At 39.6% G+C, this 57,671-nt stretch carries 54 protein-coding genes and 1 riboswitch (2 of these 55 cut by a window edge); of the genes, 27 read left to right on the top strand and 27 right to left on the bottom strand.

The genetic code is table 11. From position 1 onward, the window contains the following. A protein-coding gene (locus MKL33_RS18110; RefSeq protein ID WP_032036982.1) for a response regulator crosses the window boundary here: on the top strand, nt 1-380 show its 3' portion. It extends 307 nt beyond the left edge of the window; only the last 380 of its 687 coding nucleotides appear in the window; its start codon lies beyond the left edge, outside the window; it ends in the stop codon at nt 378-380. A gap of 70 nt (nt 381-450) precedes the next feature. On the opposite strand, the gene MKL33_RS18115 is transcribed toward MKL33_RS18110, so the two are convergent. From MKL33_RS18115 to MKL33_RS18125, 3 genes are all read right to left on the bottom strand, one after another. After that, nucleotides 451-1,032, bottom strand: a complete 582-nt coding sequence (locus MKL33_RS18115; RefSeq protein WP_270907474.1) for a L,D-transpeptidase family protein — start codon at nt 1,030-1,032, stop codon at nt 451-453. A 68-nt stretch (nt 1,033-1,100) separates the two neighbouring features. Further along, the gene (locus MKL33_RS18120; RefSeq protein WP_270907475.1) at nt 1,101-2,543 is read right to left on the bottom strand and encodes a protein adenylyltransferase SelO; all 1,443 of its coding nucleotides are present in this window, start codon (nt 2,541-2,543) and stop codon (nt 1,101-1,103) included. Between the two features lie 99 nt (nt 2,544-2,642). Then, on the bottom strand, nt 2,643-3,815 hold the full coding sequence (locus MKL33_RS18125) for an acyl-CoA desaturase (RefSeq protein ID WP_002116208.1): 1,173 nt from the start codon (nt 3,813-3,815) through the stop codon (nt 2,643-2,645). A gap of 208 nt (nt 3,816-4,023) precedes the next feature. Between MKL33_RS18125 and MKL33_RS18130 the strand changes: the two genes are divergently transcribed. Then, complete coding sequence (locus tag MKL33_RS18130; RefSeq protein ID WP_270907476.1) at nt 4,024-4,557, top strand: META domain-containing protein; 534 nt, start codon at nt 4,024-4,026, stop codon at nt 4,555-4,557. A gap of 28 nt (nt 4,558-4,585) precedes the next feature. Here the strand turns inward: MKL33_RS18130 and MKL33_RS18135 are convergent, their stop codons facing one another. From MKL33_RS18135 to MKL33_RS18145, 3 genes are all read right to left on the bottom strand, one after another. After that, a complete protein-coding gene (locus MKL33_RS18135; protein ID WP_270907477.1) occupies nt 4,586-5,299 on the bottom strand; it encodes a glycerophosphodiester phosphodiesterase in 714 nt (237 codons plus the stop codon). A 74-nt stretch (nt 5,300-5,373) separates the two neighbouring features. Continuing rightward, nucleotides 5,374-5,952 carry a cob(I)yrinic acid a,c-diamide adenosyltransferase gene (locus tag MKL33_RS18140; protein WP_017482190.1) on the bottom strand — a complete coding sequence of 193 codons (579 nt, stop codon included), beginning with the start codon at nt 5,950-5,952 and terminating at the stop codon, nt 5,374-5,376. A gap of 95 nt (nt 5,953-6,047) precedes the next feature. After that, complete coding sequence (locus tag MKL33_RS18145) at nt 6,048-7,898, bottom strand: TonB-dependent receptor plug domain-containing protein (RefSeq protein WP_270907478.1); 1,851 nt, start codon at nt 7,896-7,898, stop codon at nt 6,048-6,050. A 24-nt stretch (nt 7,899-7,922) separates the two neighbouring features. Then, nucleotides 7,923-8,129: riboswitch (cobalamin riboswitch) on the bottom strand. Nucleotides 8,130-8,255: 126 nt separating this feature from the next. Between MKL33_RS18145 and MKL33_RS18150 the strand changes: the two genes are divergently transcribed. From MKL33_RS18150 to MKL33_RS18165, 4 genes are read left to right on the top strand one after another with little or no spacing between them, the layout of a single operon-like run. Then, nucleotides 8,256-8,924 carry a phosphoribosylanthranilate isomerase gene (locus MKL33_RS18150; protein WP_270907479.1) on the top strand — a complete coding sequence of 223 codons (669 nt, stop codon included), beginning with the start codon at nt 8,256-8,258 and terminating at the stop codon, nt 8,922-8,924. Further along, nucleotides 8,899-10,128 (top strand): tryptophan synthase subunit beta, encoded by a 1,230-nt coding sequence (trpB, locus tag MKL33_RS18155; protein ID WP_002116129.1) that lies wholly within the window; start codon nt 8,899-8,901, stop codon nt 10,126-10,128. The genes MKL33_RS18150 and trpB overlap by 26 nt, the downstream gene beginning before the upstream one ends. 9 nt (nt 10,129-10,137) lie before the next feature. Next, nucleotides 10,138-10,650 carry a DUF1543 domain-containing protein gene (locus tag MKL33_RS18160; RefSeq protein ID WP_001139542.1) on the top strand — a complete coding sequence of 171 codons (513 nt, stop codon included), beginning with the start codon at nt 10,138-10,140 and terminating at the stop codon, nt 10,648-10,650. A gap of 37 nt (nt 10,651-10,687) precedes the next feature. Beyond that, complete coding sequence (locus MKL33_RS18165) at nt 10,688-11,683, top strand: DUF2804 domain-containing protein (RefSeq protein ID WP_130173387.1); 996 nt, start codon at nt 10,688-10,690, stop codon at nt 11,681-11,683. 8 nt (nt 11,684-11,691) lie between these two features. Here MKL33_RS18165 and MKL33_RS18170 read toward each other — a convergent pair whose 3' ends face one another. Further along, nucleotides 11,692-12,567, bottom strand: coding sequence for a metal-dependent hydrolase (locus tag MKL33_RS18170; RefSeq protein ID WP_032036968.1), 876 nt, complete (start codon nt 12,565-12,567; stop codon nt 11,692-11,694). Between the two features lie 122 nt (nt 12,568-12,689). On the opposite strand from MKL33_RS18170, the gene MKL33_RS18175 reads away from it, so the two are divergent. The 5 genes from MKL33_RS18175 to MKL33_RS18195 all read left to right on the top strand — a co-directional run bounded on the left by MKL33_RS18175 (nt 12,690) and on the right by MKL33_RS18195 (nt 18,014). Then, the gene (locus MKL33_RS18175; protein ID WP_087400114.1) at nt 12,690-13,739 is read left to right on the top strand and encodes an AraC family transcriptional regulator; all 1,050 of its coding nucleotides are present in this window, start codon (nt 12,690-12,692) and stop codon (nt 13,737-13,739) included. A 246-nt stretch (nt 13,740-13,985) separates the two neighbouring features. Next, nucleotides 13,986-14,789: a tryptophan synthase subunit alpha gene (gene trpA, locus MKL33_RS18180; protein WP_174723105.1), complete on the top strand. Its 804-nt coding sequence runs from the start codon at nt 13,986-13,988 to the stop codon at nt 14,787-14,789. Continuing rightward, nucleotides 14,786-15,682 (top strand): acetyl-CoA carboxylase, carboxyltransferase subunit beta, encoded by an 897-nt coding sequence (accD, locus tag MKL33_RS18185; protein WP_005804699.1) that lies wholly within the window; start codon nt 14,786-14,788, stop codon nt 15,680-15,682. Before trpA ends, accD begins: the two co-directional genes overlap by 4 nt. Beyond that, nucleotides 15,679-16,965: a bifunctional tetrahydrofolate synthase/dihydrofolate synthase gene (folC, locus tag MKL33_RS18190; RefSeq protein ID WP_270907480.1), complete on the top strand. Its 1,287-nt coding sequence runs from the start codon at nt 15,679-15,681 to the stop codon at nt 16,963-16,965. The genes accD and folC overlap by 4 nt, the downstream gene beginning before the upstream one ends. Then, nucleotides 16,956-18,014, top strand: a complete 1,059-nt coding sequence (locus MKL33_RS18195; RefSeq protein ID WP_270907481.1) for an SPOR domain-containing protein — start codon at nt 16,956-16,958, stop codon at nt 18,012-18,014. The genes folC and MKL33_RS18195 overlap by 10 nt, the downstream gene beginning before the upstream one ends. A gap of 29 nt (nt 18,015-18,043) precedes the next feature. On the opposite strand, the gene MKL33_RS18200 is transcribed toward MKL33_RS18195, so the two are convergent. The 3 genes from MKL33_RS18200 to MKL33_RS18210 all read right to left on the bottom strand — a co-directional run bounded on the left by MKL33_RS18200 (nt 18,044) and on the right by MKL33_RS18210 (nt 20,297). After that, nucleotides 18,044-18,622: a dual specificity protein phosphatase family protein gene (locus tag MKL33_RS18200; protein WP_063099579.1), complete on the bottom strand. Its 579-nt coding sequence runs from the start codon at nt 18,620-18,622 to the stop codon at nt 18,044-18,046. Continuing rightward, nucleotides 18,619-19,431, bottom strand: coding sequence for an MBL fold metallo-hydrolase (locus MKL33_RS18205; RefSeq protein WP_174723109.1), 813 nt, complete (start codon nt 19,429-19,431; stop codon nt 18,619-18,621). Before MKL33_RS18205 ends, MKL33_RS18200 begins: the two co-directional genes overlap by 4 nt. 215 nt (nt 19,432-19,646) lie before the next feature. After that, on the bottom strand, nt 19,647-20,297 hold the full coding sequence (locus MKL33_RS18210) for a peroxiredoxin (protein ID WP_005050084.1): 651 nt from the start codon (nt 20,295-20,297) through the stop codon (nt 19,647-19,649). A 406-nt stretch (nt 20,298-20,703) separates the two neighbouring features. On the opposite strand from MKL33_RS18210, the gene secA reads away from it, so the two are divergent. Together secA and MKL33_RS18220 are read left to right on the top strand one after the other, a co-directional pair. Then, nucleotides 20,704-23,424, top strand: a complete 2,721-nt coding sequence (gene secA, locus MKL33_RS18215) for a preprotein translocase subunit SecA (protein ID WP_078219686.1) — start codon at nt 20,704-20,706, stop codon at nt 23,422-23,424. Between the two features lie 131 nt (nt 23,425-23,555). Next, the gene (locus tag MKL33_RS18220) at nt 23,556-23,999 is read left to right on the top strand and encodes a hypothetical protein (protein WP_002116535.1); all 444 of its coding nucleotides are present in this window, start codon (nt 23,556-23,558) and stop codon (nt 23,997-23,999) included. A gap of 66 nt (nt 24,000-24,065) precedes the next feature. Here MKL33_RS18220 and MKL33_RS18225 read toward each other — a convergent pair whose 3' ends face one another. Together MKL33_RS18225 and trhA are read right to left on the bottom strand one after the other, a co-directional pair. Continuing rightward, complete coding sequence (locus tag MKL33_RS18225) at nt 24,066-25,376, bottom strand: MFS transporter (protein ID WP_002116183.1); 1,311 nt, start codon at nt 25,374-25,376, stop codon at nt 24,066-24,068. Between the two features lie 132 nt (nt 25,377-25,508). Then, on the bottom strand, nt 25,509-26,150 hold the full coding sequence (gene trhA / locus MKL33_RS18230) for a PAQR family membrane homeostasis protein TrhA (RefSeq protein ID WP_270907482.1): 642 nt from the start codon (nt 26,148-26,150) through the stop codon (nt 25,509-25,511). A 128-nt stretch (nt 26,151-26,278) separates the two neighbouring features. On the opposite strand from trhA, the gene MKL33_RS18235 reads away from it, so the two are divergent. Further along, the gene (locus tag MKL33_RS18235; protein WP_270907483.1) at nt 26,279-27,490 is read left to right on the top strand and encodes a class I SAM-dependent methyltransferase; all 1,212 of its coding nucleotides are present in this window, start codon (nt 26,279-26,281) and stop codon (nt 27,488-27,490) included. 12 nt (nt 27,491-27,502) lie between these two features. Beyond that, nucleotides 27,503-27,922: a GNAT family N-acetyltransferase gene (locus tag MKL33_RS18240; protein ID WP_270907484.1), complete on the top strand. Its 420-nt coding sequence runs from the start codon at nt 27,503-27,505 to the stop codon at nt 27,920-27,922. 29 nt (nt 27,923-27,951) lie between these two features. Here the strand turns inward: MKL33_RS18240 and MKL33_RS18245 are convergent, their stop codons facing one another. The 5 genes from MKL33_RS18245 to MKL33_RS18265 form a co-directional block, all read right to left on the bottom strand. Continuing rightward, nucleotides 27,952-28,812 (bottom strand): patatin-like phospholipase family protein, encoded by an 861-nt coding sequence (locus MKL33_RS18245; protein WP_270907485.1) that lies wholly within the window; start codon nt 28,810-28,812, stop codon nt 27,952-27,954. A gap of 15 nt (nt 28,813-28,827) precedes the next feature. Then, nucleotides 28,828-29,085 carry a hypothetical protein gene (locus tag MKL33_RS18250; protein WP_001280981.1) on the bottom strand — a complete coding sequence of 86 codons (258 nt, stop codon included), beginning with the start codon at nt 29,083-29,085 and terminating at the stop codon, nt 28,828-28,830. 165 nt (nt 29,086-29,250) lie between these two features. Then, a complete protein-coding gene (locus MKL33_RS18255; RefSeq protein ID WP_270907486.1) occupies nt 29,251-31,386 on the bottom strand; it encodes a 3-hydroxyacyl-CoA dehydrogenase NAD-binding domain-containing protein in 2,136 nt (711 codons plus the stop codon). 18 nt (nt 31,387-31,404) lie between these two features. Further along, on the bottom strand, nt 31,405-32,610 hold the full coding sequence (locus tag MKL33_RS18260) for an acetyl-CoA C-acetyltransferase (RefSeq protein WP_005064279.1): 1,206 nt from the start codon (nt 32,608-32,610) through the stop codon (nt 31,405-31,407). A 168-nt stretch (nt 32,611-32,778) separates the two neighbouring features. Next, on the bottom strand, nt 32,779-33,789 hold the full coding sequence (locus MKL33_RS18265) for an AraC family transcriptional regulator (RefSeq protein WP_002116561.1): 1,011 nt from the start codon (nt 33,787-33,789) through the stop codon (nt 32,779-32,781). 210 nt (nt 33,790-33,999) lie between these two features. Here MKL33_RS18265 and MKL33_RS18270 point away from each other — a divergent pair, with 210 nt between their 5' ends. The 6 genes from MKL33_RS18270 to MKL33_RS18295 all read left to right on the top strand — a co-directional run bounded on the left by MKL33_RS18270 (nt 34,000) and on the right by MKL33_RS18295 (nt 41,809). Further along, nucleotides 34,000-35,118, top strand: a complete 1,119-nt coding sequence (locus MKL33_RS18270) for a CaiB/BaiF CoA transferase family protein (protein WP_002116185.1) — start codon at nt 34,000-34,002, stop codon at nt 35,116-35,118. Between the two features lie 155 nt (nt 35,119-35,273). Next, the gene (locus MKL33_RS18275; RefSeq protein WP_161282979.1) at nt 35,274-36,506 is read left to right on the top strand and encodes a carbohydrate porin; all 1,233 of its coding nucleotides are present in this window, start codon (nt 35,274-35,276) and stop codon (nt 36,504-36,506) included. 174 nt (nt 36,507-36,680) lie between these two features. Next, nucleotides 36,681-39,086, top strand: coding sequence for a glucose/quinate/shikimate family membrane-bound PQQ-dependent dehydrogenase (locus MKL33_RS18280; RefSeq protein ID WP_069036191.1), 2,406 nt, complete (start codon nt 36,681-36,683; stop codon nt 39,084-39,086). A gap of 166 nt (nt 39,087-39,252) precedes the next feature. Further along, nucleotides 39,253-40,896: a nitrite/sulfite reductase gene (locus MKL33_RS18285; protein WP_004789205.1), complete on the top strand. Its 1,644-nt coding sequence runs from the start codon at nt 39,253-39,255 to the stop codon at nt 40,894-40,896. Then, nucleotides 40,889-41,374, top strand: coding sequence for a DUF934 domain-containing protein (locus MKL33_RS18290; RefSeq protein ID WP_130120783.1), 486 nt, complete (start codon nt 40,889-40,891; stop codon nt 41,372-41,374). Before MKL33_RS18285 ends, MKL33_RS18290 begins: the two co-directional genes overlap by 8 nt. A gap of 81 nt (nt 41,375-41,455) precedes the next feature. Further along, nucleotides 41,456-41,809, top strand: a complete 354-nt coding sequence (locus MKL33_RS18295; RefSeq protein ID WP_130120782.1) for a DMT family transporter — start codon at nt 41,456-41,458, stop codon at nt 41,807-41,809. A 51-nt stretch (nt 41,810-41,860) separates the two neighbouring features. Here the strand turns inward: MKL33_RS18295 and MKL33_RS18300 are convergent, their stop codons facing one another. From MKL33_RS18300 to MKL33_RS18310, 3 genes are all read right to left on the bottom strand, one after another. Then, on the bottom strand, nt 41,861-42,304 hold the full coding sequence (locus MKL33_RS18300) for a VOC family protein (protein WP_005072758.1): 444 nt from the start codon (nt 42,302-42,304) through the stop codon (nt 41,861-41,863). 129 nt (nt 42,305-42,433) lie between these two features. After that, a complete protein-coding gene (locus MKL33_RS18305) occupies nt 42,434-43,609 on the bottom strand; it encodes a thiolase family protein (protein WP_069036189.1) in 1,176 nt (391 codons plus the stop codon). A gap of 108 nt (nt 43,610-43,717) precedes the next feature. After that, nucleotides 43,718-44,233, bottom strand: coding sequence for a GspH/FimT family pseudopilin (locus MKL33_RS18310; protein ID WP_069036188.1), 516 nt, complete (start codon nt 44,231-44,233; stop codon nt 43,718-43,720). Nucleotides 44,234-44,612: 379 nt separating this feature from the next. Between MKL33_RS18310 and omp38 the strand changes: the two genes are divergently transcribed. Next, on the top strand, nt 44,613-45,638 hold the full coding sequence (omp38, locus tag MKL33_RS18315; protein WP_017385600.1) for an outer membrane protein Omp38: 1,026 nt from the start codon (nt 44,613-44,615) through the stop codon (nt 45,636-45,638). A 115-nt stretch (nt 45,639-45,753) separates the two neighbouring features. Here omp38 and MKL33_RS18320 read toward each other — a convergent pair whose 3' ends face one another. The 5 genes from MKL33_RS18320 to MKL33_RS18340 all read right to left on the bottom strand — a co-directional run bounded on the left by MKL33_RS18320 (nt 45,754) and on the right by MKL33_RS18340 (nt 51,302). Next, nucleotides 45,754-45,897 carry a hypothetical protein gene (locus MKL33_RS18320; protein ID WP_171258479.1) on the bottom strand — a complete coding sequence of 48 codons (144 nt, stop codon included), beginning with the start codon at nt 45,895-45,897 and terminating at the stop codon, nt 45,754-45,756. An 18-nt stretch (nt 45,898-45,915) separates the two neighbouring features. Beyond that, entirely contained in the window at nt 45,916-47,121 is a 1,206-nt protein-coding gene (locus MKL33_RS18325) for an RtcB family protein (protein WP_270907487.1), read from the bottom strand. A gap of 263 nt (nt 47,122-47,384) precedes the next feature. Beyond that, complete coding sequence (locus MKL33_RS18330; RefSeq protein WP_014207587.1) at nt 47,385-48,845, bottom strand: amino acid permease; 1,461 nt, start codon at nt 48,843-48,845, stop codon at nt 47,385-47,387. A 21-nt stretch (nt 48,846-48,866) separates the two neighbouring features. Then, nucleotides 48,867-49,880 carry a methyltransferase gene (locus tag MKL33_RS18335; RefSeq protein ID WP_270907488.1) on the bottom strand — a complete coding sequence of 338 codons (1,014 nt, stop codon included), beginning with the start codon at nt 49,878-49,880 and terminating at the stop codon, nt 48,867-48,869. Nucleotides 49,881-49,943: 63 nt separating this feature from the next. Continuing rightward, a complete protein-coding gene (locus MKL33_RS18340; protein WP_002116159.1) occupies nt 49,944-51,302 on the bottom strand; it encodes a uracil-xanthine permease family protein in 1,359 nt (452 codons plus the stop codon). 178 nt (nt 51,303-51,480) lie between these two features. On the opposite strand from MKL33_RS18340, the gene typA reads away from it, so the two are divergent. From typA to MKL33_RS18355, 3 genes are all read left to right on the top strand, one after another. Then, nucleotides 51,481-53,316, top strand: a complete 1,836-nt coding sequence (typA, locus tag MKL33_RS18345) for a translational GTPase TypA (RefSeq protein ID WP_002116501.1) — start codon at nt 51,481-51,483, stop codon at nt 53,314-53,316. Nucleotides 53,317-53,571: 255 nt separating this feature from the next. After that, nucleotides 53,572-54,003: a large conductance mechanosensitive channel protein MscL gene (gene mscL, locus MKL33_RS18350; RefSeq protein ID WP_270907489.1), complete on the top strand. Its 432-nt coding sequence runs from the start codon at nt 53,572-53,574 to the stop codon at nt 54,001-54,003. 135 nt (nt 54,004-54,138) lie between these two features. Next, nucleotides 54,139-54,483, top strand: coding sequence for a gamma-glutamylcyclotransferase family protein (locus MKL33_RS18355; protein ID WP_270907490.1), 345 nt, complete (start codon nt 54,139-54,141; stop codon nt 54,481-54,483). 14 nt (nt 54,484-54,497) lie between these two features. Here MKL33_RS18355 and MKL33_RS18360 read toward each other — a convergent pair whose 3' ends face one another. Then, entirely contained in the window at nt 54,498-54,788 is a 291-nt protein-coding gene (locus MKL33_RS18360; RefSeq protein WP_270907491.1) for a peptidylprolyl isomerase, read from the bottom strand. Between the two features lie 19 nt (nt 54,789-54,807). Then, the gene (gene mutM, locus MKL33_RS18365; protein WP_119684671.1) at nt 54,808-55,632 is read right to left on the bottom strand and encodes a bifunctional DNA-formamidopyrimidine glycosylase/DNA-(apurinic or apyrimidinic site) lyase; all 825 of its coding nucleotides are present in this window, start codon (nt 55,630-55,632) and stop codon (nt 54,808-54,810) included. A gap of 75 nt (nt 55,633-55,707) precedes the next feature. Here mutM and MKL33_RS18370 point away from each other — a divergent pair, with 75 nt between their 5' ends. Further along, nucleotides 55,708-56,274, top strand: a complete 567-nt coding sequence (locus tag MKL33_RS18370) for a DNA-3-methyladenine glycosylase (protein WP_032038267.1) — start codon at nt 55,708-55,710, stop codon at nt 56,272-56,274. Between the two features lie 134 nt (nt 56,275-56,408). Continuing rightward, a protein-coding gene (locus MKL33_RS18375) for a TonB-dependent receptor family protein (protein WP_206243062.1) crosses the window boundary here: on the top strand, nt 56,409-57,671 show its 5' portion. 867 nt of this gene lie beyond the right edge of the window; the window shows 1,263 of its 2,130 coding nt (coding positions 1-1,263); it begins with the start codon at nt 56,409-56,411; the stop codon falls past the right edge of the window.

Consider the following 57,671-nt stretch of genomic DNA (forward strand, 5'->3'; position numbering starts at 1 on the left):
TTAGTCCAAAAGAGTTGGTTGCCCGTGTACAAGCTGTTTTACGCCGTTTAGAGCGTAAGGCAGAGCCTGAGCAAAATGATTCTTTCCGAATTGATAAAGCACAACAAAGAATTTGGTATCAACAAAAATCATTGAGTTTAACGCCAACCGAATTTCGCTTACTTGAGCTATTTTTAGAGCATGTGGGGCAAGTTTATTCACGTGCACAATTATTGGATCATATTAATCCAGATAGCTTTGATGTTGCCGATCGTGTGATTGACAGCCATATCAAAAACTTGCGCCGAAAAATTAGTGAAGCAGCAGAAACTGGTAACCGCCATGAGTGGATTCAAGCAGTTTATGGTGTAGGTTATCGCTTCGAATATCCTGAAGAGTAAGTCTTCATAAAAGTTATTCTGTGGATAACCACAATGTTATCCACAGAAAATGTGGATAGTTTTAAAGATTTTATGGATAAATTATAATCTTGGTTTGATTGGGTACTAATTGCCAAATTTCATCTATATCTACATTTCTAACCGCGATACATCCTAACGTCCAATCCTTATGGGGCATATAAGTCGAGCTAAAAGGCAGCGAGAGTAATGATTTCGGAACAGATCCATGAATCATGATATCTCCTCCTGTTGGTTGATTATGTTGCTTGGCATAAGCAATATCTTTCGCATCGGGATAGGAAATATGCAAAGATTTATAGTAAGCACTTTGTGAGTTTCGCCAATCTATAGAATAAATCCCTTCAGGTGTTCTACCATCATTTTCAAAGTGTTTATGTCCTTTGGGATTAAAACCGAGACGAATCGGATATTGCCGAATCACGTCCTGATTACTCTTGAGCAGAAGTAGGCGTTGGTTTTTAAACACTTCAATTGAGGTAACAGGCTTGGTCTTGATTATTTCTTGGATCTCTTCATTTGAGAGGGCTTGATGGCTTGACGTAAAAGTCGGTAAATATTTTTCATAATTATAAAAAGCGATTCCCAGTGGAACTATAAGAAATGTACAAATAATGAGGGGTTTAATTTTCATATATTATTCTTTGATGTGTAAGAAACTCTCTTAAGCTAAGTGGCTTAAGAGAGTTTAGTTTTTTAATATTAAGATGAACAGCTCACTGCTACATCTGGAACATCACTTGGTAACGGACTTAAATCTTGTGGTTGTTCGAGTTCTGGTTGTCTTGTGTATGGCTGATTAAGTAGCTTAAATAAACGATCTACTTCGCTAAAATCATCTCTTTCCGCTGCTTCAATAGCACGCTGAGCCATGTGATTCCGTAAAATATAAATCGGATTTGCTTTTTGCATATTTGCATCAAGTTCATCAGTATCTTGATGTTCACGAATACTTTGATATTGGCTAAGAAACTCATCAAACTGTCGAATATCAAGGCAATCATCTCGTAGAGTTTTATATTCTTTATTTTGAAGACGAATAAAACTTTGAGTGTAATCGAGTTGTTCAGTTTGTAAGATTCTTAAAAACGCAAAACTACAATCAAGGCTGTCTTTGTGGAAATGGGGAAGTCCCATTTTTTGACATAAACCTTGTCCATAGTGTTCTAAAAAGATTGGTTCAAATTGTTCTAAGCAACGTGCTAACTCTTCTTTAAACTTATCTTTTTGTTCAGGTTCAGCGAGAGAAATTAAGTTGTTTAGCCACGTCCATAAGTTCCAATGGCCTATACTTGGTTGATTTTGGTAAGTATAACGACCTTGATAATCGGAATGGTTGTTGATCCAGTTCGGGCGAAAACGCTCCATAAAGCCATATGGACCAAAATCGAGTGTTGAACCTGTAATATTTAAGTTATCGGTATTCATCACTCCATGAGCAAATCCAACCAATTGCCATTTCGCAATCATAATTGCAGTACGTTCAACTACCTTTTTGGCAAAGGATAAAATTGGATTTTCAGTTTCTAAGCATTCTGGATAATGCCATTCAATACATTTTTGAGTGAATTCTGACAGCAATTCAGGTGCATATTGATTAATCCATTCGAAGTGTCCTAAACGAATATGACATTCAGATGTTCTAAGTAGCATTGCACCTAACTCTAATTTTTCACGCTGTACGCCTTGAGTCGAGGTTGTGAAACCGACTGCATGACTAGATACGACGCCTAAAGCATTTAAAGCATGTCCTGCTAAATATTCACGGACCACAGAACGTAATACTGCTCGCCCATCTCCCATTCTTGAATAAGGCGTAGGACCTGCACCTTTGAGATGAAGGTCGATGGTTTGGCCCTTTGTATTTAGTATTTGCGCAATGAGTAAGCCACGTCCATCGCCGAGTTGTCCTGCCCATTGTCCGAATTGGTGACCTGCATAGACCATCGCAAGAGACGGAAATTCAGGGAATGTACGCTGTCCACTACAGATCTCAACCCATGCATTTTTATCGTCTTCTGAACATTGCAGTTCATCAGCCAAAGCACTGTTAAAATGTCCTGCTTTTGCACCACGTAAAGGTGATGGTTGCTGAACATGAAATAATTTAGACGGAAGTGAAGGGTAGAGCGGATTAAACTGCATAGGCTTAGCAAAATAGAGAGAGCAGATTTCACTATAACACAGTTAAAAAGCAGGCATAAAAATAGCTCCCGAAAGAGCTATTTTAGATCAGAATTTATTTTAGTCTGACACCACATTGGTATTCTTTTTAACACTACGCATAAGTGTTTCTAAGCATTCGCGGTGATGACTTAAACGGTGTTCAAGCAATTGGAAATCAACTTTAAGCTTATGATCCATTCTATGAATCTTTTCAGCCATTGCTGCTTTTTTAGCTTGTAACTCTTGTTCTTTAAGTTTTGCCCAATCATTTAATGTATGTGTAAATGCTTCGTACTCTTGTGCAATACGTTGCTTCATTTGAGTAATGTCTGCATTTACATCATGACCATAAATAGCTAGGTCTTGTTCAGCGTATTTAAATTTCATCGCCAGTTCTGCTTTTTTAATATTAAAGCTTGGAATACGACGTAAATTTTTAGCTAAACCAATTTTAGAACATGACCAGATCAACCATTTTGTTGGGTCATATTGCCACCATTTCACACCATTACGATAGTCGTATTGGAAGATATGGTGATAGTTGTGGTAACCCTCGCCCCAAGTGGCAATGGCTAACCAGAAATTATCACGTGCTGAGTTTTCATCTGTATAAGGACGTTTACCAAACATATGGCAAAGCGAGTTAATAAAGAATGTAACTTGATGGCTGATGATTAAACGTAACAAACCACCTAGGAGGACTACACCCCATAGATCACCTGTTGCCCAACCGATTAAACCTAAAATACCAACATGAACTGCAACTACAAGTAGCGCGTAATATTTATGCTGGAACATGACCAATTTATCATTGAGTAGGTCTGGTGCATTTTTAAAGTCTGGCTCAGATGGTGAATGATCGCGGATCATCCAACCCATATGGGCATACCAAAAACCACGCTCAATCGAATACGGATCTTCATCAACATCATCAACATGTCGATGGTGAGTACGGTGACCAGATGCCCAGAACAAAATACTATTTTGCACGGCAAATGTTCCACCGATCATTAAAAGAATTTTAAGCGGTAACGACGCTTCATAAGCTCGGTGAGCCCAAAGGCGATGGTAACCAGCAGTAATCCCCATACTACTTAGAGCTAAAAGAAAAAATAAGCTTACCCATGCGCTTACACTAAAATCATAATAATACGCATAAATCGGGATTATGATTGCGGCAAGAATTGGTAAACCAATTAAGGTAATGCTAGCGGTCCAGTTAATTGGGGCTTTGAGTGGGGCGGAAGTCATATCCGGCAGCGCTCCTAGAATCCTTGTGAAACAAGGTACAAAGACAAAACGACATAGCAAAACCAATCATCAAGATATATTGCTATTCTATCCTTCATATTAGCACGTGCTTAGTGAGAATCACTAGCATTATTGTACAGATGTATTGAAAGAACCGTAACAGAATTAAACTATGTCAAAGAGTTTTTCAAGCAGGAGAAGTTGTTTAATGAACGTACAACGATTGAAAAAAAAGAACAGCATTGATATTTCAAGAAAATTATCATTGAAGTGTGTCTTGGTCACAATCAGTCTTGTATTAGCCGCATGTCAAAGTACACCCGAACAAACTACGAAAAAAGTTCAAACAAAAAGAACAGTTCATCAGACTCAAGCACCTGTTGTAAAAAAGAGAGTGAGTCCAGATGGCATTCAAGATATTGATTGGCAGATCACTCAGATCAGTGGTCATAAGGCAAAATTCTTTAACCAATGGCCAACTCTTTCACTGAACTCAGCAGTCAAAACAGTATCGGGACATACTGGTTGTAATGCTATTTTTGGCCGTTATACATTTAATTTCAGCCAGCAAAAACTTGATATGCAAGTAAATGCAGGCCATTCAAGCTGTGATGGTGCTTTGGCTCAAGAAGCAGAGCTAGTAGATGCTTTGCAACGTATTCAACGCTTCCAACTCGTAGGTAATACGCTATATTTACTTGACCAGAGTGGTCAGCGCCTCATTCAGGCACAAAAGAAATAAAAGGTGGTTTTTACCACCTTTTTTATATTTATAAGGCTTGTAGCATCGTGGTTGGAATATCTGTAATTAAGCCCTGAATCTCTAAATCACACAGCCTATTTGCTCTTTCTACATCATTGACTGTCCAGACACTAATGTTCAAACCAGCTTGATGTGATAATTGAATCATTTCATCTGTTGCCAGTTGGTCGTGCCAACCAATATGACAGCACCCATATTGATGTGCGAGTTCAATTGCCGTTGCCCCAACTGGAAGCTCAACTAACAATCCGCGTTTAAATTGAGAGTTTATATCGCTTAAGGCAGTTAAAATTTGAAGATCAAAACTTGTGATGGTTACGACTTTTTCAAAGCCCTGTAATTCCGTCTCGAGTTTTTGAACGAGCTTTTCGGCCAATGCCATATCTCTTACAGCTTTAACTTCAACTTCAATATGATCGAAATTATCAAGTAAGTTTAAAACACCTGTAAGGGTCGGTGTTGGTTCAGAAGTTGGCCAATTGGGCCAGCCTTGCCGATGATCGAATGACAACGCTTGAGCCAAAGTCGATTGCTCTACAATTTGATCGACTCCAGCTGTACGCAAAAAATTGTCATCATGAATAACAACTAACTCTTGGTCTTGAAGCTGGCGAATATCGAATTCGACACCATGAATACCTAAATTTTTTATGTGCTGAAACCCACCAAGTGTATTTTCAGGAGCTTCTCGGCGTGCACCACGATGACCAATAATGCGCATGATTTTCTTCTATGAAATATTTTGACTATGGTCTCTTTAAAAAGAGCAGAGACCATGTTTAATCTAATCTATTTTTAAATAATCTCATTAATATTTTTTTGCCAAAGCACTTCCTGGCCACCTTCAGCACGCTGTAAAGCACGCGATGCAACAAATAACCAGTCAGATAGACGGTTTAAAAGTTGGAGTGCTGTAGCTTGAATATTTTGATCACGAGTTTGCACCGACATGAGTGATCGCTCTGCACGGCGGCAAACGGCACGGGCTTGATGAGCATAACTACAAGATAAAGAACCAGACGGTAGAATAAACTCCTTAAGCATCGGTAAGTCTTCATTCATACGGTCAATTTCTTTTTCAAGAAATTCAATACAAACTGGCTGGAGTAGATTGTAATTTGGAATACAAACCTCTCCACCTAAATCAAAAAGCCAATGTTGAATCAGACTTAAGCTTTTATCCCAATCAGCCTTATCAGTTACTTGGCTATCTGTGATTTGAGCACGAAGTACCCCAATAATGGCGTTGAGTTCATCAACATCACCAAGTGCCGTAATTCGTAAATCATCCTTGGCAACACGAGAACCATCGCCTAAACCTGTTGTACCTGAGTCGCCTGTGCGTGTATAGATTTTGCTTAAACGGTGTCCCATGATGGATATCCTGAACATAAAAAAGGGATAATGTCGGTCAGAACATTACCCCGAAACTGGAGTTAAGAAAATATTTTTATAGTTGGCGTGAGAAATTAATAACGGAAAGTTACCCCAACAGAAGCTTGACGGCCTGTATTAACATACCAGTCATTTGAAGGATAAGTATTTAATACTTCACGATACTGAACATCACCTACGTTTTGAATATTGGTAAATACTTTCACGTTAGGAATAATATTCCAGTAAGCATTTAAGTCCACAGTCGCGTAACCAGGCACTCGCATAGAATTGGCTGAGTCTGCATAAGATTTCGCTCTAGCAATTAATGAAGCACTAATTCCATATACTGCATTTTCTAAACCTGTGCTTATAGTGAGAGTCTGGCGAGGACGGTAGGCAATTTCTGTATTATCTTTTTCATTTTCTGTTTTTACGTAAGCATATTCAGTGGACAAGAATAGATCATCCTGACGCCACTTAATTCCAGCTTCACCACCTGTAAAGTTTGCTTTAGCTATATTTGTATTAGTACCAGCATTGTAGGCGATAAGATCTTTAATTTTTGTATGATAAACAGAAAAATTAGTACTCACATTTGATGTAAGATCGTAGTTCATACCCATTTCATAAGAAGTACTTTCTTCTGGGGCTAAGTTCTCATTGCCTCCCCATTGAGAATATAGTTCATTTAAGGTCGGAGCTCTGAAAGCACTGCCGATATTTGCATATACACTAGCATTAGGTAAGAAATGATAGCGTATAGCACCTTGTCCAACAGTATGAGTACCAAAGCGTTGGTTGTCTTCTAAACGAACACCGACTTGGGTGTCAAAAAGATCATTTTTGAGTTGATGCTGTAAATAATACCCTGTGCTATTTACACTTTTATCTGAGTTAAGAATGGTATTACTTTTATAATTTGCATCGTTATAGGTAGCACCAACTAAAATATTTTGGTTTGGAGTGAATTTCCATTTCAGGTTTAAATCACTCTCATTATTTTCAGTATTGTAATATGAGCCATAAGCAGGAACATTTTGTTTATCCTGAACATTTGCATAGTGTGCATTAATGATGAGATCAGGCAAAATATTATAAGCAACTTTAGTGTTAATAACTCGATTTTCGAATTGGCGTTGTGCTGTATTGGTTATGTAGTCATTACTAAAAACATTAGTGCCTTTATTTTCACTAATTGAAGCAGAAGCATCTATTAAGTTTTCTTGGAAGAAACCTATTTTAGCGTGATAGCCTTTTTGATCATAACCGGCTTTTTCATTTTCTGGCTGGCTTTCAAAAATACGTGTTCCATCACTTTCTAAGCGTTGCCCACCTACTTGTGCATAGAACCCTTGGTCAGTCACGAGATTGGCATTAACAATAGCCTTATAAGTATTATTTTCGCCATAAATACCAGTTAGCTCAGCTCCTGTTTTCTCTGGTTTTTTAGAAATTAACTGGACGACACCACCAATCGCATCACTACCATATTGAACAGATGCCGGCCCTTTTAAAATTTCGATTTGTTGAACATCTGTTGTATCTAAAAATGCCGGATATAATGGACCAAGCTCATTTTGACTATTTAAACGAGCGCCATCTTTAAGAACTAATGTATGAACTGATTTAGTGCCGCGAAGTGAAATTTCAGAAATCTGACCTAGACCACCGCTTTGTTTTATATAAACAGAAGGATCGCGTTGGATAATATCTGAAACGTTTAGTAATGGATTCTGTTCAATTGTTTCTTCATCAATTACTGAAATTCGAGCCGGAACTTCACTTGCTTTTTCAGCACTTTTTGAAGCAGTCACTACAATTGGATCAAGCTGAGTTACATTCGTTGTATCTTCAGCAAAAATAACAGGTGAACACCCCATCGCAATAGCGATAGCCCCTACCAGATGAGTAGGTTGAAAAGACTTAGACATAACATGCTCCATACATTCACCCCACGTGAATGATCGGGTAGATAGATGAAACAAGTAGGTCTCCGGACTTCAGCGCCATATTTAATTTATGGACATATTCACCTTCCCACATTACTGCAGTGGCGTAAGTCGAGAACGACTTAAAAAATATGCTTTACATTGTTACCGTTGCGGGGGCAGTGCCGGACTTTCACCAGCTTCCCTAAAGCATGAATTGCTTACACTTGCTTCCAATTTTACGCAGTATAAAGTGGCGATTTACTTCATACAATGTCATTTGGAGCAATTCCCCGAGAACTTTTACGCAAGGGACAAAAATTGCATTACAATGGCGCTTATTTTAAGAAATGGTTGTAGTTTAGGCAGATCATGAGCCCATCAAACCAAAAACGTACACGAGCAAAAATCTGTGGAATTACTCGCATTCAAGATGTTCAGGCAGTTGTTGCTGCTGGAGCTGATGCGATTGGTTTTGTTTTTTTTCCGCCAAGTCCAAGACATGTAACGGTTGAACAGGCCCAAGAATTAGCAAAAGTAATTCCACCTTATGTACAAATGGTAGGTTTGTTTGTAAATGCGAGTGCTACTGAAATTCAGGATGTACTTGATTGTGTTCCCCTAGATGTATTACAACTACATGGCGATGAAACTCCAGAACAATGCCAAGATATTGCTCGCCATTGTAAACGTCGCTGGTATAAAGCGATTCAGGTTAAACCTGATCTGGATGTAGTTGCTGAAATTCAAAAATATCAGGCAGCTGGTGCCAGTGCTGTATTACTCGATGCATGGCATCCTGAGCTCAAAGGGGGCACAGGACATCAGTTTGACTGGTCTAAATTCCCAAAACTTGATATTCCATTAATCTTGGCAGGCGGTTTAACCCCTGACAATGTCATTGACGCTATTCATACTACCGGTGCTTTTGCAGTAGATGTGAGCGGAGGCGTAGAGTCCGCAAAAGGTATAAAAGACCAACAACTCATTGAACGATTTATGCAAGGAGTCCAACGTGGATCAGCAAAACAATGTGATTGACTATACACAGTACCCAGATGCTGCAGGGCATTTCGGTATCCATGGCGGACGTTTTGTGTCAGAAACTCTAATGGCGGCATTAGAAGATTTAGAAAATCTCTATTCCCGCATGAAAAATGATGAACAGTTTTTGGCAGAATTCGACCGTGACCTCGCCTACTATGTAGGTCGTCCTAGTCCACTTTATTATGCTGAGCGATGGTCAAAAGAGTTAGGTGGTGCGCAAATTTATCTTAAACGTGAAGACTTAAACCATACAGGTTCACACAAGGTAAATAACACGATTGGTCAGGCGTTATTGGCAAAGCTTTCGGGTAAAAAACGTATTATTGCCGAAACTGGTGCAGGGCAGCATGGTGTAGCGACAGCAACAATTGCAGCACGTTTAGGTCTCGAATGTGTTGTTTATATGGGCGCTGAAGACGTTAAGCGTCAAGCGATGAACGTTTATCGTATGCGTTTGTTGGGTGCTACAGTTGTTCCTGTACAAAGCGGCTCTAAAACGCTGAAAGACGCCATGAACGAAGCGATGCGTGACTGGGTAACCAATGTTGATACGACGTACTATGTGATTGGTACAGTTGCAGGCCCGCATCCATATCCTCAATTGGTTCGTGACTTCCAGTCAATTATTGGTCGTGAAGCGCGTAAACAGATTTTGGAACAAGCAGGTCGTTTACCAGATGCATTAGTTGCCTGTGTAGGTGGCGGTTCAAATGCAATGGGCTTGTTCTATCCGTTTTTAAACGATGCCAATGTGAAAATGTATGGTGTTGAAGCAGCTGGTTTTGGTATTGAAACTGGTAAACACTCTGCGCCGTTAAATGCGGGTCATGTGGGCGTATTACATGGTAACCGTACTTATTTAATGAGTGATGAGCAAGGCCAGATTATTGAGACACACAGTATCTCAGCTGGTCTTGATTATCCGGGTGTTGGTCCTGAACATAGCTTCTTGAAAGATATGAAGCGTGTAGAGTACGTGCCGATTAATGATACAGAAGCTCTACAAGGTTTCCGCGACTTAACTAAAATCGAAGGGATTATTCCTGCACTTGAAAGCTCTCATGCGATGGCATACGTTTCTAAGCTTGCACCGACGATGTCTAAAGATCAGATTATTATTGCGACTGTTTCAGGTCGTGGTGATAAAGATTTAATGACAGTTGCACGTATTGATGGCGTAGAAATGGTCGAGATGTAAGAGGATATAATGCCAAGTTTGTTTATGGTGATGTTAGGCGGGCGTCATGCACGCGCTAATACAGAAGTTCATGATGTAGTCATGGCTGTAGGAGATACTTTGGAAGAGGTTTATCCTCAACTTAAACAGGCTTGGTTTGGTGAGGCTCAAGGATTGCATATTGATGCTTGGGCCAAGCTCTCAGGAGTTAGCTCTCAAGGGCAAAATTATCAAATTCATTTTACAGATGCTGCTCCACAACCAGATGATTTAAAATTATATTTAATTAATCTGGGCGGATATAATGCAAGTGAATTCGGTGAACTTCACCGTTATGAGTTTGTGGTTGCACCGAATGCGGTAGCTGCCAAACAATTAGGTAAACAATTTATAGATCGGCAGTGGCAAAAAGCACATACAGATCGAGTCATTGATATTGATGACTGCTTAGCAATAGATTGTGTAGCAGGGCGCTATATTCATTTAATAAAAGGCGATTTTGCTGAAACAATTTGGGAAAATACGTATTTGACCGTGGTATAGGTCATTTGAAATCTAATATTCATATGGAAGTGGGTAAATGGATTTAATTCAAGAAAATGGACAGCCTCGCTACGGGCGTTTTGAATCTGTACCGTCAACCATTCACGTACAACATTATATTTATAAAACCCCTTATGGTAAGGTCCTTAAAGGCTGGCGTAAGCAATTAAAATATAAAAAATTTAAATTCTGCGGCATTCAACATAAACACTATAGTATTGGTCTGGCAATTGCAGATATTGGCTGGGTTGGGCATGGCTTTTTCTATATTTATGACCATGAAACAGGGCAGGTCATCGAGTGGAATGCCATTCAGCCTTTAGGTCATAAAACCTACCTTGATGAACAACCTTTATTTAATCAAAGTTATTTTTCTAAATCTCCTTATCAGTTTGATATCCAGCATGCCAATGGTGTGCGGTACATTCGAGTCACTAAATATGGTGAGATTCAACTTAGCGCTCGTATTTTTTGTGCTGGAACCGATATATTAAGTTTGTGTACACCAACTGGCATCAATGGTTGGACTTATACCCAAAAGCAGACCACATTGGCTGTAGAGGGAATGTTTATTAATAAGCAAAACCAAGTCGTACAATTTGATGAAAAGACATTTGCCTCTTTAGATGATACCTGCGGTTTTTTGCGACCTGAAACGGCTTGGTTCTGGCTTTCATGTAATTTCTGGGATGAGCAAGGGCGTCGTATTGGTTTAAATTTAGCTTCTGGTGTTAATGAAAGTTTTGGTAATGAAAACTGCTTATGGATTAACGGAGTCTTATTTCCACTAACTGATGTTTTATTTGAAAAAGTAAATGATGAGCTTTGGCAAATTAGCTCTTTAGATCAAAAGCTTAATCTCCAAGTGCATATTGGTTGGTGCCGATATGAAAATATAAACTTAAGAATGATCGGCAGCCAGTTCAATCAGTGGCAAGCTAAAATTAGCGGCACGATTGGGCATGAGGCAACCGATATAATCAATTGCAATGAGCAATACGGTTTACTAGAACAACATTATGCGAAATGGTAACAAGCAGGTTATAAACCTGCTTGCCAGAATGCTTCACCAGCTGCAATAGGATCATTTGTCTTTTCGAGTGTTTCAATCCAAACAGGATATTGACGAATGACTGGATGTTGACTTGGATGAAAGTCTTTTTTAAACCAATCTAAATATTGGTTTTTCATAGCGGTTAATGTGCCATTTTTGCCAAAGAACCAAGGTAAACCTTTAAGGTTCATCAGGAGTCTTTCTCTTGGACTAAAGCCATCACATTTCAACATGATGTTGGTGCGATAGAGTGTAAAACCAAACATCAGTACCGTCGTAAGAACCAATACAAATCGACGAGTCGACTCAGGAACTTCACCTACTTGTTTCATGACATCAAAAGCAACATCACGGTGCTCCATCTCTTCAATGGCATGCCAAGCGAACAGCGCTCGGACATATGGGTGAGCATTTTCCAAAGTTTTTTTATTGCTATAAAACGTTTCTGCCATTAATGCAGTTAAATGTTCAGCTGCTGCCGTCATTGCAATATTGTATTGCGGTGAGCGTTTGGTGAGCTCAAAACGGAAAATCCTTTTAAGTGTGGCTGTGAACTGGTCAACAGGCATGCCTTGCTCTTTCATGAGCTGATTCATTTTGTCATGGGCAATACCATGTTGAGCTTCTTGTTTAATAAAATCGGCAACTCGCTTTTGTAGTTCCGGGTCATCAATTTTGTCACGGAACATACGGACACATTCAATAAAATAACGCTCTCCATCTGGAAAGGTTAAGCTGAGCGCATCAAACATACGAGTCAAAAAAGGATCATTATTAAACCAAAAGCGAGGCGCTTCGTTTAAATGAAAATCCAGATCTTTACGAACCACTGGCTCGACCTGATAAGAAACATGTGCGTTCATATTTTTATTTCTCGCATCTAACATGTTCATTAGTATGTCGCCAATAGTCGGCTTTGTTTTGACAGTTATTGCCAATTTTTATACAGTTTGCGACAAGATGGCGTTAAAAAAAAGGATGAGCCATGCAGGATTTTACGATTTCAAATGGCTACTTTTATCTGTGGAATACTTATCTAAAAGAGAAAGGAATCGATTGGCAGGCATTAAACCTTACAGATGTTCAGGCCCGTCAAGTTCAAAATATTTTAGCTTCATCTATTGATGCTCAATCTTCTTTAAACTTTTTTCTTGAACTTTTAGAGCTGACAGAGTCTCGTCTGCAAGTTTCTAATTTAGCTCTAGAAATGGCAACTTGTATTACACCTGCCAATTTTGGTGTACTGGGATATATGGCTTCTCGGAGTGGGAGCTTTGCAGAGGTTCTTGAATATGTCATGAAATTTCATCGTCTCGTGATTGACGGTGAGCAAGTCGTGCCTATGCAAGTTGAACAAGATGCTTCTAACATTCGTTTGTATTGGCCTTTGGTTGATGCCAGTAATATCATACTTTGTGAGCTGACTTTAGCTGCTATGGTTCAGCTTGCTAAACAAATTGCTCCTTTCCATGATTTTCTCTTGCAGCATGTTGAGTTTGTGCACCGCTCACGTGGTCCCTTAGTTCACTATCAGCGTTTCTTTCAATGTAAATTATCATTTGAGCAACCTTACTATGCATTAACTTTTGCAAGTGAAGGATTGAATGTTCGTCCTCGACATGCAGACCCCAGCTTAATGCAACTTTTAGTGAAACAAGCAGAAGAGGCATTGGCTCAGCGGAAAATACATACAGATTTAGCTCAGCAAATACATTGGATTGTTCATGAATATTTCAAACATAAGCAACAAGCTCCGAAAATAGAGGATATTGCCATCGAGTTGAATATTTCAGTACGAAGCTTGCAGCGTCAATTACAGTCATTAAATACTTCATTTAAATTAATTTTAGATGCTGAACGCATGAAACGCTGTGAAATATTACTTCACCAAAATGAAAGCCTCACCGCAATTGCTGAACAGTTGGGATATTCGGATCAGTCGGCACTTGCACGGGCTCATAAAAATTTGACAGGACAAACTTTACTCATGCGGAAAAGGGAATTACAACTCGCCAATAAAAATATTGAGAAATAAGTTTTGTGTGATTGTTTTTTAACCAAGTGACAATCTAATAATGGCTCGAAAATAGGAAGCTTTGATCATTGAGAAAAGTTTCAAAATATTGATAAATGTACACCATGGGTTGTATGAATCATACAATCGAATATCGCCATAACGTTAGACCTGTTCAATGGACAAAAAATAGCGTTAAAATGCGATGTTCTTGTATTTCTACAAACAACTCCTCAATTTTAAATAATTCAAGGAAAGCACAACCCTATGTCACGTCTTGCCACCCGTTTTGAAAAGCTTAAGTCCCAACAACGTAAAGCGCTTGTATCTTATGTTATGGCGGGTGATCCACAGCCACAAGTAACGGTTCCGTTACTGCATAAAATGGTTGCGGCAGGAGTAGATGTCATTGAGCTTGGTTTACCATTTTCAGATCCAATGGCTGATGGTCCGGTAATTGCGCTTGCAGCTGAACGTGCGCTTGCAGCAGGGACTAACACGTTGGATGCACTCAACATGGTAAAAGAGTTCCGTGAGCAGGATCAGGAAACACCTGTTGTTTTAATGGGTTATCTGAATCCGGTTGAAGTGATTGGTTACGAGAAGTTTGTTTCTCATGCGAAACAATGTGGTGTAGATGGCTTATTACTTGTGGATTTACCACCAGAAGAGTCAAAAGAGTTTGGTGCTGTGTTGAAACAACATGATATGGACCAAATTTTCTTACTTGCGCCAACTTCTACAGATCAACGCATTCAACATGTGACTAATCAGGCAGGTGGTTTTATCTACTATGTTTCACTGAAAGGTGTAACTGGAGCAGCAACACTTGATACGGCAGAAGCTGCTGCACGTATTCAAAAAATCAAAAATGCCACTGATATTCCAGTGGGTGTTGGTTTTGGTATTAGTGATGCCGCTTCAGCAAAAGCAATGGGTAATGTTGCTGATGCCGTGATTGTAGGTAGTGCTTTCGTTAAAAATTTTGCAACGTTGGCAGCGGATGACGCTGTTGAACAGACGGTGAGTAAAGTCAAGGAGCTTCGAGCAGCGCTCGATGAGTTAGTATGAATCAAGAAGTGAAACCAGGGAAAGTTCTTAGCCCTTCGACACCATGGACAAAACGTCCGGTTCCAGGTATTGAAGTCGCAGATGAGCAACAAATTCTCAAAGCAACATTTACTGAGCCAACGATTGAATGTCCTGAATGTCATGCACTAGTGACACGTACAGCAATATCTTTCAATGCATATGTTTGTCCGCAATGTGATGAACACTTACGAATGAAAGCTCGTGACCGCTTGAACTGGTTCTTCGATAATGTTGTAACTGAATTGGGTCAAGAATTTACTGCAAAAGATCCATTAAAGTTTGTTGACTCTAAACCGTATCCAGATCGTATGCGTGAAGCGCAAAGCAAAACTGGTGAAACGGAAGCGTTAATTGCCATGCAAGGTAACTTAAATGGCGTAGATATGATTGCATGTGCTTTTGAGTTCGACTTTATGGGCGGCTCAATGGGTACAGTTGTAGGTGACCGTTTTGTACAGGCTGCCGAGCTTGCAATTGCAAAACGTCAGCCATTAATCTGTTTCGCAGCTTCTGGCGGCGCGCGTATGCAAGAAGGTATGTTATCGCTTATGCAAATGGCGCGCACTTCTGCTGCGATTCAAAAATTAAAAGATGCTGGCTTACCATATATCGTTGTGTTAACACATCCTGTGTATGGTGGTGTAACAGCTTCTTTAGCAATGTTGGGTGATATTCATATTGCTGAACCTAAAGCAATGATTGGCTTTGCTGGTAAACGTGTAATTGAGCAGACTGTACGTGAAACTCTTGAAGAACCGTTCCAACGTGCTGAATATTTGCTTGATCATGGTGTAATCGATCAGATTGTTCATCGTCATGCTTTACGTGATACTGTATCTCGACTTGTATCGAAATTGATGAACTTACCTTGAACCAACAAGCTCCACTTTCAATAGACTCTTTAGATACATGGCTCAATTATTGGAGCCATGTTCACGTTACAGGGATAGATCTTGGTCTGGAACGTGTAATTCCTGTTGCAGAAAAGCTGGGTGTAACTCAGCCTAATGCTAAAGTTTTTACAGTAGCCGGAACGAATGGTAAAGGCTCAACCACAACCACACTGGCTGCGATATTAAAGGCACAGGGTTATAAAGTTGGGTTATATCAGTCACCGCATATCTATCGCTTTAATGAGCGAGTTAAACTAGGTGGAGTTGAAGTCGATGATCAAAGTCTGATTGATGCTTTTGTTCAAGTCGATCAGGCTCGTCGCGATTGTGATTTAAGCTTATCTTTTTTTGAAGCAACCACTTTGGCTGCTTTTGTTATTTTTAAACAACAACAATGTGATGTATGGGTGCTCGAAGTCGGTTTGGGCGGGCGTTTAGATGTCGTCAATGTGATTGATCCCGACATTGCAGTGATTACTAATATTGGCCTAGATCACATAGACTGGTTAGGCGATACCATTGAAAAAATTGCTTTTGAAAAAGCAGGCATTATTCGTCCACATATTCCGGTTATCTTCGCTGGTGAGCAACAATTACCGCAAGCAATTCAAGATAAAGCACAAAGTTCACAAGCAGACTTATATACCGTTAATCGTGATTATTTTTATAAGCTCGCAGAAGATGGACAAAACTGGTACTTTGCTTCAGAAGGAACCACTTTAAAACTTCCTTTAGGTACATTAGCGATTGAAAATATTGCAGGAGCAGTTGCGGCCATTTTAAATAGCGGACTTGAGATTTCTCAGTCAGCATTAGAAAAAGGTATTCAATCTGCTCGCTTAGCAGGGCGTTTTGAACAGCGTCAAGTAGATGGGAAGACGGTCATTTTTGATGCTGGGCACAATCCACATGGTGTTGAATTTTTGTTAAAGCAATTGCGAAATTTCTTAGAATACAATAAACAGTACACAGAAGTTGTCGCAGTATTTTCAATGCTGGCAGATAAAGATATAAAATCAGTAGTCGATTTATTGAAACCTACTGTTTTACATTGGAAAATTGCTGAATTGAATGTGCCGCGTGCTGCACCGATTCAGCAACTCAATGATGCCTTGCAAGGCCAGACAGTACAACAATATGGCAATATCAAAGAGGCTTTTAAATCAGCGCTTGAGCAAACAAATAACAATCAGCTGATTTTGGCCTGTGGTTCGTTTCATACTTTAGAAGCGATTTGGGAGTATTTGGAAGAATGTCAATGAATAACAAACAACGCTGGATGGGTGGCGTTGTTTTACTAGGAGGTGGTGTTTTATTGGCAGCATTACTTCTAAAAGGAAATGAGGAAATAAAACAGGTTGAAGCTCAACCATCCGCATCCACATCGCCAAAAACTCAAACTAAACCAAAACAGACAACTGAAGGGCAAATGGTACAACTACAACCTCTTGCGGTTGATGTTGAAACTGAAAAACGTTTGCTAGAAGAACAGCGTCGTGCACGTGAAAAGGCCGTTGCTGAACAAGAAGCACGTGCAGCTGAGTTCTTAGCAATGCAGCAGCAAGCTGAAGCTGATGCTGCTCGTAAAGCTGCAGCAGAGTACGCTGCGATTAATGCGCGCCGTACAGCGGCTCAAGAAAGTTCAGATAATATTCCACCGGAGTTAGTGGGTGAGGCGAAAGCTAAAAACCAGCAAGCTAATACGGTGAATAAAACAACTGATACTTCAAAAATAGATACAGACAAAAAAGCTGCTGAAGCAAAACGCCAAGCAGAAGCAGACAAGAAAGCGACTGATGCTAAGCGTCAAGCAGAAGCAGACAAAAAAGCAACTGAAGCAAAACGTCAAGCAGAAGCAGACAGGAAAGCAGCTGAAGCTAAACGACAGGCAGAAGCTGATAAAAAGGCTGCAGAAGCGAAACGCCAAGCAGAAGCAGACAAAAAAGCTGCTGAAGCCAAACGACAAGCAGAAGCTGATAAAAAAGCCTCTGATGCTAAACGAAAAGCTGAAGCTGAGAAAAAAGCTGAAGCTGAAAAAGCACGTGAACTGCTTGAAAATGGCGATAAAAAGTGGATGGTTCAAGTCGCTTTGGCTGCTAACCAAGCAAATGCAGATGCCGTTGTTTCTAAATTACGAGCTAAAGGCTACAAGGTCACTACAAGCCCAACCAGTAAGGGAATTCGTATTATGGTTGGTCCTGCAAAAGACCGTGATACCGCAGATGCTGCTCGTAAGAAAATTACTTCTGATTCAAGCTTAAATATGAAATCAGCTTGGGTAATTGACTGGGTACCGTTAGACCAACGTTAACCAGAGTAAAAATTCTACTCAAGATGTCATTAAGATGGATTCGACAGTTGTTGTTGAATCCATCTTACATTTTCAGGGGTAAATAATCGGTCAATGTTCTTCCAAATAATATGATAACCGTAACCCCCTTGTTTCATTTCCTTAACCGCATCATTAATTGCCCAATTTTCAAAAATAATGCGATACATGGCAACGCTGGCCCCTGTACGATCTGAACCATGGTAGCAGTGCAATAAAACGCGCTGATCATTCTGCTTGGCAATTTTGATTTGTTGCATGACTTCTAAAAGATCTTGTCGGTCAATTGCCCAAGTGTTGATAGGAATATGTACAAGATTAAAATTTTCATTTTTAAAAACTAAACTATCTGCGTCTTTGGCTCTTAAATTAATGATCGTTCCAATTTGATGATTCTTTAATTCAGAAATCATTGCTGTATCAGGTTGTTCACTGCGATAAACATCATTACTAATTTGATAAAAGTTATGAGTCTGAGAAACTAAGCTTCCCCAATCTTGTGGTCGATGCTCATGGGCGATACTTTCGTGCTGCATACATCCTTGTAAACTTATACAGATGACAAGTGTAAGGAGCGATAATTTCTTCATGTTTGATACCGTTTAAGCTCATCAGGGTCGTGAGCACAAATTATTTCAATCGTGGGTTCATGTTGAGCTAAATGCTGTAAACGCTTGAGATTAAAAAGACGCTTTTGATTGTCTTCTGCAAATGTTTTTTCCACCAGATCAAGTGATCTTAATTTATTTTTAGGGTTTAACTCTAGGTGTGAGTAGTAGGCATCTCCACAAAATAATACCCATTGATTTTGTTGCTTTATGGCAATCCCGCAATGTCCAGCTGTATGTCCTAACAGCGGTATCATTAAAATTTCATCTTGAAACAGCGGAAAACCTTTAACTTTTTCGAGGTTGAACCATGCTTCACCTTTTTGATATTCAACGAAGTTCCAATACCGATGATCTTTATATTGATTGGTTCTATAGCGAAGTTTGCCTTTAAAATTTGGAAGTTGGGCAGCGTTGTATTCTGCTGCTAAAACATGAACTGTGGCATGAGGAAAATCTGAGATACCACCAGCATGGTCGAAATCAAGATGAGTGACAAAAATATGCTGTACATCTTTGGGGCTAAACCCGAGCTTTTGGATTTGTTGGATCGCACTAAATTCAAGATTATACTCAATATTGCCTAAGCGTTTAACTAATGAGCCTAGGCGCTGCTTCATATGTAAGTAATCTTGCAAGCCAAAGCCAGTATCGATAAGCACTAAGCCTCGATCAGTTTCAACTAAAAGACAATGACAGATTACTTCAGCTCGGAAGCCTTTTTGTCCAAATAAGGGTGCACAAACTGGGCACATGCTGCCACACTTTAAATGATGAATTTTATAGATCATGATTTTTATTTTTTTACCGAATCGTTTCGAGTTATAACTGATCTGAACAATAAAAACCATGAGTATTCAATACATAAATAAAAAAGCCATCACTACAGATGACTTTTTCGGGTGTGATATTTAATCTAAGTGTGCCTACGCGCTTTGCTTGTCTTGTAGGGAATTTTTCAGATATTTGCCTACGCACTGCGTTTGTCTTGCAAGCAATAAAACCTTTAATCGGTTTTATTGCTTTCAGGCTGTGGCGTGAGGCGTAAATAAGGTTTAACAGCCGTATAACCTTTAGGGAAACGTTGTTTAATTTCTTCTTCATCTTTAAGTGATGGCACAATAACGACATCTTCACCTTGCTGCCAGTTCGCAGGTGTAGCGACTTTATGCTTGTCTGTTAATTGTAATGAATCCACAACACGTAAGACTTCGTTAAAATTTCGGCCCGTTGAAGCAGGGTAGGTAATGATTAAGCGAACTTTTTTGTTAGGATCAATAATTACTAAAGAACGCACCGTGAGTGTTTCACTGGCATTAGGATGGATGAAACCATAAAGCTCAGATACTTTACGATCTTTATCTGCAATGATTGGAAAGTTTACAGTTGTATTTTGTGTTTCATTGATGTCGTTGATCCAGCCTTTGTGAGACTCTACATCATCTACTGACAAAGCAATCGCTTTAACATTACGCTTCGTAAATTCATCTTTTAATTTTGCTGTATAACCTAATTCAGTTGTACATACGGGAGTATAGTCGGCTGGATGTGAAAATAAGATTCCCCAACTATCCCCTAAAAAATCATAAAAATTAATTGTGCCTTCACTCGATTCTTGTTGAAAATCGGGAGCAGTATCTCCTAATCGTAGTGTCATGATCTTTCCTCAATTACGCATAATTTGTTATTCGATTGAATGAATATGCAGCATTTACTTTATGATTAAAATTATTGTTTTTGTATTTTATTATGAACTTTTTATATAAGTGTAAATATATATGACTAAAACTCATTATTTTAAGTGCTTAATCAATGTAACTTTAAGGTAAATTTGCTAAATTAGATTTCTCGGAAGTTATGCTTAATCGATGAGCGTTAATGGTGTGTTTTTGGTGCTCGGCACATTAAGGGGAGATTAGATGAATGAAAAACCATTCGTCTAACTATCAGATTTTTTTTAGGGGTTTTGTGCAAACCCCTTGTACTTCAAATTTCTGGCACCATAATAAACGACTGAGAAAAAGTTTATTCATTTGACCAAGCAAGATTTAGAGAGTTTATCCATGTTGGCAAGTCTGATCGGAGGTATCTTCGGTACAAAAAATGAGCGTGAACTCAAACGCATGCGCAAAATTGTTGAGCAAATCAATGCGCTCGAGCCGACGATATCAGCTTTAAGCGATGCAGACTTATCTGCAAAAACTCCAGAATTCAAACAACGTTATAATAATGGCGAAAGTTTAGATAAATTACTTCCAGAAGCGTTTGCAGTTTGTCGTGAAGCTGCTAAGCGTGTGATGGGTATGCGTCACTATGACGTTCAGTTAATCGGTGGTATTACCTTGCATGAAGGTAAGATTGCCGAGATGCGTACTGGTGAAGGTAAAACCCTTATGGGTACTCTGGCGTGTTATTTAAACGCTTTGAGTGGCCAAGGTGTACATGTCATTACTGTGAACGATTATTTGGCACAGCGTGATGCCGAGTTGAACCGCCCATTATTTGAATTTTTGGGTCTATCAATTGGTACGATTTATTCAATGCAAGGTCCGTCAGAAAAAGCGGCAGCTTACCTTGCAGATATTACTTACGGTACCAATAACGAATTCGGTTTTGACTACTTACGTGACAACATGGTGTTTTCTTTAGCAGAAAAGAAACAACGTGGTTTGCACTATGCCATTATCGATGAAGTTGACTCCATCTTAATTGATGAGGCTCGTACACCATTAATTATTTCTGGTCAAAGTGAAGACTCTTCACACCTCTACAGTGCAATCAATACGATTCCACCTAAATTACATCCGCAAAAAGAAGAAAAAGTAGCAGATGGTGGTCATTTCTGGATTGATGAAAAGCAGCGTTCAGTTGAAATGACCGAGGTTGGTTATGAAACTGTTGAACAAGAACTTATTCAGATGGGCTTGTTGGCTGAAGGCGAAAGCTTATATTCAGCAACAAACTTGAACCTTGTTCACCATGTATCTGCTGCTATTCGTGCGCATTTCCTATTCCAACGTGATGTTCACTATATTATTCATGATGGTGAAGTGGTTATTGTCGATGAACATACGGGTCGTACGATGCCGGGTCGTCGTTGGTCAGAAGGTTTGCATCAAGCTGTTGAAGCAAAAGAAGGCTTAGAAATTCAGCCTGAAAACCAAACTTTAGCAACAACAACATTCCAGAACTATTTCCGTCTCTATAAAAAGCTTTCAGGTATGACAGGTACTGCTGATACTGAAGCTGCGGAAATGAAAGAAATTTACGGTCTTGATGTTGTGATTATTCCAACTCACCGTCCAATGATTCGTAACGACCAAAACGATTTAATTTATTTAAACCGTAATGGCAAATATAACGCGATTATTCAAGAAATTATGAATATTCGTGGGCAGGGTGTTGCTCCAATTCTTATTGGTACGGCAACCATTGAAGCCAGCGAAATTTTATCTTCTAAGTTAATGCAAGCTGGTATTCATCATGAAGTGTTGAATGCAAAGCAGCATGAGCGTGAAGCTGACATTATTGCTCAAGCGGGTAGTCCGAATGCAGTAACGATTGCAACTAACATGGCTGGTCGTGGTACGGATATTATTTTGGGTGGTAACTGGAAAGCGAAACTTGCCAAACTTGAAAACCCAACTGCAGAAGATGAAGCGCGTCTAAAAGCACAATGGGAACAAGACCACGAAGATGTATTGCAAGCCGGTGGTTTGCACATCATTGGTTCTGAACGCCATGAATCACGTCGTATTGACAACCAGTTACGTGGTCGTGCCGGTCGTCAGGGTGACCCTGGTGTTTCTCGTTTCTATTTATCTCTTGAAGATGACCTTATGCGTATTTTCGCAGGCGATCGTGTTGTTGGCATGATGCGTGCGATGGGTTTGAAAGAAGACGAAGCGATTGAACATAAAATGGTGAGCCGTTCGATTGAGAATGCTCAGCGTAAAGTTGAAGCGCGTAACTTCGATATTCGTAAGAACTTATTAAAATACGATGACGTGAATAATGAACAGCGTAAGATCATTTACTCACAACGTGATGAAGTATTAGCTGAAAATACCTTAAAAGAATACGTTGAAGAAATGCATCGTGAAGTGATGCAAGGCATGATTGCCAACTTTATTCCACCAGAGTCAATTCATGACCAGTGGGATGTGGAAGGTTTAGAAAATGCTTTACGTATTGATTTAGGTATTGAGCTACCAATCCAGGAATGGTTAGACCAAGATCGTCGTTTAGATGAAGAAGGTTTAGTTGAACGCATTAGTGATGAAGTGATTGAGCGTTATCGTCAGCGCCGTGCTCAAATGGGTGATGAATCTGCAGCAATGCTTGAGCGCCATTTCGTTTTAAACTCTCTTGATCGCCATTGGAAAGATCACTTGGCTGCAATGGATTATTTGCGTCAAGGTATTCACTTACGTGGCTATGCGCAAAAGAACCCTGAGCAGGAATATAAGAAAGAAGCTTTCAACCTGTTCGTAAACATGTTGGGTATTATTAAAACTGATGTTGTGACTGATTTGTCTCGTGTACATATCCCAACACCAGAAGAACTTGCAGAAATGGAAGCTCAACAGCAGCAGCAAGCTGAATCGATGAAGCTTTCTTTTGAACATGATGATGTAGATGGTTTAACTGGTGAAGTTACACTTTCTCAAGAAACCATGAACGAGTCTGCCGATCAGCAAGCTTTCCCTGTTCCAGAAAGCCGTAATGCCCCATGCCCATGTGGTTCAGGACTAAAATATAAGCAATGTCACGGTAAGATCTAATCTGCCTTTACAAAAAAAGCAGAACAATTGTTCTGCTTTTTTTATGTTTGTAGTAAGCCTGTGAATAATGTTTGCAGTTTTAAGCATTAAATGCTATTTACTTCTCATCCAGAGTGTATGTTGGAAAGACAATGAAAAAAGTATTACAACCTTTATTTTTAACTGTTCTTGCTGTACCAAGTTTTGTTTTTGCAGCAGAAGCAGCTTCAGCCCCTCAAACGACAACGGTTGACAAAGTACTTGCAGCAAAAGGCCCAACTTCGGCTCAAGCTGTAGTGAAGCAAGAAAATACTACAGTGATTAGTCCACGTACAGGTATTCGCTATACGTTGGGTAACACAGGTAATCGCCCAATTATTTTACAAACTACTGCGATTGCTCCAGCAAACTCAGCAAACATTAATCGTATTGTGGCAAGTAACCCAGCTCTTTCTGCAAAAAGCCAAGAAAAAGCAAAAGTTGCTTTAATCGGTGAAGCAGCTGTAGCAGGACCAGCAGCAGTTGCAGCAAGCAATGTAACAGCGCCAGCTGCAACAAATAGTGTTGCTCCAGCAAATCCTGCATCAATGAATTAATTCATATACGTATAAAAAAGCCAGTTCAAATTGAACTGGCTTTTTTATGGGGGTGTCTTTAAAACTTTAAATCTGATTATTTACATCATCATTTTTTGTTTCACGAATAAGTAAGAAGGCAACTAATGATAAAAGTGATGCAGCCGTAAGATAATAACCAACCGCATATAAACCATAAGTTTCAGCAAGCTTAGTCGCAATGAGTGGGGCAAAAGATGCACCAAAAATACCAGCCAAGTTAAAAGTTAATGCTGAACCTGTATATCGAACTGAAGTTGGGAAAAGTTCAGAAAGAACTGTACCGATCGGACCGTAGGTCAATCCCATAATCGCCAAGCCAGTACATAAGAAAAGGAATACGATTAAGGTATTTCCAGACTCTAACATACTAGAGAAGAACAAGCCGAAAATCGCAGCAGCAATACAAACGCCAATAGAAGTCGTTTTACGACCAAATTTTTCTGCAAAAATAGCCGATAAAGGAATAAATGCGGCGAAGCAAAGTGTGGCAAAGAGTTGAAGTTCTAAGAATTCACCACGCGCATAACCCAGTTTAGTGGTTCCCCAGTTTAAAGCAAATACGGTAGTAAGATAGAACACGACAAAGGTACAGATTGCTGCAACTGTGCCAAGAATAAGCTTACCTGTATGTTTGGTTAAGACTTCTTTAAATGGAATATTAACTTCTTTTTGCTTATCTAAAACCTTTTGGAAAGCTGGAGTTTCATGAAGTTTTAAACGGATATATAAGCCAACAATAACCAATACAGCACTGGCAATGAATGGAATACGCCAACCCCATTGCATGAATGCTTGCTCAGGAATAACTGCACTCAATAATAAGAATGAACCTGTTGCCAGAATAAAGCCGATTGGAGCACCTAGCTGCGGAAACATGCCGTACCATGCTCTTTTACCTTCTGGGGCATTTTCAGTCGCTAATAATACTGCGCCACTCCATTCACCGCCTAAACCTAAGCCTTGTCCTAAACGACAAACAGCTAATAGTAATGGTGCGACAATCCCGATTTGGGCATAGGTGGGAAGTAAACCAATACATACGGTTGAAATACCCATGGTCAGTAAAGCTGCAACTAATGTGGCTTTACGACCAATACGGTCTCCTAGATGGCCAAATAATGCGGCACCGATAGGACGAGCAATAAAGGCAATTGCAAAGGTTGCCAGAGATTGTAAAACTGCGGCACTGCCACTACTAGCAGGGAAAAATAGGTGAGGAAAGATAATCACAGCAGCTGTTGCATAGATATAAAAGTCGAAGAACTCAATAGTTGTACCGACTAAGCTTGCAAACAAAACTCGTGTTTTTGAATTAGTGGCTACTACAGGAGCAGCAGTCGCAGAGGTTGACTCCATATAAGTCCTTATATCCGTTAAAATTTATTTTTAATGACTATTCTTTTTAAAGACGTATTTTTCTCAAAGAATAGCGTGAAAGAACATCATCCATGACTCTTTCAGGATCACTGAATATGAGTGAAAAATGGACTAAACTACGTACCAATAGATTGCAAGAAAATGTGCCCCTGCACCTAAAAGCACAAAAATATGCCAGATCGCATGGGTATATCTTACCTTTTTTAACGCGTAAAACAATGCTCCAACCGTATAAGCTAATCCGCCAATAATTAACAAAATCAACGCGTCTTTACTTAGATAGGTGCGCATATCATCCATAACAAATACAGCAAGCCAACCCATAAGAACATAAGCAAGTAGCGAAATTTTCTGAAAACGATGAATAAAAACTAACTTGAAAAGTGTACCAATTGCAGCAATGCTCCAGAGAGTAATAAGTAAAATATGAGCTTTTTGCGTAGGTATAGCAATGCTTAAGAACGGGGTATATGTTCCCGCAATTAAATAATAAATAGCAGTATGGTCGAGTTTTTTATACCAGTAGCGTAGGTTTTGTGTTTGAGCAAAATGATAGAGTGTAGAACTGGTAAAAACTAAAATTAGGCTAAATGAATATACCCATAAACCCACCCACTGAGCAGTTGAAAGATAGGATCCCTTTATAATTAAAAAGATAGAAGCTACAACTGCCATAACAACACCAGCACCATGACTATAGGCATTAAATAGTTCTTCTTTTGGATCGTAAGTTTCCAACACAGATTTACTCATAACTTTAATTTTTTTGATTAAAAATACAAATGTATAGAAATACAAAACAGTCGTAAAGTTATTTTATTTTTAATCCTAGACCCTTTAAACTTCTATTTTATATGAGTCTTCATTTTTCAGGTATATCCGTGTCGGTTTTCTCCTTTGAGCAAGAACAGCAATTCTTTTATGAAATCAAGCAAATGCTTGATCAACAAACTTTTGAGCGTTTGATCTTGAGCCAATATAAGGGAGAGTTGGCGCAGCTGGAAAAAATTACTTTCCGCATTGTAGAGCTACATGGACAAAAACAGCTTTCAGCTCTATACCATCACACTACTCAAGATGTGACTAAAAACTATTTATTTCAAGAAGGTTTGCAACAGATTGAGCAATTAATCGCACAGTGTAAGCAAGCAAACTTATTTTCAACCACTCAAGAAATTCAACTTAAAAAAAATAAGAAAAAAGCCATATTAAATATGGGTAAAAAGCAGGCCGTAAATACGACACAAACGGTTCAGGCGCATGACCGTGAAAAGCAGCGCTATGTACAGCAGGGCAATGCATTTTTAAAAGAGCTGGGTATTACTGATGAGAAAGCCCAAGTTATTCCAAGCATGGCTCGTAAATGGAAACAGATTAATAAATTTATCGAAATTTTTGCGAGTGCCTATGAACAGATTGATGCGTCTCAACAAGAGTTACGCATTGTCGATTTTGGCTCGGGGAAAGGTTATTTAACTTTTGCATTGTATGATTATCTGCAACAACAGCAGAAAACACCATTGATTACTGGTGTAGAGCTGCGCCGTAATTTGGTGGAATTTTGCCAGAACGTTGCAGACAAAGTGCATTTTAACCACTTAGACTTTTTTGAAGGCGATGTTCGTAGTTATCAACCAGAAAAGTTGGATGTAATGATTGCCTTACACGCGTGTGATATTGCTACAGATTTTGCCATTCATACTGGAATCCGTTTAAACGCTTCAATGATTATGTGTGCGCCGTGCTGTCACAAAGAGTTGCGTCCACAACTACATAGTCCTGAAGTTTTACAACCCATGCTACAGTTTGGTATTCATGCTGGACAACAAGCCGAGATGTTGACCGACACTTTACGTGCGTTACTTTTAAAAGCATATGGCTACGAAACCAAAGTTTTTGAGTTTGTATCGCTTGAACATACCAGCAAAAATAAAATGATTTTGGCAACAAAACGCAAAAATGTTTCACAACCTGATCCCAAGATTATGGCTCAAATCCAAGCATTGAAAGAAATGTATGGAATCAAAAAACAAACGTTGGAATTGCTATTACAAGATCAGTTGCCGATCGAAAATATCGGCTGTAAGTGCTAGGAAGGTGAATGGATGTATAAAATTGTAGAGGGTGGTTGGGAACAGCTTGAGCAAGATGCCAAATACATCCGTGAACAAGTCTTTATCCGAGAACAGGGAATTGCACCTGAAGATGAATGGGACGACTTGGATGCCACAGTTCTACATTTTATTGTCTATGACAAAGAGCAGCCTATCGCTACAGCACGTTTGTTGCCGCAGCATAGCGTAGGGCGTGTTGCTGTTTTAATGCCTTATCGAAAGCAGGGTATTGGTAAAATTTTAATGCAGCATATTATTGAATATGCGCGTCTTAATAAACTGCCTTACTTAAAGCTTTCAGCGCAAACCTATGTGACCGCTTTTTACGAAGCTTTAGGCTTTAAAGTACAAGGTGAAGTTTACCAAGACTGTGGCATTCCACATATTGATATGGTTTTGAAGTTAAATTGAGACTTCTTTTTAGAAATCTCAATTTTAATTTATTTCATTGCATTCCAACTTTCAATTGCCTGTAGACCTGTTTCTAAACCGACTTCATAACTGTAGCGAAGCTTTTTCGGATTGGTAGTTAAACGGCCAGCCATATTTTTAAGAGGAGGTGGACACACTTCTAAAATTTGCTGGTCTGAGTTTTGACCACGAACGAAATCTACTGAAGCGTTATAACGAGCACAGCGGCTACGCAAACTACTAGCGAAACCATAATGATGTTTAAAAGCATATTTTGCGAGGAATTGATCACCTCGACTACTTGCTTTGAAATAGTTTTTCGGACGAGTACGTAAAACTAACAGTTTTTTGACACCACTTTGCTGAGCTGTCCAGCGAACGGGTAAGGCATCTGCAACACCACCATCAAAATAAGGTTCACCCATAATATCGACGGGATGACGCGTTAAAACTGGAATTGAGCTAGAAGCACGAAGCGCATTGAGTAAATTGTCTTTACCCGCACGAAGATATTCTGCATGACCTGTTGTAGCATGCGTCAACACCATATAAAAATCTGGATTTTTAGCGAAAAGACTCTGTTGATCAAGAGGATGCTCTTGCTCACCAATTTCCCACATCCATTTTAAATCAAGTAAATCGCCGCCCTTAAAAAAGCGCTTGTAATCGATAAATTCAGGACGCAGTGAATGATCAATATAAAATGTTAAAGTGCGGCCTTGCTGGCCTGCTAGGTAGTTGGCGACATTAGTTGAACCAGACGATACACCAACATATAAATCGAATGGGTTGAACTGTTGTTGTAAAAACGCGTCAAGTACACCACTGGTAAAGGCACCACGCATGCCTCCACCTTCTACAACCAGTGCGTTGCGGGAAAAATCTGTCATTTGAAAAATATCTGATTACTGAGTTGATTGCTTATGTTCTTGCATATCCATTTCAGGCATGTTGTCACTATGTTGAGCGTGTTGCTCTGTAGAGTGCTCAGCCTTTTGCTGCATTTGCTCTTGTTGTGCTTTGCGCTGTGCACCTGGCATATAGTCAGGTTCATTACTCATTGCTAAATAGAAAAAGCCAAGGAAAATTGCACTTAAAACACCAACGATCAGAACAAATTTCCAGCCTAAAATTGCTGACTCGGAAGAATTTTTATCGGACATAAGAATTTCTCGAATGTGCTGTAGAAGCACAAAAATGAAGTCTATTTATAGCATATTTAGGCAGGGGGCAGGAATCTTAAAGGTCATAAAGAAAAACCCATATAAATAAAATATATTTATATGGGTAAGGTTTATGCAGTTTTTTAAATATTCAATAAGACTAAATTACTGAATATTTTGTTTCTGCTCAGCTTTGGTTTTTAGTAACGTAGGCGGTGTGAAACGTTCACCATATTTGGCAGCTAATTCTTCGGCACGTTTTTGTGCTTTATCAGTACCATACTGATTTAGGAATTGAATTGCTCCTCCAGTCCAAGGTGCATAACCAATCCCAAAGATAGAACCGACATTGGCATCAATTACAGACTCCAATACGCCTTCTTCATAACAACGTAAAGTATCTAAGGCCTGTACAAACAGAATGCGATCAATCATATCTTGTTCAGAAATATCATGATCTTTTTTCCAGCGGTTTAAGCCTTCCCATAGATGCTTTTTACCATTTTCAGGGTATTCATAAAAACCAGCTCCAGCAGCTTTACCTTTACGGTTTAACTCATGAATCATGGTGTGAACCACTTCATCTACAGAAGTTTTAGGTAAATCTTTTCCTTCGGCCTGAAGAGCTTTGCGTGCTTCACTGGCAACATGTTCGGTTAATGTTAAAGATACTTCATCTTGAATAGCGAGGGGGCCAACTGGCATACCAGCTTTCAGTGCTGCCATTTCAATACGCGCTGGGTGGACACCTTCGGCAAGCAAGCGCATACCTTCTTGAATGAACGTACCAAACACACGACTGGTAAAGAAACCACGGCTATCATTAACAACAATCGGTGTTTTTCCAATTTGTTGTACAAAGTCGTAAGCTTTGGCAAGTGTCTCTGCGGAGGTGTTTTTACCTTTAATAATTTCAACCAACTGCATTTTGTCGACAGGGCTAAAGAAATGCAGACCGATAAAAGCTTTATCATCCTTACTTGCTTGCGCTAAACCTGTAATTGGCAGGGTTGAGGTGTTTGATGCCATCACACCGTTAGGTGCTAGATATTGCTCGGCTTCTTGAGTGACTTTCGCCTTGAGTTCTTGATTCTCAAATACGGCTTCAATAATTAAATCACAACCTTGTAAGTCTTGAGCTGAAGCTGTAGCGGTAATGAGTGATAAAACCTGATCACGTTTTTCTGCCGTCATGCGGCCTTGTGATACACGTTTATCTAAGAGCTTTTGTGAATATGCTTTACCTTTCTCAGCATTTTCAACAGATACATCTTTAAGTACAACTGGAATGCCTTTAATGGCTGTTGAATAGGCAATGCCCGCACCCATCATGCCTGCACCCAAAACACCCACTTTAGTCGCTTGCCATTTTGCAACGTTGGCAGGGCGGCTCGCACCAGACTTAATTGCATTTAGACCATGCCAGAAAGTGCCGATCATATTTTTAGAAATTTGGCCTGTGGTAAGCTGAGTAAAGTAGCGAGACTCAATACGTAGTGCAGTATCGACATCAACTTGAGCACCTTCAACTGCGGCAGCCATAATCGCTTCAGGGGCAGGGTAACAACCTTTGGTTTTGTCTCTTAACATGGCTGGCGCAATTGCAAGAACTTGTGCAACTGCTGGAGTTTTTGGATCACCGCCTGGAATTTTATAACCCTTCACATCAAAAGGCTGCTGAGATTTTGGATTGGCCTTGATCCAAGCAATTGCTTTATCTAAAAGCTCTTGATCATTTTCGGCAGTGTCATGAATTAAACCTAAAGATTTTGCTTTATCAACACCGAACTGTTTGCCTTCCATTAAGAAAGGAAATGCATTTTGAAGCCCAAGCAAACGTACCATACGTACAATACCACCGCCGCCTGGTAACAAACCTAAAGTGACTTCTGGTAGGCCAAATTTGCTTTTTGGGTCATTAATTGCAATACGGTGATGGCAACTTAATGCGATTTCCCAACCGCCGCCTAGTGCAGTGCCATTTAATGCTGCAACCACTGGAATCCCTAGTGTTTCAATTGTACGTAAATGACCTTTTAGCCTTTCAACCATGTTGAAAAAGTCAGTTGCATGTTCAGGCTGAACTTGAATCAGTTCATCTAAATCGCCGCCTGCAAAGAAAGTTTTTTTAGCCGAGCGGAAAATAACCCCTGAAAGTTCTGTTTCTGCTTTAAGTTTCTGAGTCGCTTCATCGAGCGAGTCACGAAACTCGGCATTCATGGTGTTCGCAGATTGACCAGTTGAATCAAGCGTTAAAATGACAATATTGTCGGCATTTTTTTCGTATTGAATTGCACTCATCTTTTATATCCCTAATTTTTATACGCGTTCAATAATGGTGGCAATACCCATCCCACCGCCAACACAGAGCGTCGCTAAACCGCGCTTTTTATCTTGTCGTTCAAGCTCATCAAGTAAAGTGCCTAAAATCATGGCACCTGTTGCTCCTAATGGATGACCTAAAGCAATCGCACCGCCATTTACGTTGACTTTCTCCGCTGGGACGTTGAGTTCATTAATAAAACGCATAACAACTGCCGCGAATGCTTCATTGACTTCAAACAGGTCAATATCGTCAATCGTAAGACCAGCTTTTTCTAAAGCTTTACGTGCAGCAGGAGCAGGGCCAGTCAGCATGATGGTTGGATCAGTACCGACTAATGCAGTTGCCAAAACTTTAGCGCGTGGTTTTAAATTTTGTTCTTTGACAGCTTTTTCAGAAGCTAATAAAACTACAGCTGCTCCATCGACAATACCTGATGAGTTACCTGCGTGATGAACATGATTGATTTTTTGTGCTTCTGGATATTTTTGTAAAGCAACTGCATCAAAGCCCATTTGTCCCATCATTTCAAAACTTGGGTTGAGCTTCGTTAGACCTTCGAGTGTGGTATTGCCTTTAATAAATTCATCTTTCTCTAAAATCACCACACCTGCATGATCTTTTACTGGCACAACTGATTGGTCGAAATAACCATTTGATTGAGCCGCCGCCGCTTTTTGCTGTGACTTTACAGCAAAATTATCAACATCTTCACGGCTATAGCCATCTAAGGTTGCAATGAGGTCGGCCCCAATACCTTGTGGAACAAATGATGACTTAAGATTTGTTTCTGGATCTAATGCCCACGGCCCACCATCCGAGCCCATTGGAATGCGTGACATTGATTCAACGCCACCAGCAACCACTAAATCTTCCCAACCAGAGCGGACTTTCATTGCTGCCATATTGACTGCTTCTAAGCCTGATGCACAAAAGCGATTGATTTGCACCCCAGCAACATCATCATTCCAACCTGCTGCAATCGCTGCTGTTTTGGCAATATCACCACCTTGATCGCCAATTGGTGTTACGCAGCCCAAAACAATATCGTCAACTTTAGAGGTATCGAGTTGATGGCGCTGCTGTAATTCATTTAATAAGGTCGTCAGTAATGTAATTGGTTTTACTTCGTAAAGAGAGCCATCTTTTTTTCCTTTTCCGCGTGGGGTGCGAATGGCATCAATAATATAAGCCTCGCTCATAACAGTTCCTTTTTATTACTTAAACTTTGTTGTGTTTTGAGTGTACTGGTTTTAAAAGGCAACGCAATGACGATAAGCGCACCAGTCAGGTGATGATTTTTGCCAATAGAAATACAAAAAAGCCCAAGTTGAACTTGGGCTAAATGTGAAGCTAAATAGATTTAAGAATTAGTGATAACCATGTAGCTGGCGATATAGGCCAGGGGTTACACCCGTCCACTTTTTAAATGCACGGTGGAAAGTACTGGTTTCACTAAAGCCAACTTGTTGGGCAACATCTTCAAGTGTTAACTCAGGGTTGAGTAACAAGTGAATCGCAGCATCTCGGCGTAGGGCATCTTTTACGCCTTGGTAGCTTTTACCTTCGGCAGCCAAGCGGCGGCGTAAGGTTTGCGGAGATAAATACAACATTGATGCCACGTCATTAAGCGTTGGCATTTCTTCACCAATTTGGCTTTTGAGCACTTCACGAATACGAGAAGTTAGCGAGTTGGTGTTTTTGAATTTTACTAAAAGCTGAGCAGGAGCTGCTTTTAAGAATTCTTCTAGCGTTTTCTCATCTTGGCGGATTGGCAAATCAAGATAATCAGCTGCAAAGGTAATTTCAGTACGCGGTGCATCAAACTGCATAACTGGTGCAAAAAATAATGCATCATATTCATCTGCATGTGCAGGACGTGGATAGCTAAAATGAACACGTTCTAATGGCAAGCGGCGTTCAATCAACCATGATGCTAGACCGTGCCAAATCATGAGCATGCTTTCAGTAATGAAATGGTCTGGATCTAAAGTTTTTGGAATGAGGGGAACTAGACGTGCTTCATGTTTGTCACGCTCTAGAGTTACAGACCATTCATCGCCAAATAATTTGTAGAATTGAGATGACAGTTCAAGGGCTTGGCCCAATGTTTTTGCGTGAATAATCAACTGACACATAATGGCAAAAGTGCCCAGACGACGCGGTTGTACGTCAAATCCAACGTGTTCATCCTGTGTGACCATCCACAACATTTTTATAAAACGAGTGTATTGTTCTGGTGAGATTCGAGCTTTAGGTTGACGTAATAATTCCGCTTCAATACCCACATGTGAAAGGAGCATTTCAACATCCATGCCAAGGCGTTTTACGCCTGTCAAAGCCGCATTCACGAAGTGGATGCTAATCGTATCGCGACTCATATTGAATCCTTCAGTCTCTTTGATGTTCACTTTAAATTGACCTAAATGACCGTCTAAAAAAATAAATTGGCGATTTACAACAGAGTAAAAGCACTTTTTACATGTTAAATTGCCGAAATGATCAAGGTAAATGGCTGAACATGACATTGTTTTAGTATATTTGCTTAACTAATATAAAAGAAAATTCGAATAATAGTGGTTAAAAATACGATGACGACAGCATTAAATGGACTTAAAGTTCTCGATTTCTCGACGCTCTTACCTGGACCTTTTGCCACAATGTATCTGGCCGATATGGGGGCAGAAGTCATCCATATCGAATCTCCATCACGTCCTGATTTAATCCGAATCATGCCACCATACGCAAATGGTCAAGCAACAGCACATAGTTATCTAAACCGAAATAAACAGTCGATTGTTCTCGATTTAAAAGATAAAGCGAGTATTGATCTGATTAAAGCTAAAATTTCTGAGTTTGATATTGTTATAGAGCAGTTCCGACCTGATGTTATGCGTCGTCTCGGATTAGACTACGCGACACTTGCCGAAATTAACCCACGTCTCATTTATTGTTCAATTACAGGTTATGGACAAACAGGGAGCTATAAAGACAGAGCTGGGCATGACATTAACTATTTAGCTTTAGCAGGTATTGCTGGATATAGCGGCCGACAAGACAGTGGTCCACCACCACTCGGTATTCAAGTTGCAGACATTGCAGGTGGTTCACTTCATGCGGTCATTGCGATCTTGGCTGCGGTCGTTGAACGCGGACGTAGTGGGATGGGACAATATATTGATATTTCCATGACCGATTGTGTTGCTAGCCTCAATAGTATGGCCGCATCAGCAACACTTGCGGCACAAGTTGAACAGGCTCCAGAGCATGGCATGCTCAATGGCGGTATTTTTTATGACTATTATATGACTCAAGATGGTCGTTATCTTTCAATAGGTAGTCTTGAGCCACAATTTATGTCTGGTTTATCAGTGGCACTTGATTTGCCTTTATTATTACAAAAAGGTGCTTCCTTAGATGTGGAAGACCGACAAGAAGTTAAACAAGCTATTCAAGAGAAAATTAAAACGAAATCATTTAAAGAATGGCATGAAATTTTTGCAAATCTTGATGTGTGTGTAGAACCTGTTTTAAGCCTAACTGAGTCCTTAAACTCGCCTTTAGCACAAGAACGTGGATGGATTGTGGATGTACCTTTGCAAAATAATACAGCGGATACAGAACCACAATTGGCTTGTCCAATTAAGTTTTCAAGATCGAAAATGAGATATTCCTTTATAGGTCAAAAACTTGGTGAAGGGCAGTGGTAAAGAGCTGGGGCCATTTTTCATACAATGTGTATTAAGATTATTATTAGATTAATCAATCGATTAACATTTTGAATAATTTCTTTACATAAAATTAGCGTACCCTTTATAAACAAAGACATAAAAGGTATGTAAACATGAAAACACATAAATCCTTGATGGCTTCCTGTTTATCCGTTTTATCAATTACTCTTTTTATACAGCATGCACAAGCTGCTGCTGCATTCGACCCAAATAGTCCTTGGATGTTGGGTGATTGGAACGGTCAACGCACCGCGTTACAAGCACAAGGTTATGATTTTTCTTTTGGATATACCGGCGAATATGCCGGTATTTTAGATTCAAAAAATACGTCTACGCATGGTAGTGCTTATACGGGGCAACTTGCACTAGGAACTCATTTTGACCTAAATAAAATTTTAGGTTGGCAAGATACTGAAGCTCAAATCACATTAACTTATCGTGATGGGCAGTCGCTTTCTGAACATTCACCAGCTTTAGCAGGGCACTTAAGCTCGGTGCAAGAAGTGTGGGGGCGTGAGCAAACTTGGCGTTTAACAGATTTGTGGATTAAGAAAAAATTCATGGATCAAAAATTAGACGTTAAAGTTGGTCGTTTTGGTGAAGGTGAAGACTTTAACAGTTTTGATTGTGATTTCCAGAACTTGGCGCTTTGTGGTTCACAAGTCGGTAACTGGGTGGGCGATCAGTGGTATAACTGGCCAGTAAGCCAATGGGCAATGCGTGTTAAATATAACTTGCAACCTGATTTATATACGCAAGTTGGTGTATATGAATACAACCCGGAAAATCTGGAGCGAGGTAAAGGTTTTAACTTAAGTACTGATGGTTCTCACGGTGCAATCATTCCTGCCGAAGTAGTGTGGTCACCTAAATTAGGTGCTCAAAGTATGGCTGGTGAATACCGTTTAGGTTATTACTACAGCACTGCTGACGCTGAAGAAATTACGAATAAGGCTCAAACATCTCATAAACAAGGGGTGTGGGTAACTGCAAAACAAAAATTATTCCAGCCTGCTGATCAAACAGATCGCGGTTTGACAGGTTTTGTGAACCTGACTTTCCACGACTCTGATACCAACAAAATTGATAACATGCAAAATGTAGGCTTAGTCTATAAAGGTTTGCTCAATCAACGTCCTCAAGATGAGTTGGCACTCGGTGTGGCTCGTATCCATATCAATGATGATTGGAACGATGTTCAAACTAAAGAATATGACACCGAATACAATACCGAGCTTTACTACGGTATTCATGCGACGAACTGGCTGACTATTCGTCCAAATGTGCAATATGTTCGTCATGTTGGTGCATTAAAAAATGGTGATAACACTTGGGTAGGCGGTATTAAATTCTCAACCGCATTCTAAGGGTAATTACTCCGAAAAACGGATTGTCGAGGGCTAACTCATTGATTGAATTATCCTGACCTTCCGTTTTTTCTTGATGCCTGAATTTGTTTTAGATGTATTGGTGATGCCATTTTTCTATAAGGTTCTTGGCACATCTTTCCTATAAAAATGATGATTGATAAGAGGTGGTTTATGAATCAACCTACTTCAAGATCAGGTTTAACGACTTTTACCGTAATTATTATTGGGTTACTGGCGTTATTCCTGTTAATTGGAGGTATTTGGCTCGCTACACTAGGCGGTTCAATTTACTACATTATAGCTGGAGTATTACTCCTCATTGTTGCATGGCAACTCTACAAGCGTGCTTCTACTGCTTTGTGGGTTTATGCTGCATTAATGCTAGGAACTATTATCTGGAGTGTCTGGGAAGTTGGAACAGACTTTTGGGCGCTTGCACCACGTTTAGATATTTTAGGTATTCTTGGTTTATGGTTATTGGTTCCGGCTGTAACTCGTGGAATCAACAACCTTGGATCAAGTAAGGTTGCCTTATCTTCAACTTTAGCAATTGCAATCGTGTTGATGGTGTATTCTATCTTCAATGATCCGCAAGAAATTAATGGTGAAATCAAAACACCTCAACCAGAAACAGCTCAAGCGGTGCCTGGTGTAGCAGAGAGTGACTGGCCAGCTTATGGTCGTACTCAAGCAGGTGTGCGTTATTCTCCATTGAAACAGATCAATGACCAAAACGTAAAAGACTTGAAAGTTGCTTGGACTTTACGTACTGGCGATGTTAAGACAGATAATGACTCTGGCGAAACGACTAATCAGGTTACACCGATTAAAATCGGTAATAACATGTTTATCTGTACAGCTCACCAGCAGTTAATTGCGATTGATCCTGCTACAGGTAAAGAAAAATGGCGTTTTGATCCGAAACTTAAAACGGATAAATCGTTCCAGCATTTAACTTGTCGTGGTGTGATGTATTACGATGCAAACAATACAACTGAGTTTGCAACGAGTCTTCAAAGCAAGAAATCTAGCTCTACACAATGTCCACGTAAGGTATTTGTACCAGTCAACGATGGCCGTTTAGTGGCTGTAAATGCTGACACTGGTAAAGCATGTACTGACTTTGGTCAAAATGGTCAAGTGAACTTACAAGAGTTCATGCCATATGCTTATCCAGGCGGTTATAACCCAACATCTCCTGGTATCGTGACTGGTTCAACTGTTGTTATTGCTGGTTCTGTAACAGATAACTACTCCAATAAAGAGCCATCTGGTGTGATTCGTGGATACGACGTTAACACTGGTAAACTTCTTTGGGTATTTGATACTGGCGCAGCAGATCCAAATGCAATGCCGGGCGAAGGTACTACTTTTGTTCACAACTCACCAAATGCGTGGGCACCTTTAGCATACGATGCCAAACTTGATATTGTTTATGTACCAACAGGTGTAGGTACACCAGATATCTGGGGTGGTGACCGTACCGAGCTGAAAGAGCGTTATGCAAACTCAATGTTAGCGATTAATGCTTCTACTGGTAAATTAGTGTGGAACTTCCAGACAACCCATCACGATTTATGGGATATGGACGTACCATCACAACCATCTTTAGCTGATATCAAAAACAAAGCTGGCCAGACTGTTCCTGCAATCTATGTATTGACGAAAACAGGTAATGCCTTTGTGCTTGATCGCCGTAATGGTCAACCGATTGTTCCTGTAACTGAGAAACCAGTTCCACAAACAGTTAAACGTGGACCACAAACTAAAGGTGAGTTCTATTCAAAAACTCAGCCATTCTCTGACTTGAACTTGGCGCCACAAGATAAATTGACTGATAAAGACATGTGGGGTGCCACTATGCTTGATCAGCTCATGTGTCGTGTATCTTTCAAACGTCTAAATTACGATGGTATTTATACGCCACCATCTGAAAACGGTACTTTAGTTTTCCCTGGTAACTTGGGTGTATTTGAATGGGGTGGTATGTCAGTTAACCCTGATCGTCAGGTTGCTGTAATGAACCCGATTGGTCTGCCATTCGTAAGTCGGTTAATTCCTGCTGATCCAAACCGTGCACAAACTGCAAAAGGTGCGGGAACTGAGCAGGGCGTACAACCGATGTACGGCGTACCGTATGGTGTTGAAATTAGCGCATTCTTATCTCCGCTTGGTTTACCTTGTAAACAACCGGCTTGGGGCTATGTAGCTGGCGTTGATTTGAAAACTCATGAAGTGGTATGGAAAAAACGTATTGGTACAATCCGTGATAGCTTGCCGAACTTGTTCCAGTTACCAGCTGTGAAAATTGGTGTGCCTGGTTTAGGTGGTTCAATTTCTACTGCCGGTAATGTCATGTTTGTTGGTGCAACTCAAGATAACTACTTACGTGCGTTTAACGTTACTAACGGTAAGAAACTTTGGGAAGCGCGTTTACCAGCAGGTGGACAAGCAACACCAATGACTTATGAAATCAATGGTAAGCAATATGTTGTGATCATGGCTGGTGGTCATGGTTCATTTGGTACGAAAATGGGCGACTATTTAGTGGCTTATGCCTTACCAGATAACAAATAAAAAGCTTTTATAGAAAGGGCCTGGATTTATCTGGGCTTTTTTTATGTCGATTTATATTAAAGCTTATCAATAAAACCGTTATTAAATATGCAAAAAAAGCATTTTATTGATGAATAAAAGCTCGCTATGCTATCCGCCTTAATAATGAATCTACTAGCCATACGCCATGTATTTATATACCGATTTCGACCAGCAGCTGGTTAATGAACGAGTTGCTCAGTTCCGTGATCAAACAGAACGCTATTTAGCTGGCAAACTTTCTGAAGACGAATATCGTCCATTACGTTTGCAAAATGGTTTATATGTGCAACGTTATGCGCCTATGCTGCGTATAGCTGTGCCGTATGGCTTAATGAATTCTAAACAATTACGTAAAGTTGCTGAAGTTTCAACTGCTTATGACCGTGGTTATGCACATGTATCTACACGTCAAAACATTCAGTTAAACTGGCCTGCGCTTGAAGATGTGCCAGATATTTTGGCTGAACTTGCAACTGTACAAATGCATGCCATTCAAACCAGTGGTAACTGTATTCGTAACACCACAACTGACCAATATGCAGGTGTGGTTGCTGGTGAAATTGCAGACCCACGTCCAACATGTGAGTTGATTCGTCAGTGGAGTACATTCCACCCAGAATTTGCATTCTTGCCACGTAAGTTCAAAATTGCTGTTTCTGCACTTGAAGAAAAAGATCGTGCGGCAACTGCATTCCACGATATTGGTGTTTATATCGTGCGTAATGAAGCAGGCGAGATCGGCTATAAAATTATGGCTGGTGGTGGTTTAGGCCGTACCCCAATCATCGGTAGTGTGATTCGTGAGTTTTTACCACGTGAAGATTTAATTGCTTATTTAGAAGCGGTTTTACGTGTTTATAACTTGCATGGTCGTCGTGATAACAAATATAAAGCGCGTATCAAAATTCTAGTTAAGGCATTAACTCCTGAAGTGTTTGCACAAAAAGTTGAAGCTGAATTTGAACATACACGTGAAGCATTAAAGATTCAGCCAGAAATCTTGAAAAAACTGGATGAAGAATTCACACCGTTTGACTATCAAGATTTAGCAGATGAAGACTTCACAGCTTTATTTGCTGAGCATCCAAAATTCAAACAGTGGTTCAACATCAATACGCATGCGCATAAAGTGAAGGGCTATCGTATTGTTACGATTTCTCTAAAACGCGCAGGTATTGCGCCAGGTGATATGACCACCGAAGAAATGAATTTTATTGCAGACCTTGCTGATAAATATACTTTCGGCGAACTTCGCACGACTCATGAGCAAAACATTGCTTTGGCAGATGTGCCTCAAAAAGATTTGTTTGATGTATGGCAAGCGCTTGAACAACAAAATATGGCGCGTGCACATATCGGCTTTATTACCGATATCATTAGTTGCCCAGGCGGTGATTTCTGTTCACTTGCAAATGCGAAATCAATTCCAATTGCTGAAGCGATTACACGTCGTTTTGATGACTTAGACAAAGTTTATGATCTTGGTCATTTAGATCTAAATATTTCTGGTTGTATGAATGCTTGTGGTCACCACCACGTAGGTAACATCGGTATTTTAGGTGTAGATAAGAAAGGCGCTGAGTTCTATCAAATTACATTAGGTGGTAATTCAGACCATGATGCATCAATTGGTGACATCTTAGGCCCATCATTTGCAGCAGATGCAGTGCCAGATGTCATTGAAGAAGTATTGAATACTTATCTTGATCTACGTACTGAAGGTGAGCGTTTTGTTGATACATATCGCCGTGTAGGAATTCAACCATTTAAGGAGCGTGCATATGCTTAATACAGCTCTACCAGTGCTTTATAAAGATGGCACGATTACAGATAATACTTATCAAATCATTGCTGAAGATGGTGTTATTCCCCAAGGTGATGTTGTTGTAACAACAGCTCAACTCGATCAATTAGCTAACGTTCAAGGCAAAAAAGCTTTGTATGTGACTGTAAATGATTCACCTGAAGAGCACACATTTCCATTAAATGAACTTGATGCAATCTTCATTGAGTTTGCGGGTTTTGGTGATGGTCGTGGTTATTCATTCGCTGCACTACTACGTCGTCAAGGTTTCCAAGGTGAGTTGCGTGCAACTGGTGATGTGTTTAAGGATGTCTTAAACTATTTAAAACGTTCAGGTTTTGATAGTTTTGTGATTAAAGAAGGTAAAGATGTGCAAGAAGCGGTAGCTGGTTTGCAAGACTTTACCAACCCATACCAAGCCTCAACAGCCGTACCGCAAGCAAGTTATCAAACTGGCGCTTAAATAGTTTTTAAATATAAAGGCTGAACTCAGGTTCAGCTTTTTTTATGAAGAATTTTTAAATGACTCAACTGAAGAACAACAATGTTTAGTTTAATTTCAAAAATAAATCCTGGTGCTTGGTGGCTACTTTTTGCTATTGCGACAGATGTACTCTCAACATTTTATTCTGCTAAGGGGAATGGCTTAGTCAATAAAACAGCTCAGGGTATTGCTCTGGTTTTGTATATTATTTCTTTTGCATGCGCTGCTATCGCTTTGAAATATATGCAAGCTGGAATCTTATATGTGCTTTGGTCTGGGATAGGTGTATTAGCAACAGCTTTTTTGGCAAAGATTTTTCTTGGTCAGAATATTGATGTGGCAGGATGGGTGGGAATTGGTTTTATTACTGTAGGTTTAATGATTATTGCACAATATTCCAATATCGATGTTTAAAGCCCTTATAGAAATAGTAAGTATCTCTATAAGGGCTGAATATTGAAAATATTAGGTGTCAAGCTGGCAGTTAACCATCCACTTTATACCGAACTGATCGGTAAAAGCACCGTACAATGCTCCCCAGAACGTTTTTTCTAAAGGCATTTCAATTTGACCATTAACAGATAAAGCATCAAAAAGTTGTTTTGCTTTTTCTTGCTCATCTTTTTCAAGGTTGATCGAGATATAGTGATTATTTCCTTGGGTAAAAACGCTGTTAGGGGCACAAAACTGATCATTTGTATCTGAGGCCATAAGCACAGTGTATTCATTAATTGGCAGTGAAACATGTAGAACCAGATTTTTGTCGGCTTCCGATAACGTCACACCTTCAGGCGCTGGCATATCACCATAACGGCTTAACATACCGAATTCACCACCAAATACTGATTTATAAAAGTTAAAGGCTTGTTCTGCTTGACCTTGGAAATTGAGATAGTGATTGAGTTGCATTGTTATTGTCCATTGTTGTTTTCGTTTAAAGGAATAAGTTAAAACTTAAAAGTGATTTTGTGGGTCATTTTTTGTAGTTTTTTCATAAAAAATCCCACCGAAGTGGGATTTTAAAATAATGAATTTGGATTAAATGAGTTCAATTGCAACTGCTGTTGCCTCACCACCACCAATACAGAGTGCAGCAATACCTTTTTTACCGCCAGTACGTTTCAGTGCATGAATAAGTGTAAGAATAATACGAGAGCCCGTAGAACCTACAGGGTGACCTAGTGCACAAGCACCACCATTGATATTTACTTTCTCTGCATCAAGTTTGAAATCATCAATTGGGCACATGGTAACCATAGCAAACGCTTCGTTAATTTCCCACAGGTCAACATCTTGCGCATTCCAGCCCGCTTTTTTAAGCACTTTTTCGATAGCACCAACTGGAGCGATCGTAAATTCTGAAGGATGCTGAGAGTTTGAAGCTGTCGCGATAATTTTCGCAAGTGGTTGTAAACCGCGCTTTGCTGCAGCTTCACTTGAAGTTAATACTAATGCAGACGCACCATCTGAAATAGAACTTGCATTCGCTGCGGTAATTGTACCGTCTTTTGCAAAAGCTGGTTTGAGTGAAGGAATCTTGTCAATCTTGGCATTTAAAGGTTGTTCATCCTGATCAACAACGACATCACCTTTACGACTAGGTACGGTAACTGGAACGATTTCGTCTTTGAAATAACCTTCAGTAATTGCTGTTTGAGCACGTTTTAAAGAGCGAATCGCAAAGTCATCCATTTGCTCACGTGTGTAGCCACGAGTATTTGCCATATCTTGAGCAAAAGAACCCATTAAACGCCCAGTTTCAGCATCTTCAAGCCCGTCAAAGAACATATGATCTTTAATTTCACCATGGCCCATGCGGTAGCCAGCTCGTGCTTTTGGTAAAACATAAGGTGCATTTGTCATAGACTCCATGCCACCAGCAACAACAACTTCAGCACTACCTGCTCTAATCATATCAGCGGCTTGCATAACAGCTTTCATGCCAGAACCACAAAGCTTGTTAATCGTTACTGCACCTGTAGAGTCTGGTAAGCCAGCTTTACGCATCGCTTGACGTGCTGGACCTTGCTTTAGGCCAGCAGGCAGTACACAACCCATAATAACTTCTTCGACATCAGTAGGCTGTAAACCTGCTCGTGCGATTGCTTCTTTAATCGTTACCGCGCCCAATTCAGGCGCTGTAAGTCCTGATAGTGATCCTTGAAAACCACCCATGGCAGTACGAGCACCATTTACAATTACGATGTCAGTCATTGTTGTAATCTCCGATTGTTCTTAATCTCAAAATAAGAAATGTTTAAAACCTAGGCAGTATATTGCAAAAATCAAAGAGAGATATCTTCTGCATTAGACTGTAGAGTTCTAACAATTTTTAAGGTCTTCTAAACGGGTGTGTCCCATTTTGCTGAGAATTAATTTAAAGTTTTTAAGCTGGTTATAAGAACAGTAAGTAAATGTGCCGTTAGATTCGCGTGGGAGTCCTGTGTCGCCCTGAAATACAATACTATTTAGTTTTTTTCCAAACTTTTGAAATTTTAAAGAACCGTAGCGATGAGCAAGTTCAACATTGGTTAATACTTCTTCATTGTTTTCTCTTTGTAGATTCTGATTCGTGTCTATAAAGCTTATAAGACTTGTATCCCAGTTACTATTACATGTAGACAAATCAACACTTGGGCAAAGTACGACACTCTTATGTCGTAGAATTGCATCGTATTTGGCTTTTTGTATATGAATTGTGAGTAGTCGAGACGAATTTTTTAATTCTACAGAAGCCATAAATTGATGATATAAAGGAAGCGCTATAGTGGCCATGATCATAAGAATTGCGAGCGTTATAGTGAGTTCCAACAACGTGAAACCGGGAGTTTTAAACATTAAAATTCCTTAATATATAAAGAAATATTTTGATTTTATGCTTTCTATCAATGATTTATAATGATTTTTATAGTGAGGAAACACAAAATTAAATAAAGGTTATCAGGATGCTAGAATACTGGTAAAATCACCGTAAGCGAAAGAAAGAAGTTGTTCATATTTGCTAGTTGAGTGAAAAATTACCGAATTACAACGGAAATTGTAAGTAATTTTGTCAATAATTTACTTGATTAAAATTATCAAGCACTTGGAAAGTCTATCAAGTGTTTGTATGATTCAAATGTGAATAGCTTAAAAATAATACTGGGGTGAAAATATCTCAGGGGCCAATAAATTTAGGCTGAGCTTGAACAACAATTGTTATCTCTGGAGGATATCCATGAAATTGAGTCGTATTGCACTTGCTATGCTTGTCGCTGCTCCATTAGCTGCTGCTAATGCGGGCGTAACTGTTACTCCTTTACTAGTAGGTTATACTTGGCAGGATAGTGACCACAACAACGATAAATTAACAAGTCATGCTGAATTACAAGATGATTTATTCGTTGGTGCTGCACTAGGTGTTGAGTTAACTCCTTGGTTAGGTTTTGAAGCTGAATATAACCAAGTTAAAGGCGATCTTGAAGGTACTGGCGTAGCTGGTTCTGAATATAAGCAAAAAACTATTGCTGGTAACTTCTACGCAACTTCAGACTTAATCACTAAGAACTACGACAGCAAATTCAAGCCGTATGTATTATTAGGTGCAGGTCAAACTAAAACTGAGTTTGATGGTATCTATGAAGACAAGAAAGACACTATTGGTAATGCCGGTGTTGGTGCTTTCTACCGTTTGAACGACGCACTATCACTTCGTACAGAAGCTCGTGGTACTTATGATTTTGACGAAAAATACTGGCGTTATACAGCTCTTGCTGGTTTAAACGTAGTTCTTGGTGGTCACTTGAAGCCTGCTGCTCCTGTAGTAGAAGTTGCTCCAGTTGAACCAACTCCAGTTGCTCCACAACCACAAGAGTTAACTGAAGACCTTAACATGGAACTTCGTGTGTTCTTTGATACTAACAAATCAAACATCAAAGACCAATACAAGCCAGAAATCGCTAAAGTTGCTGAGAAGTTAACTGAATACCCTAACGCTACTGCACGTATCGAAGGTCACACAGATAACACTGGTCCACGTAAGTTGAACGAACGTTTATCTTTAGCTCGTGCTAACTCTGTTAAATCAGCTCTTGTAAATGAATACAACGTTGATGCATCTCGTTTGTCTACTCAAGGTTTCGCTTGGGATCAACCGATTGCTGACAACAAGACTAAAGAAGGTCGTGCTATGAACCGTCGTGTATTCGCGACAATCACTGGTAGCCGTACTGTAGTAGTTCAACCTGGTCAACAAGCTCAATAATTTGAGTTCTTGAACAGTAAAAAAGCGACTNGTCGCTTTTTTTATGGCGATTTTTAAAATATTTAGTCATTTCTGTGTCTCCTTAATAATGGCTTTCGATCTTGGTTTAAATTAGTTACCAATTACCTTTCTTCAATTGCTGTTTAGTGTCTTGTCTATCTCTGCGATGTTGAGCACGAGGTTTTTCCGTTTCGTGCATACCACCTTTGTGAAGTAAAGGGGATAGAACTACTTGATTACGGACTTTGATCTTTGGCATTTCTTTAATTTTCATGCTTTAACCTTTAATACATAAAACTTGTTTTAGAGTATGAACGACTTCAATGAGATCTGACTGATTCGCCATGACTTCATCAATGTCTTTATAAGCGCTTGGAATTTCATCGACAACGCCATTGTCTTTACGGCATTCAATACCTTGGGTTTGTTCAATAAGATCTTGCTGATTAAAAAGAACTTTTGCTTTACTTCTGCTCATCTTGCGACCCGCGCCATGAGAACAAGAACAAAATGATTCAGGATTTGCTTTGCCTTTAACAATATAAGATCGTGCTCCCATTGAACCTGGAATAATACCTAGCTCATCTAAGCCTGCTCTAATTGCACCTTTTCGGGTAATCAATAGATTTTCGCCAAAATGTGTTTCACGGCTTACATAATTATGATGACAATTAATCGCTTCTTTTGTCATTTGAAAAGAAGGTAGAAGAGGGCGGATCGCTTCTAAAATTAATCGCATCATCTCTTTGCGATTTTCAAAAGCATATTCTTGTGCCCACTCTACAGCTTCTACATAATCATCAAAACTTTTTGAGCCTTCAGCAAAATAACTTAAGTCTTTATCTGGAACATGTCCAAAGCGATGTTGAGCTTCTTTTTTGGCTAACTCAATAAAATAAGTGCCAATAACATTGCCAAGCCCTCTGCTGCCAGAATGTAGCATCACCCAGACATCTTGATTCTCATCAATACATAACTCTATAAAGTGGTTACCACCACCTAAAGTCCCAAGTTGCTTTTGCCATGTTGCATCAAATTGTCGAAGCATTCGAACAAGTCCAGGATGCTTTTTGATAATTGGTTCTAAGCGTTTTTCAAGTGGAATAATGCTAGAAGCTTTCGCTTTGACTTGTTTATGCAAAGCAAAGCCAACCGGTACTTTACGTTCGATCGCATCACGCAAACGACTTAAGTTATCAGGTAATTGTGAAGCCTTTAAACTCAAGCGAATTGCATTCATTCCACATCCAATGTCAACTCCTACAGCAGCAGGAATAATGGCGTGTCTAGTAGGAATAACACTACCTACAGTAGCACCTTTGCCCACATGCACATCAGGCATAACTGCAATATGAGAATAGATGAATTGCAGCTGTGCCATTTTCTTGAGTTGTTCGATACTTTCACTATCTATGTCTTGAGTGAAAATTTTAACAGGGACACCATAGAGTGCCTCCTTGTTTAATATTTTTTGTATGCCCATAATTTTTCTCTTATTTTTGTCCGAGCAGGCATAAAAAAACCTAGCGAATGCTAGGTTCTAAATTTAAGCATTCGGACAAGTGGTGTGAATTTGTACACTTGTCCGTGAGCTGACATCGTGCCAAATAATTTAATCTGTTTTACCTTGTACTAATGGCATGATGTCCTCCTTATTAAAAGTGCCGTTGAAAATCTGAACGGCATTTTACGCTTTTTAAATCAAAGATCAAGCTTTTGATCTTTGATTTACTTTAATGACCAGTTTTAATCTTGCTCAGGTTTGACGTTCATTTGATCGTAAGAGATCAATTTGGTTTTATTTTTCCACTTATAACCTAACCAAATGATCAAGAACAGTGGCAAGCTAATATAAGTTGAAAGTAAGCCTAACCAATCAATTTTTCCACCTAAAATGGCTTGGTAGTTCTGTCCTAAGATAATGATTGAACAGAGAATAAATGCAAACCAAGGTGCAAATGGGAAAAATTTGGCACGATATGCTAAATCTTCTAATTTATAGCCTTGAGCAATATATCCTTTACGGAAACGATAATGTGAAATCGCAATTCCTAACCAAACAATAAAACCGCACATACCCGACATATTGAGTAGCCAGTTAAATACTTGTTTTTCACCAATAAATGTCGTTAAAAAACAGAATGCAGCAATAAATGTCGTTGCGTATAGCGCGTTCATTGGAACGCCACGACCATCAAGTTTTGCAAACCACTTTGGTGCACGGCCTTCTTGAGCCATTTTAAACAACATACGAGTTGAGGAATACATGCCTGAGTTACCTGCTGATAAAATAGCAGTAAGAATGACAGCATTCATTAAACTCGCAGCGAAAGCAAAACCTACTCTTTCATAAAGCAATGTAAACGGAGAAAGCGCGATATCTTCAGTGGCTGCTGCTTGCAATAAATTCGGGTCATCATAGGCAATTAGAGTGCCGATAATGAAAATACATAGGATATAAAATAATAAGATTCGCCAGAAAATCTGTTTGATTGCAAGTGGAATTGTCTTCTTTGGATCTTTTGATTCGCCAGCAGCAACCCCAACCATTTCCGTGCCTTGGAAAGAGAAGCCGGCAATCATTGCTACACCAATCATGGCTTGTAAACCGCCTACAAAAGGTGCCTCTTTATAGGTCCAGTTTCCGAAAGTTGCCACACCTGGAGTGAGCATAATCTTAATGATCATGGCTAAGCCAATAATAATAAATGCAACAATCGCAATTACTTTGACCATCGAAAACCAGAATTCGCTTTCCCCAAATCCCTTTACTGTCATGGCATTGATCAGAAAGATAACGATAAGGAACAGGGCACTCCAATAGAACCCTGGAATATCAGGGAACCAGAACTTCATAATAAACTGAACCGCAACAAGTTCGAATGCAACCGTAATTGCCCAGTTATACCAATAGTTCCAGCCTAGAGCGAAACCAAAGCCTTCTTCGACATAACGACTGCCGTAAGTAAAAAAGGCGCCGGATGTTGGTGTATGAGTTGCAAGCTCACCTAAGCTGGTCATTAAGAAGTAAATCATAATGCCAATGAGTGAGTAGGCGAGTAGCGCTCCACCAGGGCCAGCGTTTGCAATGGTTGATCCAGAAGCAAGGAAGAGGCCTGTACCAATGGAACCACCAATGGCGATCATATTCAGATGACGAGCCCCAAGCTTACGCTGGAGTTTTTCAGGAGCATGTGTTTCGCTCATGGAGATTCCTTACATAGTTTGTTATGCACAGGCATATAACACCTTAAAGCCTTGATGATCAGTTTTAATCTGACACTGACCAAAGTGCTTCTCAATTAAGATCGGATAGTTTAAAAAACGGTTTGCTACAATCCATAGCTCACCTGATGCCTTTAAATGTTTTTTAGCGTTCTGGCAGAGTCCTTCACTTGCATCATAGTTGGTATGAATACCCTGATGAAAAGGGGGATTACTGACAATGGCATCGAGTTCTGTTGGAGCGTCTGCAATTCCTGTAACAGGCTGCAATCTCAACTGGTCTGAACCTATTCCATTTCGACTAAAAGTCATTTCCGTTGACCGTAAAGCGAAAGCATCAATATCTAGGGCATGAATAATATTACTTGAATTTATTTTTGCCAAATAGCAACTGATAATTCCAGCACCACACCCGAAGTCGGCAATTCTACCTGATTTCACCTGATTAAGATAAGGGAGTAAAACAGCAGTTCCGACATCTAGATGATTTTGGCTAAACACACCGGGAAGGGCACAAATCGTAAGCTCTTGTTCATTAACATGAACAGTGTAAGTTTTAAGCCAACTTTCGAGAGGTTTAATTTGTTCTGTTTTTTCAATCTTTAAGTGCCATAGCTGACAGTGGCGTGCACTATCGAGTTTAAGTACTTTGCCGAAGCTTTGTAGTTGTTTGGCAGCGCGTTCAACACCACCTTTTTTTTCACCTACTAAAAAAACAGACTGAGCAGTTTTAAGATTGCTCATTACGACATGCAGTATGTAATTTAACAGTTCTTTAGATTTGGGAACAAAAATGACGGCTTGATCGAATTCTTGTAATGGAAACTCAACTGAGAAATGCGCATTTGTTCCACTATTTATAAAGCTCTGGTAGTCAGCATGGTTCCATGTCCAGACTGAAGCATCAATATCAGCTGGTAGTTGACTGACTAGGGCATCACTCGGTGCATTAATTAACAAGACTCTACCTTTTAAATAGTCTTGTTGTCTCAATACCACTTCACTTCTAGGATCCATGTACATCTCTCATGAAGAAGAATGCCCAGTGGAAACTGGGCAGTAATCAAAATTAAAAAATAGTTATTTGTGTGTTTCAGGAAGTACAACATTTAAAATTAATGCTGCTATACCGCCTGTCGCTACGCCAGAGCTAAAAATATTTTTAAATAATTCTGGTAGATGTTCCAAAATTTGAGGAACTTGAGCAACACCCAAACCTAATGCAAGTGAAATTGCGATAATTAAAAGTGCTCGGCGATCAAGGTGAATAGATGAGAGAATGTTAATGCCTGATGCAGCTACGGCACCGAACATTACCATCACAGCGCCACCTAATACCGCCTGTGGTACGGCTTGTATTACACCAGCTACTGCTGGAAATAAACCTAATAAAATAAGTAAAGCAGCAATCCAGATACCCACATAACGGCTAGCTACACCAGTGAGTTGAATTACACCATTATTTTGAGCAAAAACAGAACTAGGGAAAGTATTAAATAAGCCTGCGAGTAAAGAGTTTGCACCATTCACTAAAACACCGCCTTTAATGCGTTTCATCCATTCCGGACCATTAACGGGTTGGTTTGAAAGTTTACTGGTCGCAGTCACGTCACCAATCGCTTCTAAAGAGGTCACCAAATAAATGAATGCCATTGGAATGAATAAGCCCCAAGAAAAACTTAAACCAAAGTGCATCGGCGTTGGAATCTGTACAAGAGGCGCATCTTTAATACCTGAGAAATCTAGGTAACCCATAAATCCTGCAAGAATGTAACCAATCACTAAAGCAATTAAAATTGCTGAGCTTTTAATCCACACCACTCGGATACGGTTTAGCACAATAATAATAGCAAGTACGGTACATGACATAATAAGGTTGTCTGCACTTGCAAAAGTATGGTCTTGCATCGCTTGGTAGCCACCACCCATACTAATCAAGCCTTCCTTAATAAGCGTTAAGCCAATTAATAAAACAACAATTCCAGTCACCAAAGGAGTAATTAGTCTTTTTACCCATGGAAGAATTTGCGAAACACCCATTTCAATAAAGGAGCCAGCAATGACTACACCAAAAATTGCAGCCATAACTTGGTTTACAGGCGTTCCTGCGGCAACCATTGCACTACCAATACCAATAATTGGACCAATAAAGTTAAAGCTTGTGCCTTGTACAATCAGAAGGCCAGCACCAAATGGACCAACTTTTTTACATTGTAGGAACGTAGCAATACCTGAAATCACCAAAGACATCGATAAAATCATGTTGGTTTCAGTGCGTGATACACCTAAAGCTAAACAAATTAAAAGCCCAGGTGTAACAATTGGTACAATAATCGCAAGCAAATGCTGGAAAGCTGCTAAAAAAGCGATCAGTGGTTTTGGTCGATCATCTAAGCCATAAACAAGGTCAAGATGGTCTTGAGAGTGTTGATTGGACATGGGTGTCGGTCCGCCGCAATTTTGCAAATTGGCGCTATTCTAATCGAGATACCTATCTTTACAAAACGAAATACAGGCTATTGGAAAATTTTTTTGTCAATGTCAATAAACTGTCACTACTCAAGAGTAGTGTTTTTCTGTATAATTTGCCCTCAAATTTCAGGCGTTTCGAATTTTCATGTCAGATATCAAAAATCTCCGTAATATCGCAATTATTGCGCACGTCGACCACGGGAAAACCACACTTGTCGATAAACTACTTCAGCAATCTGGTGCTCTCGGTGAACGAGCAGGCGAGATTGAGCGTGTCATGGACTCAAATGCGCTTGAAAGTGAACGTGGTATTACCATTCTTGCAAAGAACACTTCTATTACTTGGTTAGATAAACGTACTGATACAACTTACCGTATCAACATCGTGGATACCCCGGGACACGCCGACTTCGGTGGTGAAGTAGAACGTGTTATGTCGATGGTTGACTGCGTATTACTTTTAGTTGACTCTCAAGAAGGCCCAATGCCACAAACTCGCTTTGTGACACAAAAAGCCTTTGCTCGTGGTTTAAAACCAATTGTTATTATCAACAAAGTTGACAAACCAAGTGCGCGTCCAGATTGGGTTATTGATCAAGTATTTGATTTATTCGATAACCTTGGCGCAACTGATGAGCAATTAGATTTCCCGATCGTTTATGCATCAGGTTTACGTGGTGTAGCGGGTCCTGCTCCAGAAGAACTTGCAGAAGACATGACCCCGTTGTTCGAAACGATTGTAGACATCGTTGAACCACCAGCAGTTGATGTTGATGGTCCATTCCAAATGCAGATTTCATCACTTGACTATAACAGCTTCGTAGGTGTTATCGGTGTTGGTCGTATTCAACGTGGTTCCGTAAAATTAAATACTCCTGTTACTGTAATTGACAAAGAAGGCAATACACGTAACGGTCGTATCTTAAAAATCATGGGTTACCATGGTTTAGAGCGTATTGATGTTGAATCAGCATCTGCTGGTGATATCGTATGTATTACTGGTATCGACGCACTTAACATTTCTGACACGATTTGTGATCCGAAAAATGTTGAAGCATTACCAGCTTTATCTGTAGATGAACCTACAGTATCTATGACTTTCCAAGTAAACAACTCTCCGTTTGCTGGTAAAGAAGGTAAGTTCGTAACTTCACGTAATATCCGTGAACGTCTTGATCGCGAATTAATTCATAACGTAGCTTTACGTGTTGAAGACACTGACAGTCCAGACCGTTTCAAAGTATCTGGCCGTGGTGAACTTCATCTTTCAGTTTTAATTGAAAACATGCGTCGTGAAGGTTTCGAAATGGGCGTATCTCGTCCACAAGTAATCATCAAAGAAATTGATGGTGAAAGACAAGAGCCTTACGAAAACGTAACTTTTGACGTTGAAGAACAGCATCAAGGTGCTGTAATGGAACAAATGGGTCACCGTAAAGGCGAGATGACCAATATGGAAGTTGACGGTAAAGGCCGTATCCGTATTGAAGCAACTGTACCTTCACGTGGTTTGATTGGTTTCCGTTCTGAATTCTTGACCATGACTTCTGGTACAGGGATCATGACTTCAAGCTTCTCGCATTATGGTCCTGTTAAACAAGGTACTGTTGCGAAACGTCAAAACGGTGTATTGATCTCTATGGTTCAAGGTACTTGCTTGGGCTATGCATTGTTCAGTTTACAAGACCGTGGTCGTTTATTCGCTAAACCACAGTTAGAAGTTTACGAAGGTATGATCGTGGGTATTAACTCTCGTTCAGACGATATGGTTGTAAACCCGACTAAAGCGAAACAATTAACTAACGTTCGTGCATCTGGTACAGATGATGCTTTAACTTTAGTACCTGCAATTGAATATACGCTTGAACAAGCGCTTGAATTCATTGAAGACGACGAATTAGTTGAAGTAACACCTAAATCAATCCGTATCCGTAAGCGTTATTTGACTGAAAATGAACGTAAACGTAACCGTGATAAATAATTTTTCTTAATTGAAAAAGAAAAAACCGCTAAATTAATTTAGCGGTTTTTTTAATCGTTATATTTGAAATTAAAGTAAGCTTAAAATCATATTTTTCTTGTAAACGAATATGTTGTTAAAGTGTGAAATAGCTTTCTTTTTTTGATAAAAATATTAAATTATCAATATCATGGCGAGAACTATCTAATTCGATAAGATGCCAATGAAAAAGAAAAATATGACGTGTTTCTGCCCCCGACATCTGGAGATGTTTAGATGAGTATTATTCAAGAATTTAAAGAATTTGCCGTTAAAGGCAATATGATGGATTTAGCCATTGGTGTGATTATTGGTGGTGCTTTTGGCAAAATCGTGGACTCTTTAGTAAAAGATATTATCATGCCACTTATCACTGTAATTACTGGCGGTGGTGTTGATTTTTCACAAAAATTCATTGTATTAGGTGCAAACCCTAATAGCTTACAATCTTTAGATGCTTTGCAAAAAGCAGGTATTAATGTTTTAACTTATGGTAATTTCCTCACCATTTTAATTAACTTTATTATTCTGGCGTGGGTTGTGTTCTTAATGGTGAAATTATTAAATAAACTTCGCCGTAATAAAGAAGAGCCAGAGGCTCCAGCTGCAACTCCAGAAGACATTCAATTGTTGCGTGAAATTCGTGATGAGTTAAAAAAGCAAGCTTAATAAGATTTGAAATAAAAAACGGTGCCTTGAGTACCGTTTTTTATTACTTAGTATTTTATGTTGTACTAAAACTATTGGTAACATTGCCAGTAGAGAGAATTTCAACTCAGCATATTGTAAAAGGTATATAAATTAATGAATCAGCTTTTTGTGTATGGCACTTTATGCCCGAATAAAGCCAATGCTCATATTTTAGAGCAGATTGGTGGTAACTGGACGAAAGCTAGTGTACGAGGAGTGATTCATATTTTAGATTGGGGGCCAGACAAAGGTTTAAAAGCGCTTGAGTTAGATTCGCAAGCAGATTGGGTACAAGGCTATTTATTTAGCTCTGAAAAATTGGCTGAAAATTGGCAGATGCTTGATGACTTTGAAGGTTTTCAATACCAGCGTGTCATTGCAAATATAAAATTAGAATCAGGTGAATATGTTAAAGCCTGGACATATCAGCTGAATGCACAGGCTTCTGAAAAACCATAGTTAAAATTATGGAATCAGCGTAAGCTACCCATTCTAAATTTAACTTCTAAAAGATGATAGCCAAACTGGCTTTTAATAGGGCCTTGCAACACGCGTTCAGCAGCCGTAAAAACAATTTTGTCGATGATGGGTACTAATTGACCTTTTTTGACTTCACCAAGTTCACCGCCACGTTTTGCTGAATTACAGGTAGAGTATTGCTTGGCAAGTTTGGCAAAGTCTGCACCACTTTGAAGCTTCTTTTTTAGCTGCTCAGCTAAGTCTTTATCTTTGACTAAAATATGTCGGACAATTGCTGTTTGCATGTTGTCTTCCTCCAAAAAATTAAGGCTTTCTCAGCTTTTTAAGCGGTTGGCACTGTGGGCAAAATACGCTGGCACGCTGACCAAGTTTTAAGTTTTCTAATGTGGTTTCACAGTTCACGCACATTTCTCCAGCACGACCATACGCGAGCAAGGTTTGCTGAAAATAACCATTTTCACCCATGGCATTGCTGTAGTCTCGTAATGTAGAGCCACCTAGATCAATGGCCGACTTTAAAATGCGCTTAATCTCGACAACAAGTTTCTCAATTTGTTGCATGCTTAAGTCACCAGCAGGCTGTGCAGGGTGAATACCAACATTAAACAAACTTTCAGTTGCATAAATATTGCCTACACCGACGACTACATGATTATCCATGAGTGCAATTTTTATGCCGACAGATTTATTCTTGAGTTTTGAAGCTAAATATTCTGCATGAAAGTCGGGACTTAAAGGTTCAGGCCCTAAAGTATCTATGAGTTTGCCTTGAGTCTCGTGGTTAAGCCAAAGAATACAACCAAAACGGCGAGGGTCATGGTAACGTAATTGCTGATCTTCAAATTGAATAATCAGATGATCATGCTTTCTCAGTTCATCATTTGGCTCGGTCAGACGAAAACTTCCTGACATACCTAAATGCCAAAGCATTTGATCTTGTTCAAACTCTGCCAAAATATATTTTGAACGTCGATTTAACCCGATGAGACGTTGTCCGACAAGTTTCTGAACATCAGCTGGTATAGGCCAGCGTAAGCTAGGATTGCGTACTTCAACACTTAGAACTTTTTGATTCAATAAGGGAAATAAACTGGTTTTGGTGGTTTCGACTTCGGGTAACTCAGGCATGCCAACTCGCAGAATTAACAGATATACTGGATTAATCAAGTATAACGTGTGGTATGTAATATTTCAGAGATTACTATGTCAGATATTTTACCATTAAGCTGGTTTCAACGTGAAACCTCAGAAGTGGCTTATGATTTAATCGGTTGCGTATTGTGTAAACGACAACCTGACGGCCAAGTGATCCGCTGTACAATTAGTGAAACTGAAGCTTATTTGGGCGTTCGTGATAAAGCTTGCCATAGTTACAATGACAAACGCACCGCTCGAACAGAGGTAATGTATTGCCCTGGTGGCACAATTTACGTCTATTTAATTTATGGTATGTATGAAATGCTCAATCTTATTACTCAGACAAAAGGTGTGCCTGAAGGGGTAATGATTCGTTCTGCATTCTTAAATGGTGCTTCAACCAAAAAAGAATATAAGCTTTTAGCTGGACCCGGCAAATTGACACGCTATTTAGGGATTGATCGGACTTTAAAAGGACAAACCTTGGGAGAGGAGTCTGGACTGTGGGTTGAAGCAGCATCAACGCAACCAGAAGTTGTTTTAACACCACGGATTGGAATTGATTATGCCGAAGAAGCAAAACATTGGCCTGAACGATATTGCTGGAAAGATCATCCATCTTTGAGTCGATAATTTTAATCTGGAAATCAGTTTTTAGATATCGAGGAAGATTGTTCCAGATTTACAACAATGCAGATCGAATTCAATATCCAGACAAGACACCGCTTTTTGTTATCATAACTACAATATAAATAAAGGAAATAAGCATGTCCTTATTACGCTTAGACCGACTGCATTACTGTATTTTGATGAGTATGGGCTGTATTTCTAGCCCACTTGTTTGGGCAGAAGATTTAACACAAGGCGTAACTGTATTGCCAACATTACATGTGGAAGCAACCCGTACAGATACAACCTATTTGCAGACACCAGCTTCGGTTTTTCGGATAGATGCACCTCAAGTTGATACTTCTTCACAAGTAAATTTAACCGAAGTTGTGAAAGGTGTACCGAGTTTACAGATTCGTAATCGTGAAAATTATGCCCAAGATTTACAGCTCTCTATGCGTGGTTTTGGTGCACGTTCTACTTTTGGTGTCCGTGGTATTCGCCTTTATGTAGACGGTATTCCTGCAACAATGCCGGATGGACAAGGCCAAACGTCTAATATCGATTTAAGTAGTCTGGACCATGTTGAAGTTCTAACAGGACCTTTTTCTTCACTTTATGGAAACTCATCGGGCGGGACAATTTTAACGTCTACTAAAGAAGGGCAAGGAAAAGGTTCAATTGAGCTGAGTTATTCGGGAGGCAGCCACGATAAAAGCCGAGCGGGACTCGTGCTACAAGGTGGAGCAAAGGGTGCGAATGAACCAAGCTATGTTATTAGTTCATCATACTTCGATACTGATGGTTACCGAGAACATAGCGGTGCAGAAAAAGTACTAAATAATGCAAAGCTCAGTTGGAATCTTGATGATGGAAGTAAAATCAATTGGGTAACCAACTATGTCAAAATTCATGCAGACGACCCGCAGGGTTTAACGCATGACCAGTGGAATGCTAATCCAAAGCAACAAGTTCCATTTTTAAAGCAATTTAATGTCCGTAAAGATATTGAACAGACCCAAACAGGGGTGACATGGTCTAAGCCTATTAATGATAAAAATGAACTCTATGCCATGGCATATTTAGGTAATCGCCAAGTCACTCAATATCAATCTATACCTAAATCAACACAAGATGCCAGCATCAATCATGCCGGCGGGGTAATTGATTTTGAACGTGATTATTATGGTGCTGATTTCCGTTGGATGGGCAAAGAGTTACTTCCCAATACTACTCTAAGTGTTGGTGTTGCACTCGATGCAATGGATGAAGATCGTAAAGGCTATAATAATTTTGTAATGGTAAATGGTAAAGAATCTTATGGCATCAAAGGTAATTTGCGTCGTGATGAAGATAATACTTTGTGGAATATCGATCCCTATTTACAAGCATCATGGCAGTTCTTACCAACTTGGCGTTTA

This window comes from Acinetobacter sp. AOR43_HL (assembly GCF_027854635.1).
Lineage (GTDB): Bacteria > Pseudomonadota > Gammaproteobacteria > Pseudomonadales > Moraxellaceae > Acinetobacter > Acinetobacter pittii.

Coding starts and splice junctions, on each gene's coding strand:
- MKL33_RS18250 (WP_001280981.1), bottom strand. CDS start 29,085: ATGTCCGATAAAAATTCTTCCGAGTCAGCAATTTTAGGCTGGAAATTT.
- MKL33_RS18195 (WP_270907481.1), top strand. CDS start 16,956: ATGTCAATGAATAACAAACAACGCTGGATGGGTGGCGTTGTTTTACTA.
- MKL33_RS18340 (WP_002116159.1), bottom strand. CDS start 51,302: ATGTCCAATCAACACTCTCAAGACCATCTTGACCTTGTTTATGGCTTA.
- MKL33_RS18130 (WP_270907476.1), top strand. CDS start 4,024: ATGAACGTACAACGATTGAAAAAAAAGAACAGCATTGATATTTCAAGA.
- MKL33_RS18270 (WP_002116185.1), top strand. CDS start 34,000: ATGACGACAGCATTAAATGGACTTAAAGTTCTCGATTTCTCGACGCTC.
- MKL33_RS18320 (WP_171258479.1), bottom strand. CDS start 45,897: ATGCCAAAGATCAAAGTCCGTAATCAAGTAGTTCTATCCCCTTTACTT.
- MKL33_RS18220 (WP_002116535.1), top strand. CDS start 23,556: ATGAAAAAAGTATTACAACCTTTATTTTTAACTGTTCTTGCTGTACCA.
- MKL33_RS18140 (WP_017482190.1), bottom strand. CDS start 5,952: ATGGGACACCGTTTAAGCAAAATCTATACACGCACAGGCGACTCAGGT.
- mutM (WP_119684671.1), bottom strand. CDS start 55,632: ATGCCTGAGTTACCCGAAGTCGAAACCACCAAAACCAGTTTATTTCCC.
- MKL33_RS18335 (WP_270907488.1), bottom strand. CDS start 49,880: ATGGATCCTAGAAGTGAAGTGGTATTGAGACAACAAGACTATTTAAAA.
- mscL (WP_270907489.1), top strand. CDS start 53,572: ATGAGTATTATTCAAGAATTTAAAGAATTTGCCGTTAAAGGCAATATG.
- MKL33_RS18200 (WP_063099579.1), bottom strand. CDS start 18,622: ATGAAGAAATTATCGCTCCTTACACTTGTCATCTGTATAAGTTTACAA.
- MKL33_RS18305 (WP_069036189.1), bottom strand. CDS start 43,609: ATGACTGACATCGTAATTGTAAATGGTGCTCGTACTGCCATGGGTGGT.
- MKL33_RS18160 (WP_001139542.1), top strand. CDS start 10,138: ATGCCAAGTTTGTTTATGGTGATGTTAGGCGGGCGTCATGCACGCGCT.
- MKL33_RS18255 (WP_270907486.1), bottom strand. CDS start 31,386: ATGAGTGCAATTCAATACGAAAAAAATGCCGACAATATTGTCATTTTA.
- MKL33_RS18135 (WP_270907477.1), bottom strand. CDS start 5,299: ATGCGCATTATTGGTCATCGTGGTGCACGCCGAGAAGCTCCTGAAAAT.
- MKL33_RS18310 (WP_069036188.1), bottom strand. CDS start 44,233: ATGTTTAAAACTCCCGGTTTCACGTTGTTGGAACTCACTATAACGCTC.
- MKL33_RS18115 (WP_270907474.1), bottom strand. CDS start 1,032: ATGAAAATTAAACCCCTCATTATTTGTACATTTCTTATAGTTCCACTG.
- MKL33_RS18210 (WP_005050084.1), bottom strand. CDS start 20,297: ATGACACTACGATTAGGAGATACTGCTCCCGATTTTCAACAAGAATCG.
- MKL33_RS18145 (WP_270907478.1), bottom strand. CDS start 7,898: ATGGAGCATGTTATGTCTAAGTCTTTTCAACCTACTCATCTGGTAGGG.
- MKL33_RS18150 (WP_270907479.1), top strand. CDS start 8,256: ATGAGCCCATCAAACCAAAAACGTACACGAGCAAAAATCTGTGGAATT.
- MKL33_RS18280 (WP_069036191.1), top strand. CDS start 36,681: ATGAATCAACCTACTTCAAGATCAGGTTTAACGACTTTTACCGTAATT.
- MKL33_RS18360 (WP_270907491.1), bottom strand. CDS start 54,788: ATGCAAACAGCAATTGTCCGACATATTTTAGTCAAAGATAAAGACTTA.
- accD (WP_005804699.1), top strand. CDS start 14,786: ATGAATCAAGAAGTGAAACCAGGGAAAGTTCTTAGCCCTTCGACACCA.
- MKL33_RS18290 (WP_130120783.1), top strand. CDS start 40,889: ATGCTTAATACAGCTCTACCAGTGCTTTATAAAGATGGCACGATTACA.
- MKL33_RS18165 (WP_130173387.1), top strand. CDS start 10,688: ATGGATTTAATTCAAGAAAATGGACAGCCTCGCTACGGGCGTTTTGAA.
- MKL33_RS18125 (WP_002116208.1), bottom strand. CDS start 3,815: ATGACTTCCGCCCCACTCAAAGCCCCAATTAACTGGACCGCTAGCATT.
- MKL33_RS18245 (WP_270907485.1), bottom strand. CDS start 28,812: ATGACAGATTTTTCCCGCAACGCACTGGTTGTAGAAGGTGGAGGCATG.
- MKL33_RS18300 (WP_005072758.1), bottom strand. CDS start 42,304: ATGCAACTCAATCACTATCTCAATTTCCAAGGTCAAGCAGAACAAGCC.
- MKL33_RS18120 (WP_270907475.1), bottom strand. CDS start 2,543: ATGCAGTTTAATCCGCTCTACCCTTCACTTCCGTCTAAATTATTTCAT.
- MKL33_RS18175 (WP_087400114.1), top strand. CDS start 12,690: ATGCAGGATTTTACGATTTCAAATGGCTACTTTTATCTGTGGAATACT.
- MKL33_RS18355 (WP_270907490.1), top strand. CDS start 54,139: ATGAATCAGCTTTTTGTGTATGGCACTTTATGCCCGAATAAAGCCAAT.
- MKL33_RS18325 (WP_270907487.1), bottom strand. CDS start 47,121: ATGGGCATACAAAAAATATTAAACAAGGAGGCACTCTATGGTGTCCCT.
- MKL33_RS18265 (WP_002116561.1), bottom strand. CDS start 33,789: ATGAGTCGCGATACGATTAGCATCCACTTCGTGAATGCGGCTTTGACA.
- MKL33_RS18370 (WP_032038267.1), top strand. CDS start 55,708: ATGTCAGATATTTTACCATTAAGCTGGTTTCAACGTGAAACCTCAGAA.
- MKL33_RS18285 (WP_004789205.1), top strand. CDS start 39,253: ATGTATTTATATACCGATTTCGACCAGCAGCTGGTTAATGAACGAGTT.
- secA (WP_078219686.1), top strand. CDS start 20,704: ATGTTGGCAAGTCTGATCGGAGGTATCTTCGGTACAAAAAATGAGCGT.
- MKL33_RS18170 (WP_032036968.1), bottom strand. CDS start 12,567: ATGAACGCACATGTTTCTTATCAGGTCGAGCCAGTGGTTCGTAAAGAT.
- trpA (WP_174723105.1), top strand. CDS start 13,986: ATGTCACGTCTTGCCACCCGTTTTGAAAAGCTTAAGTCCCAACAACGT.
- MKL33_RS18295 (WP_130120782.1), top strand. CDS start 41,456: ATGTTTAGTTTAATTTCAAAAATAAATCCTGGTGCTTGGTGGCTACTT.
- omp38 (WP_017385600.1), top strand. CDS start 44,613: ATGAAATTGAGTCGTATTGCACTTGCTATGCTTGTCGCTGCTCCATTA.
- trhA (WP_270907482.1), bottom strand. CDS start 26,150: ATGAGTAAATCTGTGTTGGAAACTTACGATCCAAAAGAAGAACTATTT.
- MKL33_RS18275 (WP_161282979.1), top strand. CDS start 35,274: ATGGCTTCCTGTTTATCCGTTTTATCAATTACTCTTTTTATACAGCAT.
- MKL33_RS18260 (WP_005064279.1), bottom strand. CDS start 32,610: ATGAGCGAGGCTTATATTATTGATGCCATTCGCACCCCACGCGGAAAA.
- MKL33_RS18330 (WP_014207587.1), bottom strand. CDS start 48,845: ATGAGCGAAACACATGCTCCTGAAAAACTCCAGCGTAAGCTTGGGGCT.
- MKL33_RS18240 (WP_270907484.1), top strand. CDS start 27,503: ATGTATAAAATTGTAGAGGGTGGTTGGGAACAGCTTGAGCAAGATGCC.
- MKL33_RS18225 (WP_002116183.1), bottom strand. CDS start 25,376: ATGGAGTCAACCTCTGCGACTGCTGCTCCTGTAGTAGCCACTAATTCA.
- MKL33_RS18205 (WP_174723109.1), bottom strand. CDS start 19,431: ATGATCTATAAAATTCATCATTTAAAGTGTGGCAGCATGTGCCCAGTT.
- typA (WP_002116501.1), top strand. CDS start 51,481: ATGTCAGATATCAAAAATCTCCGTAATATCGCAATTATTGCGCACGTC.